Raw genomic sequence first — 57,671 nt, forward strand, 5'->3', positions numbered from 1 at the left:
ACCGCCTCTACATCATCGTCAAGCAGACGCTGCTGGCCTATATGAACGGCGCCCTGCCGCAGGTGGCGATCGAGTTCGGCCGCAAGACCATCTCCTCCTATGAGCGGCCGACCATCGATGCCGTCGAGCAAAGCACGATGAACACCGGCACCACCGAGAAGAAGGCCGCTTGAGCGATGCGCGACAGATCGGTGCCGACACGGCCATGACCAGTCCGGGCAGCCCCGCGCAAGCGCGCTCGCTGATCATCGAGCGCCTGGTCGGCGACAGCGGCGAGGCCGCCCAGGTCATCGACGCCGGCCGCGCCATGGCCGAACGCGCCGTGCCGCTGCTGCAGAAGGCGCTCTCGAGCGAGCTTGGCGCTCCCGTGATCGTCGACCTCAGGGCCGTGGAGGTCAGCCGTGTCCCCGAGGCGCGGTCGCGCGCCGGCGAGACCTTCGCCATGACCGTGGTCGGCTCGCAGGCGTCCTCGGACGCGATGACGCTCGTCATCGATGCTCCGGCGATCGCGATCATCGTCTCGACGCTGTTCGGCGGCGACCCCGATATGCCGGTGTCGCCGATCGAGCGCGACCTGTCGTCGATCGAGGCCGATGTCTCGACCATGGTGTTCCAGGAGGTGGCGCAGGCGCTGAACGGATCGGGGCGACGCTCGCTCGAACTGCGGCTGCCGGTGCCGCGCGCCATGTCGGGCATCGAGGCCAGGCGGCACGTCTTGCGCGACGGTGCCGCGATCCGCATCGTCCTCGGTATTTCGACGTCGGTCGACAGCGGCTCGATCACGGTGACGATGCCGCAGCGTATCGTGCTGGCCGGCCGTGACGGCACGGCCGGCGTCGGCGAGGACGATCCCGGCGCTAGTTGGCGGGCGCGCTTTTCGGAAGAGGTGATGCGCTCGACCGTGGCGCTCGAAGCGACCATGCCGCTGACGCGGCTGACGCTTGGAGATCTCGCCAAACTCGAAGTGGGCCAGGTCATCGATTTCGACGAGACGGCGCAATCACGGGCTCGCCTCGGCGCGCGCGGCCAGACGCTGTTCGTATGCGAGTTCGGCAAACTGGGGCAGAATTACACCGTCCGAATCAGGCATCCTTTCGATGCCGGGCAGGATTTCATCGATGGGCTCATGCCGGCCGGTGCCGGGCGCGCCTGAGTTTTTGGAGACGAGGCATGGCCAAGACCAAGGTAGAAGCAGAGCCCGACCAGCCGGACGAGCAGCTCGATCGCGCCATCGAGGAACTGCGCGGGGTCCTGCACGAAGAAGAGCAGCGCCCCGAGATGGCGGCCAGGGCCGCGGCATCGGCAAATTCAAGCGTCATCATGAACATCCCGGTCGATGTCCAGATCATCCTCGGCAGCACCGAGATGGCGGTCGCCGATCTGATGGCGCTGCAGAAGGGGTCGACGGTCGCGCTCAACCGCCGCATCGGCGAGCCGGTCGATGTCGTGGTGAACGGCCGCAAAATAGCGCGTGGCGAGATCACGGTGCTCGAAAGCGACCCTTCGCGCTTCGGCATCAGGCTGACCGAAATCATCGCCGGCACGAAGGGCGCCTAGACATGGATCGCGGAGCTCGCCGGTGGCAGCGGAGGCGCAAGGCATGACGACGCCGCTGACGACCCTGACGCGCGCGCAGAAGGCGGCCGCCATATTGGTGGCGATGGGCAAGCCGTCCGCCAGCCGCCTGTTGAAATTCTTCAAGCAGGAAGAGCTGAAGGCGCTGATCGAGGGCGCCCGGCTGCTCCGGACCATTCCGCAGAGCGATCTCGAGCGCATCGTCGCCGAATTCGAGGCCGAGTTCACCGAGGGCGCGGGCCTGCTCGATTCCGCCGACAGGATGGACACGATCCTCAACGAGTCTCTTTCGCCCGAAGAGATGAGCGCCATCATGGGCAACAAGAAGCCGGAGGCCGCACCCGAAGGGCCGCCGCCGATCTGGCCCGACCTCGAAAAGCTCGAACCGTCGCGGCTGGGCACCTTCCTGGCGGGCGAACATCCGCAGACGGCGGCGATGGTGCTGTCGAAGCTGGCGCCGCAAGCGGCCGCGAGCGTGCTTTTGACGCTGACCAAGCCGATGCGCGGCGAAATCATCAAGCGCATGGTCACGATGGCCAATGTGCCGCCCGCCGCCACCAGGATCGTCGAGAACCGGCTGCGCGCCAGCGTGCTGTCGGATACTTCGACCAAGGACACGTCGGCCGGGCAGGCGCGCGTCGCCAGCGTGCTCAACGAGCTGGAGAAGCCCCTGCTCGAAGAGGTCATGCAGGATCTCGAAGCCGCCGGCACGCCCGACCTCGACGGTGTGCGGGCCCGGCTGTTCGCGTTCGACGACCTGCCGCTGCTCACCCAGAAGGCGCGCGTGCTTTTGTTCGACGGGCTGTCGACCGAGCTTGTCACGCTGGCACTGCGCGGAACGTCGGCGGCACTGGCCGAAGCGGTGCTGTCGGCGATCGGTGCGCGCTCGCGGCGCATGATCGAGGCCGAGCTCGGGCAAGGCTCGGAGGGCGTCCCGGCCGCCGACATCATGGCAGCCCGCAAGACGATCGTGACGACCACCATCCGGCTGTCGCGCGAAGGCGCATTCGAACTTCCCTCGACGCAGAACGCCGCGTAAGGCATGGCCGAAGCCGTCGACAAGGATTCGAAAACCGAAGAGGCGACGGAAAAGAAGATCCGCGACACCGTCGAACAGGGCAAGTTGCCCCATTCGAGGGAAACCGCGATCCTGGCCTCCTTTGTCGCCATACTCGTGTTCACGGTCTTTTATGCCAAGGACGCCATCGTCGAGCTCGGCATGTTCCTGTCGATGTTCCTGGAGAAGCCCGAGGCCTGGCCGATGGACACCGAGACCGATGTCATCGAGCTCTACAAGATCGTCATGCTGGAAGTGGGCCGTGCCGTCGTCAGCCTGCTGGTGCTGCTGACGGTCGCGGGCATCGGCGCCTCGGTGCTGCAGAACATGCCGCAATTCGTCGGCGAGCGGATCAGGCCGCAGATGTCGCGCATATCGATCGTCAAGGGCTGGAACCGGATGTTCGGCGCCCAGGGCTGGGTCGAGTTTCTGAAGTCCATTGCAAAAGTCGGTTTCGCCATCGCCGTGCTCACCTTCACGCTGTCGGAGGACCACCGCAAGCTGCTTGCCGGCATGATCACCAATCCGGTCTCTTTCGGCCTCGTCATCCGCGGCATCGCCGTCGACATCCTGGTGGCGATCGTCTTCGTCATGGGACTGATCGCGGCGATCGACATCGTCTGGTCGCGCTTCCACTGGAAGCAGGACCTGCGCATGAGCAAGCAGGAGGTCAAGGACGAGTTCAAGCAGTCCGAAGGCGACCCGATCGTCAAATCGCGTCTGCGTTCGCTGGCCCGCGACCGGGCGCGCAAGCGGATGATGACGGCGGTGCCGCGCGCGACACTGATCATAGCCAACCCCACCCACTTCTCGATCGCGCTGAAATATGTGCGCGACGAGGATTCGGCGCCACTCGTCGTGGCCAAGGGGCAGGACCTCGTGGCGCTCAAGATTCGCGAGATCGCCAAGGAGCATAACATCCCCATCTTCGAGGACGTGGCGCTCGCCCGCTCCATGTACAAGCAAGTTTCGGTCGATAATGTGATCCCGTCACAATTCTACCAGGCCGTCGCCGAACTGGTGCGGATCGTCTACTCGAAAAAGGCTGAGCGCAGACAGATTTCATGAACCGCCAACCGCACGCAAAATCCCGCGAGATCATCGTCGCCAGCGCCATCGAGCAAGTGGTGGCGGAACTCAGGCTGATCGACGTCGCCGACTATATCGCCTTCATCCGGCTGGAGCATTTCGCCTGCCTGTCGGACCTGGTCGATTCCGCCGCCGAGCTGTTCTTCAAGCCGGGTACGCTGAGGCTCGGCCATGGCGGCGAGGCGCATGTCGACTGGAGCGGCAGCCCGCGCATCGTGCTCGACCTGGAGCTCAGGCCGCCCGGCGTGACCGTCTACTTCCAGCTGACGCTGAGCGAGACCGGCAACACGGTCGCGGTCAACTACGTGTCGTTCGAAAAGCCCGGCGAAGATCCCGAGCACAATACGGCGCTGCTGGAAGCGGTGGTCGAAGAGGCCCGCATCCGCAAGGTCGAGCCGCTGGCCTTCTGAGGTCTGTCGATATTCAGGTGAGGCCGGCCTGCAAATGGCAACTCCCTGCGCTTCCCCGTTCTACTGCGTCGCAGTAGAACTGAGCTCACGTACGAAAAGTACGCTCCGCTCCGGTTCTCGGAAGCCACCATTTTCGACTCGGCCTGACCTGAATCTCAACAGACCTTGAGAGGCTCATCTTTTTATTACTCGATCAACCCCAGCCGCAGCGCCTTGGCGACCGCCTGGTTGCGGTTGACGGCGTTGAGCTTCTGGGTCGACTGGGTGAGGTACTGGTTGGCGGTGTGCACCGACAGTTTCAGGAGGCGCGCGATCTCCTCGCTGGTGTTGCCGTTGGCGGTCAGCTTCAGGCATTCGAGTTCGCGCTTGGAGATCGAGCGCATTCTGCCGGCGTCGCCCGGACGCATGCGCGCGACGGCGGCGAACAGCGAGAAGCAGCGAGCGTGGATCTCGTAGAGCGCATCCTGCGGCAGCGCGATCTCCGATCCGAGGAAGACGACGAGACCGCATTGTCCGCGATCGGCATGGACAGGAAAGGCAATGCCGCTCGAACCGGGTGTCAGCGGCGCCATCTGCCCGGTCCAGGCGAGATTGCCGAACATGTCGGCCATGGCCGCCACGCCATCATCCGTCCACCAGCGCGGCTCGGTCGAAATCCGGCTATGGCGAACGATCTCCTCGCCATTGGCGCCTGCGATGAACTTCGTCGCCACCGCGATGCCGGGATAGTCGGAATCAAAGCACGGGACCAGCCGCGCGCGTTCGGGCGACGGGCTGACGAAGAACAGGCCAAAGGCCGAGGCGTTGATGTCGACCGATATCCAGCGGCAGCGGCGCACGGCATCGGGAATGGTGACGGCGTGATGGGTTTCGGATCCCAATGAGAAGGCGCCGAACGGGCTGCGCTGCTCGTTGAAAAGGGCTTCCGCGGCGTCCTTGATGTCGGCGTGTTTCATATGATGCCACTCCTGATCGCCGTGGCGATGGCCATCGCACGGTTCGAGGCCGCGAATTTCTGGATGGCGTGGGTGATGTAGCTGTTGACGGTGTTGGAGGAGACGCCGAGGATAACCGCCACCTCGTCGGTGGTCTTGCCTTCCGAGACCCAGAACAGGCATTCGCGCTCGCGATCCGACAGCGGATCCTGCATGGCCGCGGCCGCGATCAACTGCGGAATGTGCGAGAGCGCGTAGCAGCATTTCAGCTGCGCCTTCATCAGCGCGGGCTGGTCGATCCGGCCGGCGGCCGCCGCCGAGAACAAGGCGAACAGGCGCTGGCGGCCGACATTCAGCCGCAATGAATAGATTTCGGCATGGCCGAGTACGTCGAGGAGCCGGGCCTCTTCACCCGAGACCAGTCCGTCGGCATCCGGCGCCTGGGCCGCCACCAGCGGTGTCGGGCGGATACCGGGCGCCGCGGTGAGGGGGCCCTGGGCGAGGCCGGCGATCAGCCGTTTGCCGATCAGTTCGATGGCGTCGAAGATCCAGTTCGAGGAAACGATGCGCGCATCGTTGCGGTCCTGGTCATGGACGATGGCGACCAGCATGTAGCTGTCGGCGCCGATCTCGGCGGTCAACTCCATGAAGAAGGAGGTGAGATCACCGCGCGACGTCAGGCGCGAGCCCAATGTGTCGGATTGTAGAGGCGCGGCGGGACTGCTCATCTGCTGCTTTTGGCCGGAATCGATTCTGATGTCCGGTTGCTGGAGAGCCAGCCGCCGAACTCGAAACGCGTTACTTTTACGAGACACACACGAGGCGCGGGGCCGCGCCCAATCAGACGGAATCCATTCAGGGAACGCGAAGACGTCCGCGTCTGGCGCCGGAAAAAGTCCGGAACGTGAGACTTTGGGTGGTCGCCGCGCCCCCCGAGGACCGGCTGATTCGGGTCTAATCTACCCGCAGATGAATCCGACATCAAACGCGATTTGACAAAATCGAATCCGGCGGACTCGATGCGCGACTCAGGGGTCGTTTTCCGTGCCTTTCCGTGGGCAGGGACGTCGAGCCGCATAGGGTGGCCACAGCGTTTGCGATGGGCTCATGGGGTGTCGGTGGACGCAAAAAAGGGCGGCTGACGCCACCCTCCTTTGGTCTCCGCGCAGACGGCAGCGTTCCCTTTGCGGCGATCTAACGATCCTCGAAACCGGTCAGCACGCCGACGGCGTTGATGCCGATCTCCTCGACGGCATAGCCGCCTTCCTGGACAAACAGCGTCGGCAAGCCGAGCCTGGCGATGCGCTGGCCGATCTTGGGATAGTCGGGGCTTTTCAGCTTGAACTGGCTGATCGGGTCCTTCTCGAACGTATCGACGCCGAGCGACACGACGACGATGTCGGGCGCGTAGGCGGCAAGCTTGGCGCAGGCGTCTTCCAGGGCGGCGTTCCAGGCGTCCCAACCGGTGCCGAAGGGCATGGGATAGTTGATGTTGAAGCCTTCCCCGGCGCCCAAGCCGCGCTCGTCGGCATGGCCGAGGAAGAACGGGTATTCCACCATCGGATCGCCGTGCAGATTGAGAACCTGCACGTCGGCGCGGTCGTAGAAGATCTCCTGCGTGCCATTGCCGTGGTGATAATCGACGTCGAGGATAGAGACGCGTTTGGCGCCCTGGTCGAGGAACCATTGCGCGGCAACCGCCGCGTTGTTGATGTAGCAATAGCCGCCCATGAAGCCGGCGCCGGCGTGGTGGCCGGGCGGGCGGCAGAGCGCGAAGGCCGATCTCTCGCCGCCCTTGACCAGACCGGCGGCGGTCAGCGCGACGTCGTAGGAGGATTTGATCGCGGCCCAGGTGCCTTCGACGAAGGTGGCGCCGCCGTCGAAGGAATAATAGCCGAGCAGGGCATCGATGCGCTTGGGCGGCACGTCGCCGCGCAGGCCGCGCGTCGGCCAGGTGAAGGGCATGGCCGTACCGGTGTGGCCCTCGGCGATCCATTGTGGCCAGACGGTCGGCAGGAAGTCGATGTAGTCGGCCCTGTGAACGCGCTTGGCGGCGGCAAGGTCGTGCTCGACCGGCGCGATAACAGGTCCGAGCTTCTCGCTTTCGACCCGCGCCTTGATGAACTCCGCGCGCGAGGGTTTTTCGAAACCGGGTACGATGGCCGAGGTGACCAGTTCCATCTGGCCGGCATGACCGGCGTGAAGCGGCGAATAGACAGTCTTCATGAAATTCCTCTCGAAATGCGAAATCAGTCTAGGTTGAGATAGGGGCTCACCAGAGCCAGCCACATGGCTTCGACATCGTCCTCGATGAGGTCGAATGTCCTGCGATCTCTCTTCAGTCCGACTAGCCGGCAGGCGTGCCCGACCTCCATCATCACCAGGCCGAGCCGTTTGGCGGTCTTGTCTTCGAGAGCCGGATTCACATGCCGCAGCCAGGCGGCGTAAAGCGCGATGATCTGCTCGTCATATTCGTCCTGGATAGGCCTGAGATCGGCATTGCCTGAAATGGCCTCGATCACCGGCATCAGGGTCGCGTTCTCGAGATAGATACTGGACGTGTCGATGAAGAGCTTGCGTACCTCGCGCCGGAATTCTTCACGGTTGGTGGGCCGAGGGACCTTTATGCGCTTCTCGATCACCTCGGGAAAGGAGGACAGCCAGCGCCGGGCGAGGTCCAGAAGGATGGCTTCCTTGTTGGGAAAGTACTGGTAGACCGAGCCGACAGACAAGCCCGCGCGCTGCGCGATGGCGAGCGTCGTCGGCGTCCTGGTTCCTTGCTCTCGCGTCAAGATCAGCGCCGCGTCGAGAATCCGGTCGACAACCTTGCTCGACCGTTGCTGCCGCGGCTGCTTGCGCGGTTCGAGCGCTATCCTGGTTTTGCGGTCGAGACTGCGCTTCACGGGTTGATGTCCTCGTTCCCCGCCTGGTCCCAAGAGAGGCGGAGCGTGCTGTCCACAATACATTCCAAATCCGGCATGTTGACAAACGCGAATAATCAGTCGCATTCTTTATCCACACTGTCTCTTGGGATAACAAGGGGAATTTCAAAGACAGTGCGCCGGCATCAAATTTGTCCGACAGCGCCGCTCCATGGTGCGGCGGGTCGTTGGACACGAGCTTTTCCGGTCTCCAGTCAGTCGTCAAAAGCGCGGAGTCGCGATGTCGGTCACGGGTGCGGGTAGTGCGGATCTGATCGTTCTCAACGGTCGCGTGCTGACCATGGACGATGATAATCCCGTCGCCGAAGCCATTGCCGTCAAGGACGGCTCTATCATCGCCATTGGCGGTCGCGCAGCCATTGAAGAATTCAAGGGATCAGCCACCAACATCATCGACGCGCATGGCGGATCGGTCCTGCCCGGCTTCATCGAAGCCCATATGCATCTGTTTTCGGGCGCCGCCGAGCTTGCCCATCTGCAACTGGCGGGCGTGCACGGGTTCGAGGCGCTGCAGAAGGCGATCCGCGACTATGCAACGACACGTCCCGACGCGCGGATGCTGGTCGGGCAGGGCGTCGACTACACGGTGCTCGACGACGTGCGGGTGACGCGCCACCATCTCGACGCGATCCTGCCGGACCGGCCTTTCGTCATGGCGGCTCCCGACCACCACACGATGTGGGCCAACACCAAAGCCCTGGAAATGGCTGATATTCTGCATGGGCGCACGCTTGGGCCGGGTAATGAGATCGTCATGGGGGATGACGGCCTGGCAGAAGGCGAGTTGCGCGAGGGCGAAGCGTTCGGCCCGGTGCTCGACCTTGCCGGCGAAAGCCGTGTGCGGCTGGGGCTGGCGACCGGCGGCGAGCCGGAGCCGCTGCCGACGGCGGAAGAACGCGCCTTCGACCGCGACATCATGCGGCGCGGGCTTGCCTGGTGCGCGCGCCACGGCATCACCTCGATCCAGAACATGGACGGCAACCTCTACCAGCTCGAACTGCTGGCCGAGATCGAGGCCGAGGAAGGGCTGCCCTGCCGCGTGCAGATCCCCTTCCACTACAAGAATTTCATGACGCTCGACATGCTCGACAAGGCGTCCGTCATGGCCGAGCGCTACGACAGCGAATGGCTGTCGTCGGGCATGGTCAAGGTGTTCTATGACGGGGTGCTCGACTCCTGGACGGCGGTCATGATCGAGCCTTATGCCGATCGTCCCGACTGGGTCGGCGAGCCATTGTTCACGCCGCGGCAGTTCATCGATCTGGCGGTCGCCATCGACAAACGCGGGCTGCAGATCGCCGTGCACGCGATTGGCGACGGCGCGGTGCGTGCGGTGCTCGACGGCTATGAGGCGGCTGAGAAGGCCAACGGCAAGCGCGACAGCCGGCACCGGGTCGAACATATTGAGGTCACCACCAGCGCCGATGTGCCGCGCTTTGCCGAACTCGGCGTCATCGCTTCCATGCAGCCGCCGCATCCTCCCGGCGCCATGGATTTCCCGCTGGAGCCGACCGTGTCGCGGATCGGGCCTGCGCGCTGGCCGCTCAGCTACGCCTGGCGCACCTTGAAGAACGCCGGCGCGCATGTCGTGTTCGCGTCGGACTGGCCGGTGTCGCCGATCGACCCGATCCTGGGCATTCAGGCGGCAGTGCTGCGCAAGCCGTGGGCAGAAAACGATCCCGACCAGAGCTTCTCGCTGCATGAATCGATTGCCGCCTACACGGTCGAAGGCGCCTATGCCGAATTCGCCGAGCACCGCAAGGGCATGGTGAAACCGGGCTATTTGGCGGATCTGGTGGTGCTGTCGGCCGATATCGAGAAGACGGCGCCGGCCGATCTGCACAAGGTACGGCCGGTGACGACGATCTGCGGCGGCAAGATCACCTATCAGGCCTGATAATGGCATGAGGCTTGCTGTCTAACGACTGACTGAACTGTGATTCAATGCCGGGCTTGCCAACCTACCGGCCATGTGGTCACATCCAACAGGGGACAAACTCCGCCAGCAAGAGCGGGGTCAACAGTGAGGCGTAATCGTGCCGGACAAACCGGATCGGAATGCGATTGAAGTAGTAAACGTCAGCAAAATTTTCGGATCGGGTGAAGGGCAGGTCGCTGCCCTCGACAAGGTCTCGGTATCCATCCGCGAAAACGAGTTCTTCACGCTGCTGGGGCCGTCCGGCTGCGGCAAGACCACCTTGCTGCGGCTGATCGCCGGCTTTGACTTTCCAACCGCCGGCGGGATCCTGCTCTACGGCCATGACATCGCGCCATTGCCGCCGTTCAAGCGGCCGGTCAACACCGTCTTCCAGTCCTACGCACTGTTCCCGCACATGACGGTGGCCGACAATATCGGCTTTGGCCTGGAAATGCTGGGCAAGCCAAAGGCCGAGATCAAGGCGCGTGTCGCCGAGATGTTGAAGCTGGTCAAGATGGAAGCGCTGGCGGGTCGCCGCACTGGCCAGATTTCCGGCGGCCAACAGCAGCGCGTGGCGCTGGCCCGGGCGCTGGCGCCGCAGCCGAAAGTGCTGTTGCTCGACGAACCGCTCTCGGCGCTCGACTACAAGCTGCGCAAGGAGATGCAGATCGAGCTGAAGCGGCTGCAGCACGAGACCGGCATCACCTTCATCTTCGTCACTCACGACCAGGAAGAAGCGCTGACCATGTCGGACCGCATCGCGGTTATGTCGTCGGGCAAGATCCTGCAGGTCGGCTCGCCCTGGGACATCTACGACAAGCCGGCGGAACGCTTCGTGGCCGACTTCATCGGCGAAACCAATTTCCTCACCGCCGCCATTTCAGGCGTCGGCAATGGTAAGGCGCGCGCGACGCTCAAGTCCGGCACGACCATCGAGGCCACCGTTGCCGAAGGCTTCCAGCCCAAGGACAACGCCACCGTTGTGGTGCGGCCCGAGCATGCCAAGCTGACGAAGGACAAGGGCGACCTGTCTGGCACGGTCGAAAACATCGTCTATTTCGGCACCGACACGCATATCCATGTCCAGCTCGACAGCGGCGAGGCCTTCACCGTGCGCCAGCAGAACACGCGCAGCGCCGGCTGCGGTTTCGAGCGCGGCGACAAGGTCGGCATCATGATCGGCAACGACGCCGCGCAAGTGCTGAGGGACTGATGGCGACCGCGGAAGAAGTCGCCAAGGCAGCGGAACGGCGCGATGTCCGTGACCGCTGGCTTTTGTCAGCCCCGGCGCTGCTGGTCATCCTGTTCGCCGCCACCGGCCCGCTGCTGATCGTGCTGGTCTATTCGTTCCTGACCCCCGGCGCCTATGGGGACGTGAAATGGCAATTCTCGTCCGACGCCTGGACGTCGGTCTTCCTGGAACGCGATATTTTCGACGACACGCTGTCGCTGGCGGCGGCGCATGTCACCATTTTCTGGCGTTCGATCAAGCTCGCGGTGGTGACGACGCTCGCCACCTTGGCGCTCGGTTTCCCGACCGCCTATTTCATGGCCACGCGTAGCGAGAAAACGCGCGATCTCTGGCTGTTCCTGATCACCATCCCATTCTGGACGAACCTGTTGATCCGCACCTTCGCGGTGCTGCAGATCATCCGCAACGAAGGCATCGTCAACACCATCCTTCTGAAGCTCGGCATCGTCTCGGCGCCGGTGCAGATCCTCTACACCGACACGGCGATCCTGATCGGCATGGCCTATGTCTACCTGCCGCTGATGGTGCTGCCGATCTATGCCAGCATGGAGAAGCTCGACTTCCGGCTGGTCGAGGCGGGCTACGATCTCTACGCGACACGCTTCAAGGTGCTGCGCAAGATCATTTTCCCGCTGGTCAAACCTGGTGTCATTGCCGGCTCCATCCTGGTCTTCATTCCGGCGCTCGGCGCCTATGTGACGCCGAGCGTGCTGGGCGGCGGCAAGAACATGATGCTGTCCAATCTGATCGAATTGCAGTTCGGACAGGGCCGCAACTGGCCGCTCGGCTCGGCGCTGTCGATCACGGTGATGATCATCGTCATGGTGGCGCTGCTCGCCTATGTGCGCAATGCCGGCAAGTCAGGGGTGCGGCATGGCTAGCAACTTCTCCATCAAGCACCAGCCGGGCTTCACCGCGATCGCGGCGACCTGTTTCGTGGTGCTCTATCTGCCGATTATCGTGCTGGTGATCTATGCCTTCAACGCGGCAAGCTCGACCTCGGAATGGGGCGGCTTTTCGCTGAAATGGTTCCAGTCGGCTTACCAGAACACGCAAGTCATCGATGCGACGCTGCGCTCGTTCCAGATCGGCGCCATCGCGGCGGTGCTGTCGACCATCTTCGCCACCATGGCGGCACTCGCCACCACGCGCACGGCGTCCTATCCCGGCCTCACCTTCAAATACGCGGCGATCAACCAGCCGCTGATGGTGCCCGAGATCGTCACCGGCGTGGCGCTGCTGATCTTCTTCTCGCGCATCAAGATCTTCACCGGCTATTCCGGCATCGGCTATCTGGTCGCCGCGCATACGGCGTTCTGCATTCCCTTCGCCTACCTGCCGATCCGGGCGCGGCTGGAGAATATGGACCTGACGCTGGAACGCGCCGCGGCCGATCTGTACGCGACGCCATGGAAGACCTTCCGCCGCATCACGCTGCCGCTTTTGTGGCCCGGTATCCTCGCCGGCCTGATGCTGGCCTTCGTCATCTCACTCGATGACGTGGTCATCACCGAGTTCGTCAAATCGGGCGGCCAGGACACGCTGCCCACCTACATGCTCGGCCAGATCCGCCGCGGCATCACGCCTGAGATCAACGCGATATCGACCGCCTTCCTGCTGCTTTCGGTCGCGATCGTCACGTTGTTTTTCTTCGTCAGCAGGAAACGAGACTGAAACCGACAATGGGAGTTAAGACCATGAATTGGAAGACAACAGCGAGTGCCATGGGGTTGGCGCTGCTCGCTTCGACGGGGCTCGCCCGCGCCGACGGCGTGCTCAACATCTATAATTGGGGCAACTACACCAGCCCCGACGTGATCAAGAAGTTCGAAGCCAAATACAACATCAAGGTGACCATCACCGACTACGATTCCAACGATACGGCGCTGGCCAAGGTTCGCCAGGGCGGCACCGGTTTCGACATAGCGGTGCCCTCGCAGACCTACGTGCCGATCTGGATCAAGGAAGGTCTCGTCCAGGAGACCGATCCCGGCAAGATGGAGAACGCCAAGAACATCGCACCCGAATGGGCCAATCCCGACTTCGATCCCGGCCGTAAATATACCGTTCCGTGGGCTTGGGGCACGATCGGGGTCGTCGTCAATACCGACGCCTACAAGGGTCCGGCCAACACCTGGGGCATCATCTTCAACACGCCGGACGAGTTGAAGGGCAAGGTCAACGTCGTGCCGGAGATGGGCGACGTGATGTTCGCCGCGATCAAGTATGTCGGCGGCCAGCAGTGCACCGACGACAAGGTGGTGCTGAAGAAGGTACGCGACCTCTTGGTGGCGGCCAAGCCGAACTGGATCGCCATGGAATACAACACGATCGAGAAGATGGGCGCCGGTGACTTCAAGGCAACCAGCGACTGGAACGGCTCGGCGCTCCGCCAGCGCCTGGCCAACCCGGCCATCCACTTCAACTATCCGAAGGAAGGCTATGGCCTGTGGAGCGACAACGTCGTCGTTCTCAAGGAAGCCAAGAATGTCGAGAACGCCAAGCTGTTCCAGAACTTCATCATGGATCCGGAAAACGCGGCGGGCCTCTCGGCCTTCCATCGTTACGCCAACGCCATTGCCGGTTCGGACAAATACATGCCGGCCGACATGAAGGACGCGCCGGAAGTCGTCATTCCGGCCGACGCCAAGCCGCTTGGCGAACTGCAGCAGATGTGCGCCCCTGAGACGCAGGAGCTCTACACCAAGATCTGGACCGAACTGCAGAAGTAGTCACAGACCCCAAGAGGCCCGGCGGCACATGCCGCCGGGCCTTTCTTTTCTGGGAATGGCCTTTCATGGACTCCTATCGCAACAGCGATCCGCGGCCGCCGATCATGCACGGGTCGCCGCCCGCCATGGTGCCGCCCAGGCTCGACTGGGACAGGCCGCCCTGGAACCGCTGGGCTTTCCAGCACATCAGGGAAATCCTGCCGACCGCCGAAGTCTGGCGCGGCAATGGTCACCGCCACCGTTTCGAACGCGCCGAGGTCGATCTCGACAGGTTGGCGGTCGGGGACAGCGAGGGCAGGCCTTCGACGCTCGCCGGCTTGCTCGACGAGACCTATACGGACGGCTTCCTGGTCCTCAAGGACGGCAGGATAGCCTATGAGCGCTATTTCAACGGCATGGACGAGCGGACGCTGCATCTCTCGCAGTCGATGGCTAAATCGATCACCGGCTCGGTGTTCGGCATACTGGCCGGACGCGGCCTGATCGATCCGGCGAGGCTCGTCACCGATTATCTGCCGGAGCTTGGCGCCACCGGCTGGGCCGGCGCCAGCGTCCAGCATGTCTTGGACATGACGACCGGCGTGCGGTTCTCCGAGGAATATGTCGACCGCTATTCCGACATCGGCCAGGTCGATGTCGCGACCGGCTGGAAACCGGTGCCACCGGGCAGCGATCCGGATTTCCGCTGGCCCTCGCACATGTTCGAGCTGATCCTGGGCTTGAAGGACACGGTTCGCCCGCACGGCGCCCGGTTCGAGTACCGCTCGATCGAGACGGACGTGCTTGCCTTCATTATGGAACGGGTGACAGGCAAAAGGCTGTCGCAACTGGTTTCCGAGGAACTCTGGCAAAAGCTCGGTGCCGACGAAAGCGCCTGCTTCACCGTCGACAGCGCGGGCTACGCGCTGGCCGATGGCGGTTTCAACGCGACGCTGCGCGACTATGGCCGCTTCGGCCAGCTGATCCTCGACGATGGTCGCGGCATCGTGCCGGCCGACTGGATCGAGGCGACGCGCAGTGGCAAGCATGGTCCGGATTTCTCCGCCAGCCTGCCCGAGGGCAGCTTTCGCAACCAGTTCTGGATCGAGAATCCGCGGTCGCGGGCGCTAATGTGCCGGGGCGTGTTCGGACAGATGATCCACATCGACTGGGACACAGGAATCGTCGTGGTGAAGCTGTCGACCTGGCCGGATTTCAGCAACCTGGACTATTCCGTGGCAACGCTGAAGGCCGTGCACGCCATAGCTGTTGCACTGGCCTGAGCTTCAACGAACAATGGACTGGAAGGAAACGCCATGACCGGCAAGACCGCGTTCGAGACCCGCTACGGCTTCCGCCGCAACGAGGTGCAGCTCGGCAATTGGCGCGAAAACCCGTTCAACCGGTGGTCATTCCAGAATCTCGGCGAACTGGTGCCGACCGCCCGCGTGGCCGCGGCACCGGGCGTCGTCGAAGCTCCTGTGCGGGACTTGGGCGGCTTACTCGGCGAAAAGGTTTCGGTTGCCGCTGCGCCAGAGACGGTGGCCGAATTCCTCTTGCGCTCCAGCACTGACGCGCTGACGGTGATGAAAGGCGGCAAGACCATTGGCGACTGGTTCGCCCCACATATGGATTTCGGCGCGCGCCACATCATCTTTTCGGTCAGCAAATCGGTGACCGCCATCATCGCCGGCATACTGGAGGGCGAGGGGGCGTTCGATCCCGAAGCCCCGGTGACGAAGTACATTCCCGAGGCCAAAGGTTCGGCCTATGGTGATGCCAGCGCGCGGCATGTGCTCGATATGAGCGTCAGCCTCGATTTCGAGGAGGCCTATCTCGATGCCGAAAGCGCTTTTGCCCGCTATCGCCGCGCGACGCTGTGGAACCCCGGCGGCGGCACCGAAAGCCTGCGCGAATTCATCCTGACCTTGCAGCGGCTTGCCGAGCCGCATGGCCAGACTTTCCGCTACCGTTCGCCCAATTCCGACCTGCTCGGCCTGCTGCTGGAACGTGCCTCGGGCCAGCGCTTCCCCGATCTGATGCGTGAGAAACTGTGGCTGCCGCTCGGCGCCGTCAGCGAGGCGTCGATCGGCGTCGACATGGAAGGCACGGCACGTACCGCCGGTGGTATTTCGGTGACGCCGCGCGATCTGGCACGCATCGGCGAGATGATGCGGCAAGGCGGCACGGCCAATGGCCGCCGCATCGTGCCCGAGGCCTGGGTGCGCGACACCACCGTCACCGGCGGCAGCTCGGAGGCCTGGCAGCGCGGCGCCATGCTGCCGCTGTTCCCGAAGGGCCGCTACCGCAACAAATGGTATCAGACCGGCTTCGAGAATGGCGCCTATTGCGGCATCGGCATCCATGGCCAGTGGCTCTATGTCGATCCGAAAGCGGAAGTCGTCATAGCCAAGATGTCGTCGCAACCGGAGCCGGTCGACGATCCGCTGGATATCGAGATCGTCGCCTTCTTCGAGGCGCTGAGCCGGATAATCTGACCGCGCTCCGGCGGCCACATTAGAGCGGTTCAGCGTTTGATAGAATCGCCGGCCCACTCTAACTCTTTGTTTTTGCGCAATTCCGGACGGAAAACCGTTGCACACTTTTCCTGGAATTGCTCTAGAGGCTGCTTTCCTGTGGACCCGCCGGCCTGATAGAGGCGCGACGGTTGGCGGACCTGATGTCTGCGCCTATGGTCGCCGCTCTTTTCGAAAAGAGTGGGAATGACATGGCATCCGACATCAGGAGCGTCGCAGCCATCATCGCGGCCGAAATCAAGGCGCGGCCCGAACAGGCGGCCGCGGCGATCGGACTGCTCGATGAGGGTGCGACGGTGCCGTTCGTGGCGCGCTACCGCAAGGAAGTGACCGGCGGGCTTGACGACACGCAGCTGCGCGACCTTGCCGAACGGCTTGCTTATCTGCGCGAACTCGATGCGCGCCGCGACAGCATCCTCGGCTCGATCCGCGAGCAGGGCAAGCTGACCGAGGATCTCGAAGCCAAGATCGCGGCGGTGGCCACCAAGGCGGAGCTGGAAGACATCTATTTGCCCTACAAGCCGAAGCGCCGCACCAAGGCCGAGATTGCCAGGGAGCGGGGCCTCGGGCCTTTGGCGGAGGCGATCCTCGCCGACCGTTCGCTGGTGCCCGCCGAGGTGGCGCTCGCCTATGTCACCGAGGAGGTGGCCGACACCAAGGCAGCACTCGAGGGCGCGCGCGATATTCTCTCGGAGCAGTTCGCGGAAAATGCCGATCTGGTCGGCAAGCTGCGGAGCTACATGAAGGAGCGCGCCTTCCTGCGCGCCAGGGTGGTGGACGGCAAGCAGGAGGCCGGCGCGAAATTCTCCGACTATTTCGACCATGTCGAGCGTTGGTCCACGGCGCCGAGCCACCGCGCACTGGCCATGTTGCGCGGCCGCAACGAGGAAGTGCTGTCGCTCGACATCGAGGTCGATGCGGATGACACCTCGCAGGTGAAGCCGGTCGAGCGCATGATCGCCAACGCCTATGCCATCGGTGGCAGCCTGCCGGGCGACCGCTGGCTTATGGAGGTCGCCGGCTGGACCTGGCGGATAAAACTGTCGCTGCACCTGACGCTCGATCTGATGCGCGATTTGCGCGAACGGGCCGAGGAAGAGGCGATCCACGTCTTTGCCCGTAACCTGAAGGATTTGCTGCTGGCGGCACCCGCCGGCTCAAGGCCGACGATGGGGCTCGACCCAGGTATCCGAACCGGCGTCAAGGTCGCGGTGGTGGACGGCACCGGCAAGCTGGTGGCGACGACGACGGTCTATCCGTTCCCGCCGAGGAATGATGTGCGCGGCACGCAGGCCGAACTTGCCGCGCTGATCCGCCAGCACAAGGTCGAGTTGATCTCGATCGGCAACGGCACCGGCAGCCGCGAGACGGAGAAGCTGGTCGCCGACATGCTGTCCGACCTGCCTGCGGGGGCAGGGCCGAAGCCGCTCAAGGTGATCGTCAGCGAGGCGGGTGCCTCGATCTATTCGGCTTCGGCGGCGGCGGCGGCCGAGTTTCCCGGCCTCGACGTGTCGCTGCGCGGCGCGGTGTCGATCGCGCGGCGCCTGCAGGATCCGCTGGCCGAACTGGTCAAGATCGAACCGAAATCCATTGGCGTCGGCCAGTACCAGCACGATGTGGACCAGTATCGGCTTGGTCGCTCGCTGGAAGCGGTCGTGGAGGACGCCGTCAACGCGGTCGGCGTCGACCTCAACACCGCCTCGGCGCCGCTTTTGGCGCGCGTTTCAGGATTGGGCGCCTCGCTCGCCGACGCCATTGTCGCGCATCGCGACGCGACCGGACCATTCGCCAGCCGCAAGGAACTCCTCAAGGTGGCGCGGCTTGGACCGCGCGCCTTCGAGCAATGCGCCGGCTTTCTGCGCATTGCCAATGGCAGCGAGCCGCTCGATGCCTCGTCGGTGCATCCGGAAGCCTATGGCGTGGCCAAGAAGATCGTCGCCGCCTGTGGCCGCGACGTGCGTTCGCTGATGGGTGACAGCGCGGCGCTCAAGGCGCTCGATCCCCGCGTCTTCGTCGACGAGCGTTTCGGCCTGCCGACGGTGCGCGATATTCTTGCCGAGCTGGAGAAGCCCGCTCGCGACCCGCGCCCGGGCTTCAAGACCGCGACCTTCGCCGACGGTGTCGACGACATCAAGGATCTGAAGCCCGGCATGCTGCTGGAAGGCACGGTGACCAACGTCGCGGCGTTTGGCGCCTTCGTCGATATCGGGGTGCATCAGGACGGGCTGGTGCATGTCTCGCAACTGGCCGACCGTTTCATCAAGGACGCGCATGAGGTGGTCAAAGCCGGCGACGTGGTCAAGGTGCGCGTCGTCGATGTCGACATCAAGCGCAAGCGCATCGCGCTCTCCATGCGCAGGGATGGCGGCGAGGGCGGCGCATCGAAGGGTGGACCGCGCGACAATGGCGGCGGCAGGCCGGCGCCACGCTCGCCGGCGCCGCAACGCCAACCGGAGCGGCCGGCACAGCAGGGCGCGTTCGGCGCGGCGCTGGCGGACGCGCTGAAGCGGAAGTAGCTACCACGCCAGAACAGCCGGCTCCTTCTCAAGCCGGCCCAGCAGCCAGTCGCGAAAACTGGCGACCGGTGGATAGCCGCGCTTGTCGTGGGGAACGACAAGGTAATAGGCGCTGCGGCTTTGCATCGGCTGGCCGGGCGCCGGCACAAGCTGGCCGCGCTGCAATTCACCCTCGATGAGAAGCAGCGGCAACAGCGCCACGCCGAGCCCCGCCATGCAGGCCTGGGCAGCGGTGCCGAACTGTTCGAACTGCATTCCGGGTCCGGTCGGAGCGCTCAGGCCCTGATGCTCGAACCATTCGCTCCAGGCGCCGGGGCGCGTCGTCATGTGCAGCAGCGGCAAACGGCCAATGTCGGCCGGCGTGGCGATGGCGCGACCGGCGAGGAAGTCGGGGGAGACGACCGGGGCCACCGTTTCGCGCACCAGCAGCGTCGAGTCGGCTTCCGGCCAGTCCGGCAGGCCGTAGTGGATGGCCGCATCCAGCCTCTCCCTGGCGAAGTCGAAACGGCCGATGCGGGTGGCGAAGTTGATGGTTATGTCGGGATTGCTTTCGACGAAATCGGGGATCATCGGCATCAGCCAGCGGGTGCCGAAGGTCGGCAAAATGGCAAGGTTCAGGATGCCACTATGCCGATTGCTCATCAATCCGAGGGCTGCATCGCGCAATTGGCCAAGTGCCGAGCGCACCGCCTCCGCGTAGATTTCGCCTGCGGTCGACAGGCGGACGTTGCGGCTGTCGCGTTCGAACAGCCGGCGACCGAACTGATCCTCCAGAAGGTTGATCTGCCGGCTGACAGCGCCCTGGGTCAAGTCCAGCTCCTGCGCGGCGGCGGTGAAGGAGCCGAGCCGGGCCACCGCCTCGAAGGCGGCGAGGGCACTGATGTTGGGCAATAGGCGGCGCTGGACACTCATGATCCATTACTAGCGCTCATTGATCGGTGAAGCAATTTCGTTTGATTTTCTCAAGCTGCGGGCCGATAAGCCGGGTTCACCTTTCGAAGGACAGAAAAGCCATGGCCGCCGACAAGAATGCATTCGTCTGGGAAGATCCGTTCCTGATCGAGGACCAGCTTTCGGAAGACGAGCGCATGGTGCGCGACGGCGCTGCCTCCTTTGCCGCCGACAAGCTCGCGCCGCGCATCGAGGAAGCCTATCTCAACGAGACTTTCGACACGGCGATCTTCCGCGAGATGGGCGAGGCCGGCCTGCTCGGCATCAATATTCCCGAGGAGTTCGGTGGACTTGGCGCCAACTATGTCACCTACGGGCTGGTGGCGCGGGAAGTCGAACGCGTCGATAGCGGCTATCGCTCGATGATGTCGGTGCAGTCGTCGCTGGTGATGTATCCGATCCATGCCTATGGCTCGGATGAGCAGCGCAGGAAGTACCTGCCGAAGCTCGCCAGCGGCGAATGGATCGGCTGTTTCGGCCTGACCGAGCCGGATGCCGGCTCCGACCCCGGCGGCATGAAGACCCGTGCCGAAAAGAGCGCCAACGGCTACAGGCTGACCGGCTCCAAGATGTGGATTTCCAATGCGCCGGTCGCCGACGTGTTCGTCGTCTGGGCGAAGCTGAAGGGCGAGAACGGCAAGGACGAAATCCGCGGCTTCGTGCTGGAAAAGGGCACGAAGGGGCTTTCGGCGCCGAAGATCGGCGGCAAACTCAGCCTGCGCGCTTCGATCACCGGCGAAGTGGTGATGGAAGGCGTCGAGGTCGGCGAGGACGCGCTGCTGCCGAACGCCAAGGGCCTCGGCGGACCGTTCGGTTGCCTCAACCGGGCCCGCTACGGCATTTCCTGGGGTTCGATGGGGGCGGCGGAAGATTGCTGGCGCCGCGCTCGCCAGTATGGCCTCGACCGCAAGCAGTTCGGCAAGCCGCTGGCCGGCACGCAGCTTTACCAGAAGAAGCTCGCCGACATGCAGACCGAAATCGCACTGGGCTTGCAGGCGTCGCTGCGCGTCGGACGTCTGCTCGACGAAGGCAAGATGGCGCCTGAGATGATCTCGATCGTCAAGCGCAACAATTGCGGCAAGGCGCTCGACATCGCCCGCCAGGCCCGCGACATGCATGGCGGCAACGGCATCCAGATCGGCTACCACGTCATGCGCCACGCGCAGAATCTGGAGACCGTCAACACCTATGAAGGCACGCATGACGTGCACGCGCTGATCCTGGGACGGGCACAGACGGGGATACAGGCGTTCTTTTAAGGTAGAGCAGTCTTGGTTCGAGACCGCCTCGCTAAACAGATCGTAGAGGATTTCTGAATAAACGGTGCTGTCTCTTCAGTTGTTTTGGAGAACGCAATGCCGTTGCGCAGTATCGCCGATTGCATCCGCGAGGGGCTCAAGCGCTTTCGCGGTAAGCGTCTTGTGCAGATGGATAGGTACCGGCGTGAGTTCAGCTTCGTTGGAGGCACTTGGGGTTCCCACGCCGAAGGGTGCCGCTTTACGATTGGTTCTGGGAGCAACTGGACGTTCCGTCTGAATTCCGGGGCTGTTCGAAAGATGTACGTGTGGGATGCCGGGCTTCATTTCGATGGCCCCTGCGGTGTAAACGTCTGCATCACCCGCTGGCTTGAGAAGATCGAGCATCCAGGCCCCACTCGCTCCTTCCGCAGCGAGACTGCTGCGGCCTATCGCTGGCGTAGCGCTATTGCTCGCTGGCTCAAGGAGTTCACATTACTTCCAAGCTCTCGTAATGACGCGCCTGCGGCGTATTGCTCGCATGTTACGGTGGAACGGATCAGCTATATCTCCCCCTTTTGCTCCAGGATTGAAGGGCTCTTGGAATCGGATATCGAAGATATCCGGGCACTGATCGAAAAACCGTTGCGGGATCTGTTAGCGCGCAGCGTCAAGGAAGTGCAGGTCGATGCAGAATATTGGCAGGAATTGGCCGTTCCCGTTGTCGTTGGCGAACTGCATTGGAATTGGCGAAATCCAATGGCGGAATTGCTGGCGGTTCACGATACGATCCTGGATTTCGTCAATAATTTTACGCCGGAGAGAGCCGCGAGCCGGCCACTCTCTCGCTATAAGATCGAAACCAGTAATCGCGATTACTGGTCTTACACCGTGACCGTGGATGATGAACCGGACGTCCGGATTCAGATTCCGAGCGTGAACCGCGAAGACCCGAATATCTATGAAGTGAGCGTCAGGATTGCTGGGATGTCGTTTCCGGTGAGGATCGAGAGATTGACACCTGTCCCTCTGGAGGGAATGCCGTTGTGTCCTGAAGGGAGATTTCAATATCTTGAGTATTACCTTCTTTTCCATGCTTGCAGTGCCCGCTTCGCAGCTTTTCCTAAATCCCCGCCAAGTCTGACGCCGGAAATTGGTGACCGCGCGGCGGAGCATCTCAAGAGCGCTTGGCTTGCAGTCAATCTTGAGAAAATGCGCAAATTTGGCAAATTCGTCGACGTGTTGATCATCTAGACTCGAGTAGCGCCGGCGTTCCAGGGCGAAGCAGGAGCGAAGCGATGTCGCGAAGACCCTCCCAAGCGAAATTGTCCGATCAGTAGCCGTTTAATTTAGGTGCACCGCAACATCCGCTTGGAGAATGGCGGCCAGATGTGTCAGGGTTCGGCCAGCTAAACGCCGAACCCCGGGGTCCCATGGCAATTCTGGCAGCCGTCTACCACCTGACCCACTACAAATATGACCGGCCGGTGGTGCTTGGCCCCCAGATCATCAGGCTGCAGCCGGCGCCGCATTCGCGCACCAAGGTGTTGAGCCATTCGCTCAAGGTCGAGCCGGCGAACCATTTCGTCAATCTCCAGCAGGACCCCTACGGTAATTTCCTCGCCCGGTTCGTCTTTCCCGAGCCGGTGACGGAGCTGAAGATCGAGATCGACCTCGTCGCCGACATGACGGTCTACAATCCGTTCGATTTCTTCGTCGAACCGTCAGCTGAGGCGTTCCCGTTCGATTATCCCGAGGACATCAGGGACGATCTCGCCATCTACCGGACACCGGAGCCGGCGGGTCCGCTTCTCCAGGCTTTCCTGGAAACCGTCGATCGTAGCGCGCCCAACACGGTCAACTTCCTCGTCGACCTCAATGCGCGGCTGCAACGCGAGATCGCCTATATCGTGCGCATGGAGACCGGCGTCTTCTCACCGGAGGAAACGCTGGCGGCGGCCAAGGGCTCGTGCCGGGATTCGAGCTGGCTTCTGGTGCAGATCCTGCGCAATCTCGGCATCGCCGCGCGCTTCGTCTCCGGCTATCTGATCCAGCTCAAGCCCGACCTCATCGCGCTCGACGGGCCGGCCGGCACAGCGGTCGATTTCACCGACCTGCACGCCTGGTGCGAGGTCTATCTTCCCGGCGCCGGCTGGATCGGCTTCGACCCGACCTCCGGCCTGCTTACCGGCGAGAGCCATGTGCCGCTGGCAGCAACGCCGCATTTCCGCAATGCGGCACCGATTTCCGGCATGGCGAGCTTCGCCAATGTCGAGTTCGGCTTCGAGATGCGGGTCGATCGCATCGCCGAACATCCGCGCATCACCAAGCCGTTCTCGGACGAAAGCTGGCAGGCGCTGGATGCGCTCGGCAACAAGGTCGATGCGGCACTCGAGGCCGGGGATGTGCGATTGACCATGGGCGGCGAGCCGACCTTCGTCTCGATCGACGATTTCGAATCCGCCGAGTGGAACACCGCCGCCGTCGGCCCGACCAAGCGCGAAAAGGCCGACGCGCTGATCAGAAAACTGCGCGAACGTTTCGCGCCGGGCGGCTTCCTGCACTACGGCCAAGGCAAATGGTATCCAGGCGAGAGCCTGCCGCGCTGGACTTTTTCGCTCTACTGGCGCGCCGACGGCCAGCCGGTGTGGAGCGACCCGTCGCTGATCGCGCGGGAGAAAAGCGCGGCCGATATCGGGCCGAAGCAGGCCGAAAGCCTGCTGACGGCGATCGCCGGCGAGCTCGGCATCGACAAATCCATGGTCAGCGAAGCCTATGAGGATCCAGCCGAATGGCTGCTCAAGGAGGGGAAGCTCCCCGACAATGTCGATCCGTCGAATTCGAAGCTCGAAGACCCGGAAGAACGCAGCCGCATGGCGAAGGTGTTCGAGCGCGGGCTGACCAAGCCGTCCGGCTACGTCCTGCCGGTGCAGCGCTGGAACAGCCAGGCGTCCGATCCGCGCTGGCGCTCGGAAAAATGGAAGACGCGGCGCGGCCGGCTGTTCCTGGTGCCGGGCGATTCACCGGTCGGCTACCGTCTGCCGCTCGGCACGCTACCCCACGTGCCCCCGGCGCAGTTTCCTTACATCGTGCCGGTAGACCCGTCGCTGCCGCGCGGTGCGCTGCCGGCGCGAGAAGCGATCCTGCCCTCCGTTGCCCCGGCGGAACTGGAAGGCGCCGACGAAATGGCGCGGCGCCAGCAGGCGGCCTCGTTCACGGCGGCGACCGGCCAGCAGGACCGGGTCGAGCAGGAGATCACCGAGATCGGCGGCGCGGTGCGCACCGCGCTTTCGGTCGAGCCGCGCGACGGGCGGTTGTGCGTGTTCATGCCGCCGGTCGAGGCGCTGGAAGACTATCTCGAGCTGGTCGCGGCGGCCGAGAACGCCGCAAAGGCGATTGGCCTGCCGGTTCACATCGAGGGCTACGGTCCGCCGCACGATCCGCGCCTCAACGTCATCCGCGTGGCGCCCGATCCCGGCGTCATCGAGGTCAACATCCATCCGGCTTCCAACTGGCAGGATTGCGTGGCGACCACCACGGCGATCTACGACGAAGCGCGGCAGACGCGGCTTGGCGCCGACAAGTTCATGATCGACGGCCGGCATACCGGCACCGGCGGCGGCAACCATGTCGTGGTCGGCGGCGCCACGCCCAATGACAGCCCGTTCCTGCGCCGGCCCGATCTGTTGAAGAGCCTGGTGCTGCAATGGCAGCGGCATCCATCGCTGTCCTACATGTTCTCCGGCCTGTTCATCGGCCCGACCAGCCAGGCGCCGCGCTTCGACGAGGCGCGCCACGATTCGCTCTACGAGCTCGAGATCGCGATGGCGCAGGTGCCGCATCCCGACAGAGGTAGCGCACCCTTGCCGTGGCTGGTCGACCGGTTGTTCCGCAATCTGCTGACCGATGTCACCGGCAATACGCACCGCTCGGAAATCTGCATCGACAAGCTGTTTTCGCCGGATGGCCCGACTGGCCGGCTTGGCCTTGTCGAATTCCGTGGGTTCGAGATGCCACCCAATGCGCGCATGTCCCTGGCGCAGCAGCTTCTGGTCCGCGCCATCATCGCCCGTGCGTGGAAGAACCCGCTCGACGGACGCTTCGTGCGCTGGGGCACTTCGCTGCATGACCGCTTCATGCTGCCGCACCATGTCTGGGCCGATTTCCTCGACGTGCTCGACGACCTCAAGCTCAACGGCTTCGAGTTCAGGCCCGAATGGTTCGACGCGCAACTCGAATTCCGCTTTCCCTTCTGTGGCGAAGTCCAGCATGCCGGCGTCAAACTGGAGCTCAGGCAAGCGCTGGAGCCGTGGCATGTGATGGGCGAGCAGGGGGCGATCGGCGGCACGGTGCGTTTCGTCGATTCCTCGGTCGAACGGCTGCAGGTCAAGACCGAAGGCCTCAATCCAGAGCGCCATGCGATCGTCTGCAATGGCCGCATCGTGCCGATGAAGGTAACGGACAACAGGGAGATCGCTGTGGCCGGCGTGCGCTTCAAGGCCTGGCAGCCGGCGTCGGGCCTGCATCCGGCACTCCCGGTCAACACGCCGCTGGTGTTCGACATCTATGACCGCTGGTCCGGCCGGGCGGTCGGTGGCTGCGTCTACCATGTCGCGCATCCCGGCGGGCGCAACTACGAGACGTTCCCGGTCAACGGCAACGAGGCGGAGGCACGGCGGCTCGCCCGCTTCGAGGCGCGCGGCCACACGCCATCGGGCTATTTGTTGCGCGAGGAACAGCCGGCGGAAGATTTTCCGATGACGCTTGACCTCAGGCGTTCACCAAGACTGTGATCTGACATGGCAAAGGGGAATCACAAAAGGGTACGCGGCAAGCCGCAGGCCCGTAGCCTGCTGGAGCACTACCAGCCGATCGACGGCGTCGTCGACGAGATGGTCGACGCGTCAGGCAATCCCCGTCCGGCCTGGAAGCATTTTGTCGAGGCACTGGACGAACTCGGAGCCGAAAAGCTTGGCCAGCGCTTCGCCCGAGCCGACCAGTATCTGCGCGATGCCGGTGTCTACTACCGCGTTTATGACAAGGCGGGCGCCAACGAGCGCGAATGGCCGCTGGCGCATATTCCCCTGCTCATCGAGGACAGCGAGTGGCAGGCGATCAGCGCCGGCCTCGTGCAGCGCGCCGACCTGTTCGAGGAAATCGTCGCCGATATCCATGGGCCGAACCGGCTGATCGAAAAAGGCATCCTGCCGGCAGGACTGATCGCGGCGAGCCCTGAATATTTGCGGCCGGTGGTCGGCACCAGGCCGGCCGGGGGGCATTTCCTGCACTTCTGCGCCTTCGAGCTCGGCCGCGGGCCCGATGGCCGCTGGTGGGTGCTGGGCGACCGCACCCAGGCGCCTTCGGGCGCCGGCTTCGCGCTGGAGAACCGCGTCGCCACGACGCGCGCTTTGTCCGACATCTATGGCGAAATGCACGTGCACCGGCTTGCCGGCTTCTTCCGCCGCTTCCGCGACGCGCTGATCGGCATGGCCAAGGAGAGCGACGGCCGCGTCGCCATCCTGACGCCGGGACCGCTCAACGAAACCTATTACGAGCACGCCTATATCGCCCGCTACCTCGGCATCATGCTGCTCGAAGGCGAGGATCTGACCGTTTCCGGCGGCAGGCTGATGGTGCGCACCGTGTCGGGCCTGATGCCGATCAGCGTGCTGTGGCGGCGGCTCGATGCCGCCTTCGCCGATCCGCTCGAATTGCGGCCGGATTCGCAGATCGGCACGCCGGGCCTGGTCGAGGCGATCCGGCAAGGCACGGTGTCCACCGTCAACGCGCTGGGATCGGGCCTGATGGAGACCCGTGCGCTGCTTGCCTTCCTGCCCAAGATCGCGCGCGAACTGTGGGGCGAGGAGCTGCTTTTGCCCAGCGTGGCGACATGGTGGTGCGGGCAGGAGACGGAACGCGCTCATGTGCTCGCCAACATCGACCGCATGGTGGTCGGCCCGGCGCTGTCGACAAGGCTGGCCTTCGAGGATGACGGACAGACGAAGCTCGGCGCGGCGCTGTCGGTGGGGGAGCGGGCGGATCTGGTGGCGCGCATCGAACGCGATGGCGAGGCCTTCGTCGGCCAGGAAGCGGTGACGCTGTCGACGACGCCGGTCTATGTCGGCGGCTGGCTGGAACCGCGGCCGGCGAGCCTGCGCGTCTATCTGGCGCGCACGCCCGAAGGATGGACGGTCATGCCGGGCGGGTTTGCTCGCGTCGGCCTGTCGCTCGACCCGACGGCGATCGCCATGCAGCGTGGCGGCCAGGCGGCCGATGTCTGGGTGGTGAGCGACAGGCCGGTAGAGCGCGAGACGCTGCTGCCGCGGGAGAGCGACAGCTTCAACCGTACCAGGCCCGGCAGCCTGCCCAGCCGCGCGGCGGAAAACCTGACCTGGCTCGGCCGCTACATCGAACGCTCGGAAGATACGGTGCGCATCCTGCGCGCCTATCACGTGCGGCTCGCCGAAACCTCCGACCCGGACATGCCGCTGCTGGCCGATATCAGGGACTATCTCGAACCGTTCGGCATCGATGTCGAAACGGCGATCCCGCCAGGGCTGATCGGCACGCTCGACAGCGCCGTTTACAGCGCTGGCCAGATCCGCGACCGGTTTTCACCGGACGGATGGCTGGCGCTAAAGGATTTGTCGAAGACCATCCATCAGTTCGCCACCACCGTGGCGCCGGGCGACGACGCGACGCGGGCCATGACCGTCATCCTGCGCAAGCTCGCCGGGTTTTCCGGCCTTTTGCACGAGAATATGTACCGCTTCGCCGGCTGGCGCTTCCTCGAGATCGGCCGGCGGCTGGAGCGCGGCATCCAGATCGCCTGCACGCTCGCCAGGCTGACCAGCCGCGAGGCGCCGGACGGGGCGCTGGATATGATGCTGGAGATCGGCGACAGCGTGATGACCCATCGCCGGCAATATCCGGTGCAGGCGGGCCGACGCACGGTGATCGATCTCCTGGCGCTCGATCCGCTCAATCCCCGCTCCATCCTGTTCCAGTTGGAACGGCTGAGGGCCGAGATCGGGCTGTTGCCGTCCGTCGGCGGCGAAGGACACATGTCGGCGGCGGCGAAGGAAATTCTGCAGCTCAACACCGCCATCGCCATCAAGGAACCGGCCGACATGACGGCGAAGGCGCTGAACGAACTCGCCAGCGAGATCGGCGGCCTCTACAACAGCCTCGCCAAAGCCTATTTCGGGTAAAAAGCGATGGCCATGCTGTACGACATCCGGCTTCTGCTCCATTACGACTACGCCGCCGCCGCCGGCGGCGGCCGGCATCAGGTGCGGGTTCTGCCGCCGACCATCGGTGGCGTTCAGCGGGTCATCGCCGCTTCGCTCTCCTTCGAGCCGGCGCCCAATGAACGATCCGACTTCACGGATTTTTTCGGCAACAACGTCACCTCGATCGCCTTTCGCGATGCCCATGACGCGCTCGATATCAGGATGAGCGCGCGCGTGGCGGTGTCGCGGCCCGAGCCTGGGCTCGACGTGTCGCCCGATATCGGCCGGCTCAGGCGGGAACTGGCCGCCGTTCGATCGCTGGCGCCTGCCTCGCCGCACCATTTCCTGACCGCCAGCAGCCATGCGGGCATCGATGCGGCGATCACCGCATTCGCCCAGGACAGCGTCGGGAACTCCGCCGCCGGGACGGCGATGAACCTTTGCAACCGTATCCATCGCGATTTCACCTATGATGGTGAAGCGACCACGGTGCGGACCCGGGCCAGCGATGCCTTCCGGCTGAAGCGGGGCGTCTGCCAGGACTTCTCCCACATCATGATCGCCGGCTTGCGTGGGCTCGGCATACCGGCCGGCTATGTCAGCGGCTTCCTGCGCACCATTCCGCCCAAGGGCAAACCCCGGCTGGAAGGCGCGGATGCCATGCATGCCTGGGTCAAGGTCTGGTGCGGGCGTGACGCCGGCTGGCAGGAGTTCGATCCGACCAACGGCATGCGCGCTTCCAACGACCATATCACCGTCGGCTACGGGCGCGACTATTCGGATGTCGCGCCCATCGTCGGTGTGCTGAAGACGACCGGCGGCCAGGTCGGCGAGCAGGCTGTCGACGTCATCCCGGTGGTGCTCGAAAAGGCGTAAAACAGGGGCGCGGCGACTTGCCCCGCGGCGCGAAAGCCCGCAAAGGGATGGAGTCGACTTCTCAAACATCGATACGGCCATTAGTCTGTATTCGTTTTGAGGGAGAATAGTCTTAAGCTGTTGGGTACAGGTACGGGGTCTGTCATTGAAAACGATCAGCGTCGTCATACCCGCCCACAACGCGGCGGCAACGATCGCTAAAACCCTGGCGTCGCTCGGCGGAGAGGCCGGGTTTATCGGCGAGATACTACTGGTCGACGACCAATCGACCGATGGCACGGCGGATGCAGCACGGCAGGCCGCGGCGCAATCATCCCTGCCGCTGCGTGTGCTGCCGGCCAGTTGCCGCGACGCCGGCGGCGCCCGCAACCTTGCGCTCGATGAAGCGGTCCATCCGTGGGTCTACCTGATCGACGCCGACGACCTGCATCTCGAGGGCGGCCTGCGCTCCTTGCTGTCGCGGGCGGAAAGCCAGCCCAAGGCCGACATGATCGTCGGTGCCTTCCGGCGCAGGGTGAACGGCCAGGACCGGCAGATCAAGGTGCCAAACGGCTATACAGCGGCCTGCCTCGCCAATGCCTCCGCCTATGTGAAGGGGGATATACGCTCGGTGGCGGTGGGCAGCGTGCTGGCTTCCCGGCGTCTCATCGGCGAGACCCGCTTCCCGGTCGGGCTCGCCTTCGACGAGGACACGCTGTTCTGGGCGCGGCTGATGAGCAAGGCGTCGCTTGCCATGGTTCAGCGACCCGTCATGATCTACGAAGTCTCAGCGGAGCGCTCGGACGATCGCTTCACGCTCAACCCGGTGCGGCGCTTTCTGGACTGGCGCCGGGAGCTGCGTACGCTCACCGATTGCGGCATTCCGATTTCGGCACTGAAGGCCAGGGAGGGCCTCGTCGCACTCAAGATTGCCCGGGTTCACTATGCGCGCGGGGACCTGGATACCGCCGCGCGCTTCCTGGCGGTGGCCGAGGCCGCGCCGAAGCGGCGCTCGGAGGCCTGGCGCTGCCTGCGCTACAAGCTCAAGCTCAAGGTGCGGCGTAGGTTGTCGGTTCCTCTGACCCAGATGCAGGGCGCGTTGTAGGCCTCCAGCCATGCCAGTTGCCGACGCCGCCAGGATCGCCTGGTTTTCAGCGGGCGTGTGGAACCAGCAGTCAGCCAGCAGCTTATCTACGCATATTTGCGTGGAGCTTACATGCTGCAGAGATCCAGATTGTCGCTCAGCCAGTCGGCCGACATAGACGGTTCGCCGAGGGCCGGGGCGCAAAGCTCGGCCGAGCACGCCGCGCTGACCTATGTCAGCGATGCCGAGCCCGGTATCCGCCGCCTGAAGGCTGGCAAGGGATTTGCCTACAAGGGGCCGGGCGGGAAAGCGGTCTCCGATGCCGACAAGGCGCGCATCGCGGCGATCGTCATTCCGCCGGCCTGGACCGATGTCTGGATTTCGACCGATCCCAATGGGCATATCCAGGCGACCGGGAGGGATCAGCGGGGACGAAAGCAGTATCGCTATCATCCGCAATGGGCCGAGGAGCGCGACGGCGCCAAATATTCGAGCCTCGTCGCTTTCGCGGAAAGCCTGCCGGAGCTTCGGCGCGGGATCGACAGCGACCTGCGCCGTCACGGCCTGCCGCTCGAACGCGTCGTCGCCGCGGTGGTCTGGCTGCTCGACAACACGATGATCCGCGTCGGCAATGCCGCCTATGCACGTGACAACAAGAGCTTCGGCCTGACGACATTGCGGGACCGGCATGTCGACATCAAGGGATCCAGCCTGCGCTTCGCCTTCAAGGGCAAGTCCGGCAAGGAATGGAGATTGAAGCTGGTCGACCGCCGCATCGCGGGAATCGTGCGCGGCGCGCAGGACCTGCCTGGCCAAAAACTTTTCCAATATCTCGACGAGGACGGCAACAGACGCCCTGTCCGTTCCGACGACGTCAACCGCTATATCCGCGAAGCGGTCGGCGATGCATTCAGTTCGAAGCATTTCCGCACATGGGGCGGCACCATCCATGCCGCGTCGCTGTTCGCGCAGACGGAACTGCCAGAAAGCCAGGGTCAGCAAAAGCGGGTGATGAACAGCGTCATCGACAAGGTGGCGGAGCGGCTGGGCAATACGCGCGCGGTCTGCCGCAAGTGCTATATCCATCCGCAGGTCTTCGAGGCCTGGAGCGAAGGACGGCTGCTTGCAGAAATGGCGCAGGCCAACAGGCGCAAGCGCTCCATCGACGGCCTCGATGAAGAAGAGGCGCTGGTTCTGCGGTGGCTGAAGACGCGCGAGAGCTGACAGGCGGCAAGCGGCCTGAGCCAAATCCGCGACCCCTGATTTTTTTATCGACGCCGTGTCGGGATCGGTCCTACTGTTTCGTCCTTTGACAGAGAAAGGACCTGATATGCTGTATGCCATCCTGTGTTACGCTTCCGAAGACGTCGTCAGCTCCTGGAGCAAGGCGCAGGACGACGACGTCATGGCCAAGCTCCTCAACGTCCAGGACAAATATGCCAAGGCCGGCCGGCTCGGCCCGGTGGCGCGGCTTCTGCCGACGACGGCGGCGACGACGCTGCGCAAGGTCAAGGGCGAATCCGTCGTCATTGACGGGCCGTTCGCCGAGACCAAGGAGCAATTCCTCGGTTTCTATACGCTCGAATGCGCCGATCTCGACGAAGCGGTCGAATTCGCCCGCGAGCTCTCCGAGGTCAACCCGAGCGGCGGCTCCTATGAGATCAGGCCGGTCTCCGTCTTCAATCCCACCAAGGTGGCCGTATGACCGAACTTGCCTGGATAAGCTCGGCCATCAGTGCCGCCCGCCCGCAGGCGATGGGCGCGCTGCTGCGCTATTTCCGCGACCTCGACACGGCGGAGGAAGCTTTCCAGGATGCCTGCCTCAGGGCGCTCAAGAACTGGCCGCAGAACGGGCCGCCGCGCGATCCGGCGGCCTGGCTGATCTTTGTCGGCCGCAACAGCGGCATCGACGCGGTGCGCAAGCGCGCCAAGCAGGCGCCGATGCCGGAGGAAGACCAGATTTCCGATCTGGAGGATGCCGAAAGCGACATTGCCGAGCGGCTGGACGGTGCGCATTACCGCGACGACATATTGCGGCTCCTGTTCATCTGCTGTCACCCTGATTTGCCAGCGACGCAGCAGATCGCGGTCGCGTTGCGCATCGTCTCCGGCCTCACCGTCAAGCAGATCGCGCGCGCCTTCCTGGTCGGCGAGAGCGCCATGGAGCAGCGCATCACCCGCGCCAAGGCGCGCATTGCCGATGCCGGCGTGCCGTTCGAGACGCCTGATGCCGTCGAGCGCTCCGAACGGCTCGCGGCGGTCGCTGCCATGGTCTACCTGATCTTCAACGAGGGGTACTCGACCAACAGCGGCGAGGCGCCGGCCCGCGCGCCGCTCTGCGAGGAGGCGATCCGGCTGGCCCGGCTGCTGCTGAGGCTGTTCCAGACCGAGCCGGAGATCATGGGGCTGACGGCATTGCTTCTGCTGCAGCACGCGCGCGCGCCGGCCCGTTTCGACGGCGACGGCGAGATCGTGCTGCTCGAGGACCAGGACCGGAGCCTGTGGAGCCGCAAGATGATCGACGAAGGGCTGGCGCTGGTCGACAAGGCCCTGCGCCACCGCAAGCCCGGCCCTTACCAGGTGCAGGCGGCGATCGCGGCCCTGCATGCGCGGGCCGAGAAGGCCGAGGACACGGACTGGGTGGAGATCGACCTGCTCTACGGGCTGCTCGAACAGATGCAGCCGTCGCCGGTCATCACGCTCAACCGTGCTGTCGCGGTCGCCAAGGTGCGCGGGCCGGAAGCGGCCCTGGCGATGATCGAGCCGCTCGAGCAGAGGCTTTCCGGCTATTTCCACTTCTTCGGCCTCAAGGGCGGACTGTTGATGCAACTCGACCGGGGCGAGGAGGCGCGCATCGCCTTCGACCGCGCCATTGCGCTTGCCAACACGGGGGCCGAAGCAGCCCATATCCGCATGCATATCGACCGTCTGATCAAGGACGGCGCCGTGCGCGCGCCGGCGAAGAAGGCAAACTGAAGCCTCTACCGTTCTGCTCAACCTCGTCTGGCTCAATCGTGCGATCCGGGCTTGGACCATGCCGGGGTGGCGATTTTCCCTTGAAACAGGTAATGGCACGCCATCACAGCCCCTTCCGGCCGCGACGGCACCGGGAAGGCATGGCGCAAGGCGTCGACCCAGCCATACGAGCGGCGGGATCTGAAAGGACCAAAATGACGATAGCGAAGGAAACGACCGAGCTTCTGGCGAAACTGGGCGTGGCCAAGGACGCGCTTGCCGGCGGCGACCTGATCGTGCGCAGCCCGGTGACGGGTGAACAGATCGCGGCGCTGAAGACGATCACGCCGGCCGACGCGGCCAAGACCATCGATGAGGCGCACAAGGCGTTCCAGTCCTGGCGGCTGGTGCCGGGTCCCAAGCGCGGCGAACTGGTGCGCCTGCTCGGCGAGGAACTGCGCGCGCACAAGGCCGAGCTGGGCCGGCTGGTGTCGATCGAGGTCGGCAAGATCCCGTCCGAAGGGCTCGGCGAAGTGCAGGAAATGATCGACATCTGCGATTTCGCCGTTGGTCTTTCCCGGCAATTGTATGGTCTCACCATCGCCACCGAGCGTCCTGGCCACCGCATGATGGAAACCTGGCATCCGCTGGGCGTCGTCGGCGTCATCTCCGCCTTCAACTTCCCGGTCGCCGTGTGGTCGTGGAACGCGGCACTTGCGCTGGTCTGCGGCGATGCGGTGGTGTGGAAGCCGTCTGAGAAAACACCGCTGACGGCACTTGCCTGCGAAGCGATCTTCAAGCGTGCCGTCAAGCGCTTCGGCGCTGACGCTCCGCAAGGCCTGGCGCCCGTGCTGATTGGCGACCGTGCGGTCGGCGAGATCCTGGTCGACCATCCGAAGGTGCCGCTGGTTTCGGCCACCGGCTCGACCCGCATGGGCCGGGATGTCGGGCCGCGCCTGGCCAAGCGCTTCGCCCGCGCCGTGCTGGAACTCGGCGGCAACAATGCCGGCATCGTCTGCCCGACGGCCGATCTCGACATGGCGCTGCGCGCTATCGCTTTCGGCGCCATGGGCACCGCCGGCCAGCGCTGCACGACGCTGCGTCGCCTGTTCGTTCATGACAGCGTCTACGACGCCTTGGTGCCGCGCCTGAAAAAGGCCTATCAGAGCGTTTCGGTCGGCAATCCGCTGGAGACCTCGTCGCTGGTCGGGCCACTGATCGACAAGGCTGCCTTCGATGCCATGCAGAAGGCGCTGAGCGAAGCGGTTTCACATGGCGGCAAGGTGACCGGTGGCACGCGGGTCGAGAACGGCCATCCCGATGCCTATTATGTCCATCCAGCACTGGTCGAAATGCCCAAACAAGTCGCACCGGTGACGGAAGAGACCTTCGCCCCGATCCTCTATGTGATGAAGTATTCCGATTTCGACGCCGTGCTCGATGAGCACAATGCGGTCGGCGCCGGCCTGTCGTCGTCGATCTTCACCCGCGACCTGCAGGAATCCGAGCGCTTCCTCGGTGTCGATGGGTCGGACTGCGGCATCGCCAACGTCAACATCGGCACATCGGGGGCCGAGATCGGCGGCGCTTTCGGTGGCGAAAAGGAAACCGGCGGCGGCCGCGAAAGCGGATCGGACGCGTGGAAGGCCTATATGCGCCGCGCCACCAACACGGTGAACTATTCCAAGGCGCTGCCGCTTGCTCAAGGCGTCTCGTTCGACATCGAGTGAGACGCCGAGAGGTACCCGCAGTCAGTGTCGATCAAGCTCGCGGGGCATAAATCGACAAAGGCGGAGGGCGTGCGCGCGGCTGTAACGCTGGACAGCTTCTGACGCTTGTCCAGCGTCGGATTTCGTAGCGCTTTTTTATGGTGCGGTTGCTCTCCGATCATCCGTGCCGCATAGGGCTGCGATTGGAGTGCTACCGGGCGCGACGGATTCGTGCATCCCCGCATGGGGCGCTCAACTGCCTGTCCTGCGCAGCGCTGCTCAAGCGCCCCGTTGCGATGGCGGAAAACAGGTCTTGAAGGCGGTGTCGACGACGGCCAGCTTGGCCGCCTGGACGGTCATGTATTCCTCGTAAAATCGGTGTGACACCCACATCACCGAGTGGCCGCGCTGGCCAAGCCAGCCAATGCTGCCGAGTTCCTCCGCCGTGCGCAGTTTGCGGCCGAGATGGGTCCGCGAGAGCTTGAGCCATTTGGCGAAGTCGCCGATCGAAACCACGCCGGTCGGAATTCGCTCCAACCCGGCATGGTCCGGGTCGATGCCCGACATCAGCCAGTCCATGACGATGCCGCCATTGTTGAGCCAGATGAACAGCGAAAAGGTCTGGTTGGGTTCGCGCACTGGTTTTGACGCCAGCAGTCCGTCGGCCACCAGGGGCTGCAGCGTGGCGAGCATTTCGGGCCGCTCGAGAAACCTGGCCAGCCGATCGCCGCCGTCGATGTGGTCGAGCGTGCGCAGATGGGCTGTCACCCAGCCGGTGAATCGCTCAATGGTGGCCGCCGTCGGCTGCAAGGGATGCGTTCGGCCGTCCCCGCCGGCCACATACTCGGCGATGTTGTAGTGCAGCATCTCCTTGATGAAGGCGTCCGCCGTGTTGCGGCTGGCCACAGCGTTCTTGTGCACGACCTCGATGAAACGCGATACGGTCAGTTCCTTGCGGCGGTCGTTGGGGTCGCGCCTGAAGTGCATGGCAAGGCCGACATGACCCAGCAGCCAACGCTGCTGCGTGGCAAAGATGGAAGCCAACCGGGGGCTCTCCTCGTAGATACGGATCAGGGACTGCGACTGTTCCTGAACGTAGCGGTGCAAGGCTGGGTGGCCGGCTATGTCTTCCAGATTCAGCGCTGATCTCCCGATACTTGACCAAACTCGGATGGCGAGTTTGCGTTCCCCATTTTTCAGTCTTCAACATTTGTGTCCAGACGTACTTCGGTTCAATAGGGCGTTATTCTCCCGGCTGCGGGCTGTGCGACCAGCGTGGTGTCGCGGCGCGCCAGCCCTGCACCAGCGGCCGAATCGGTCGACATAGATGTAGATCACCGGCGTCGTGTAGAGGGTCAGAATCTGGCTGAGGATCAGGCCGCCGACGATGGCGATGCCCAGCGGCTGGCGCAGTTCGGCGCCTTCGCCAAGGCCGATCGCCAGCGGCACGGCGCCGAACAGTGCCGCCATGGTCGTCATCATGATCGGTCGGAAGCGCAGCAGGCACGCCTGGTAGATGGCCTCATGCGCCGGCTTGCCTTCGTTGCGTTCCGCGGCCAGCGCGAAGTCGATCATCATGATGGCGTTCTTCTTGACGATGCCCATCAGGAGGATGATACCGATCAGCGCCATGATCGAGAACTCGATGTTGAACAAGGTCAACGCCAGCAAGGCGCCGACGCCGGCCGAGGGCAAGGTCGAGAGTATGGTCAGCGGATGGGCGTAGCTTTCGTAGAGGATGCCGAGCACGACATAGACGGCAATCAGCGCCGCGAGGATCAGCAGCGGCTGATCGGACAGCGAATCCTGGAAGACGCGCGCCGTGCCCTGGAAACTGCCGTGGATGCTGGCCGGCATGCCGATGTGGTCGGCGGCCGCATTGATCGCCGCCACGCCTTCGCTGAGCGCCACTCCGGGTGCTAGGTTGAAGGACAGTGTGGTGGCGACGAACAGGCCCTGGTGGTTGACCGACAGCGGCGTGCTGCCGGGTCCGTAATGCGCGACGGTCGACAGCGGCACCATGGTCTCGGCTCCGGTGCTGACCGCCGAACCGGTCGAAGCCGCGGCCCTGCCGGTGCTGGTGATGGAATTGTTGGCCTGGTTGCGCGCGGCGTCGGCGGCGATCGACTGGGCGTTGGTGGACTTGCCGGGTGCGACGAAGGTGCCGGCAACCGCGTTGCTCGACTGCGATCCACCGACCGATCCGCCGGATGTACTGACATAGACTTTTTTCAGCGCGTCCGGGGTCTGCCAGTATTGCGGCGCCACCTCCATGATGACGTGGTACTGGTTGCGCTGGACATAGATGGTGGACACCTGGCGCTGGCCGAACGCGTCGTAGAGCGTGTTGTCGATCTCGCTTGCCGATATGCCGAGGCGCGTTGCCGTATCGCGATCGATGGTGACGTCGGCTTCCAAACCCTTGTTCTGCTGGTCGCTGTTGACGTCGGTGAGCTTGGGTTCCGTTTGCAATGCCGCCGCGAGTTCCGGAGCCCACTGCGCCAGTTCGTCGAAACTGTCGCCCTGCAATGTGTACTGGTACTGCGCGTTCGACTGGCGGCCACCGACGCGTATATCCTGCACCGCCTGCAGGAAAAGCGTGGCGCCCGGCACCACTGCCAGTTCGGGCCGCAGCCTGGCGATGACCTGGTCGGCGGAGATCTTGCGCTTCGCCAGCGACTTCAGCGAGACGAACATGTAGCCGGAATTGGTCTGGCCGCCGCCGGTGACGCCGACCGCGGTGTCGACTGCCGGGTCCTTGCTGACGATGCCGGCGAACTGGGTGAGCTTCCGCGACATCGACTGGAAGGAGGTTGCCTGGTCGGCCTGGATCGAGCCCGTCAGCCTTCCCGTATCCTGCTGCGGGAAGAAGCCCTTCGGGATGGTGGCATAGAGGTAGCCATTGAGACAGAGCGTTGCGGCCAGAACCGCCATGACCAGCAGCGGATTGTCGAGTGCCCAGGACAGCGAGCGGCGATAGAAGCCCAGCATGGCCTCGAAGATGCGCTCGCTGAAGCGGTAGAGCCGGCCGTGTTCGCGCCGGCCCTCGGGGCGCAGCAGGATCGAGCACATCATCGGCGTGGTGGTCAGCGATATGGCGAGCGAGACCAGGATCGCCGCCGACAGGGTGACCGCGAATTCGCGAAACAGCCGGCCGACGATGCCGCCCATGAGCAGGATCGGGATGAAGACGGCGATCAGCGACAGGCTCATCGACAGCACGGTGAAGCCGACCTCCTGGGCGCCATTGATCGCTGCTTCCATGCGGCCCATGCCGGCAGCTGTGTGGCGGGCGATGTTTTCGAGCACGACGATGGCGTCGTCGACGACGAAGCCGGTTGCCACCGTCATTGCCATCAGCGACAGATTGTCGATGCTGAAGCCGAGCAGATACATGGCGCCCAGCGTGCCCACCAGCGACACCGGCACGGCCACGATCGGCACCAGCGCCGAGCGCACGTCGCGCAGGAAGGCGAAGACGACGAGGATCACCAGGCCGATGGCGATCATCAGCGTCCGCGCGACCTCGCTCAGCGAAGCGCGGATCGTGGTCGAGCGGTCGAGCGCCACCGACAGGTCGATGGCCGGCGAGATCGAGGCCCGCAGCGTGGGCAATAACGCCTTCACCCGGTCCACGGTCTCGATGATGTTGGCGTTGGGCGAGCGGTTGAGGATGATCAGCACGCCGGGCTTGCCGTTGGCGAGACCGGCATTGCGGATGTTCTCGACGGAATCGTTGACCTGGCCGACATCGGAAAGCCTGACCGGGGCGCCGTTGCGGTAGGCGACGATCAGGGAGCGATAGGCGTTGGCCTGGTTGGCTTGGTCGTTGGCGTAGATCTGATAACGCTGGTCGCCGACGTCGATCGCGCCCTTCGGACTATGGGCGTTGGCCGAGGCGAGAGCGGCGCGCACGTCCTCCAGCCCGATGCCGTAGTCGTAGAGCACCTGCGGGTTGAGCTCGACGCGCACCGCCGGCAGCGAACTGCCGCCCACCGACACTTCGCCGACACCGTCGACCTGCGAGAGTTTCTGCGCCAGAATGGTGCTGGCGGCATCGAAGAGCTGGCCCTTGGACAGCGTGTCCGACGTCATCGACAGGACGAGGATCGGGGCGTCGGCGGGATTGACCTTGCGATAGGTCGGGTTGGAGCGCAGGCTGGACGGCAGATCCGCGCGGGCGGCGTTGATCGCTGCCTGGACGTCACGCGCGGCACCGTCAATGTCGCGGTCCAATCCGAACTGCAAGGTGATGCGCGCGCTGCCGACGCTGCTCGACGAGGTCATCTCGTTGACATCGGCGATCTCGCCGAGATGCCGCTCGAGCGGGCTGGCGACGGTGTTGGCCACCACTTGCGGGCTGGCGCCCGGCAGCGAGGCGGTCACCGAGATGACGGGGTAGTCGACCGCCGGCAGCGGCGCCACCGGCAATTGCGGATAAGCCACCAGCCCCGCCGCCAGCAGGCCGAAGGTCAGCAAGGTCGTCGCCACCGGCCGCCGGATGAAGGGAACCGACAGGTTCATGGCGAGGCGTCCGCACCGTGAGGGCGAGGCAGGTTGGGCTCGATGCCTCGCATGCGGGCGGCAATGCGGTCGAACCAGAGATAGATCACCGGCGTGGTGAACAGGGTCAGCAACTGGCTGAGCAGCAGGCCGCCGACGATGGAGACGCCGAGGGGGTGACGCAGTTCCGAGCCGACGCCGGTGCCCAGCATCAAAGGCAGCGCGCCGAGCATCGCCGCCAAGGTCGTCATCAGGATCGGGCGGAAGCGCAGCAGACAGGCCTGGTAGATGGCCTCGCGGGGCGCCTTGCCCTCGTTGCGCTGCGCGTCGAGCGCGAAGTCGATCATCATGATGGCGTTCTTCTTGACCACGCCGATCAGCAGGATGATGCCGATGATCGAGATGATGGTCAGGTCCTGGCCGGCGATCATCAGTGCCAGCAGCGCACCGATGCCGGCCGAAGGCAGTGTCGATAGGATGGTGATCGGGTGGATGAAGCTCTCATAGAGCACGCCGAGCACGATGTAGACCGTCACCACAGCGGCCAGGATCAGGAACAGCGTGTTGTCGAGCGAGGCCTGGAAGGCGCGCGCCGCACCCTGGAAACTGGTGATGATGCTCAGCGGCATGCCGATGTCGGCCTGCGCCTTCTCGATCGCAGTGACCGCCTCGCCGAGCGACGCCCCGGGGGCCAGGTTGAACGAGACGGTGGTGGCGGGGAATTGCCCCATATGGGTGATCTGCAGCGGCGAGGTGGCGATATGGGTGGTTGCCACCACCGACAGCGGCACCGGCGCGCCGCCGGTCGACGAGGGCAGATAGACGGAGGACAGCGCCTTGAGCGAATCCTGTGCGGACGGGGCAGCTTCGAGAATGACGCGGTGCTGGCTCGACGTGGTGTAGATGGTCGAGACCATGCGCTGGCCGAAAGCATCGTAGAGCGCGTTGTCGACGGTTGCCGGCGTGATGCCGAAGCGCGCGGCCTGGTCGCGGTCGATGTCGACGAAGACGGCAAGGCCGCTGTTCGACAGGTCGCTGGCGACATCGGCGAGCTGCGGCAGCGTGTTCAGCCTGGCGAGCAGCTTCGGCGTCCATTCCCCCAGCTCATCGGCATTGGCATCCTGGAGCACGAATTGGTACTGGGTGCGGCTTACCTGGCCGTCGATGGTGAGGTCCTGGACCGGCTGCAGGTAAAGCGTGACGCCGGCCACGGCGCCGGCTTCCTGTTTCAGGCGTTCGATGACATCGGTAATGCCGGCAATGCGTTCCTCGTGCGGCTTGAGGTTGATCAGGATGCGCCCGACATTGAGCGTGGTGTTGGTGCCGTCGACACCGATGAAGGACGACAGTGAGTCGACATCAGGGTCTTTGAGGATGATGGCGGCCAGTTGCTGCTGGCGGTCGGCCATCGCGGAGAAGGATATCGACTGCGGCGCTTCCGTGATGGCCTGGATGACGCCGGTGTCCTGCACCGGGAAGAAGCCCTTGGGGATGACCACGTAAAGGACAGCGGTCAGCACCAGCGTCGCCGCCGCGACTAGAAGCATCAGCGTCTGGCGGTCGAGCACCCAGGTCAGCGCCCGGCCATAGCCGCGGATCACCCAGTCGAAGAATTCGCGGCTGGCGCGCTGCAGCGCATTCTCGCGAACCGCCTCGAGCGGTTTGAGCAGCTTGGCGCAGGCCATCGGCACCAAGGTCAGCGACACCACGGCGGAGATCAGGATGGTGGTGGCGAGCGTGATGGAGAATTCGCGGAACAGCCGGCCGACGACATCGCCCATGAACAGAAGCGGGATCAGCACCGCGATCAGCGAAACGGTCAGCGAGATGATGGTGAAGCCGATCTGCTGCGAGCCCTTCAGGGCCGCCTGCAACGGCGTCGCCCCTTCCTCGACATAGCGGGCGACGTTCTCGATGACGACGATGGCGTCGTCGACGACGAAGCCGGTGGCGATGGTTAGCGCCATCAGCGACAGATTGTCGAGGCTGAAACCGAACAGGTACATCACGCCCAGCGTGCCGACCAGCGACAGCGGCACCGAAAGGCTGGGGATGAGGGTCGCGCGGGCGCTGCGCAGGAAGACGAAGATGACCAGCACGACCAGCATGATGGCAAGCGTCAGCTCATACTCGACGTCGCGCACCGAGGCGCGGATGGTCGTGGTGCGGTCGGTCAGCACCTTCACGTCGACGGCGTTCGGCAGCGAGGCCTGGAGTTGCGGCAGCAGCGCCTTGATACGGTCCACCACCTCGATGACGTTGGCGCCGGGCTGGCGCTGGATGTTGAGGATGATGGCCGGCGTGCCGTTCATCCAGGCGGCGAGCCGGTTGTTCTCGGTGGCGTCGACCACATCGGCGACATCGCTCAGCCGCACCGGGGCGCCGTTCTTGTAGGCGACGATCAGCGAACGGTACTCGTCGGCGCTCTTCAGCTGGTCGTTGGCGTTGATGGTGTAGGCGCGCGAGGGTCCGTCGAAATTGCCCTTGGGCGTGTTGACATTGGCGCTGCCCAAAGTGGTGCGCAGGTCATCGAGGTTGAGGCCGTAGGCGGCGAGCTTGCGCGGGTCGGCCTGGACGCGCACGGCCGGCCGCTGGCCGCCCGACAGGCTGACAAGGCCGACGCCCGGCAATTGCGATATCTTCTGCGCCAGCCTGGTATCGGCAAGCTGCTGCACGTCGCGCAGCGGCATTGTGGCCGAGGTCAGGCCGAGCGTCAGCACCGGCGCATCGGCCGGATTGACCTTGGCGTAGATCGGCGGCGCCGGCAGGTCGGCCGGCAAGAGATTGCCAGCGGCGTTGATGGCGGCCTGCACCTCCTGCTCGGCGACATCGAGGGAGATCGCCAGGCTGAACTGCAGCGTGATGACCGAGGAGCCGGCCGAACTCACCGAGTTCATCTGGTTGAGGTTGGCGATCTGGCCGAGCTGGACCTCCAGCGGCGCGGTGACGGACGAGGTCATCACATCGGGGCTGGCGCCGGGATAGAAGGTCTGCACCTGGATGGTCGGATAGTCGACTTCGGGCAGGGCCGAGACCGGCAGATAGCGGTAGGCCAACAGGCCGGATAGCATGATCGCGACCATGAACAGCGACGTCGCCACCGGCCGCAGGACAAAGGCGCGCGATGGGCTCATTGCTGCTGCCCGGACTCCGGCTGTCCTGCTTGTGCATGGCGATGCTTGTGGCCCTGATGCTTGCGTGCCGTGCCGTCCGGCGCCTGTGCGTCAGTCGTCTGCCCATCTGGCGTCTGCCCATTTGGCGTCTGCCCGTCCGATGAGGCGGATGCCGGTAGGGTCTGGGCGGGTGTCTGTTCCGGTTCAGGAGCCTGGCTAGTAGTAGGGTTTGGCGCTGTCGCCGGGGCCGGCGCCTGGCCGTCCTGCTGCAGGTTGACATGGGCGCCATCGCGGAGCTTGTCGGCGCCATCGACGACGACGCGGTCGCCGGGGTTCAGGCCGGCGAGGATCTCCACGCGCTCGCCATTGGTGACGCCAAGCGTAACCTTGCGCACGGCCACCGTGCTGTCGGGGTTGACCAGATAGACGAAGGTGCCGGGCAGGCCGCGCTGGATCGCGGCGATCGGCGCGATCGCCACGTCCTTATGCTCATCGACGAGCAGCGCGACGTTGACGAACTGGTTGGGATAGAGGAGGCGCTGATCGTTGCCGAAGCCCGCCCGCAGCTTGATGGTGCCGGTGCTCGGGTCGATCTGGCTGTCGAAGGTCTCGAGCTGGCCGTCGGCAAGCTTCTTGGCGCCCGCGCGGTCGAAGGCCGTGGTGGGCAGAGTGGCGCCTTGCTGCATGCGTTGCGCGATCGCCGGCAATTCATCCTCCGGCACGGTGAACAGCACGCTGATCGGTTGCACCTGCGTGATGATGACGATGCCGTTGGCATCGCCAGGTGTCACATAATTGCCCTCGTCGACCTGGCGCAGGCCGGCCCGTCCGTCGACCGGAGCCAGGATGCGGCAATAGTCGAGATTGAGGGTGGCGGTCTGTATCATCGCCTGGTCTACCTGGACGGAGCCCTGGTCTTGGGCGACAAGGGCGACCTGCGCGTCGAGAGTCTGCGGTGTCGCGGTGCCCTCAGCCACTAGTTTCTGATCGCGAACGAGGTCGAGCTGGGCATCTTTCAACATGGCCTGGTCGCGTACCAACTGGCCCTGGGCCTGGGCGAGTGCCGCCTGGAAGGGGCGGGGATCGATCTGGGCCAACAGGTCACCCTTCTTGACGTCCTGGCCCTCCTTGAAATTGACCTGCACAAGCGGGCCGGTGACCTGCGACTTGACGGTGACGGTGGAGAGGGAGGTAACCGTGCCGAGGGCATTGAGGGTGACGTCTATCGTACCCTTTTCGATGGCGGCGGCACCGATCGTCGTCGGCTGCGCGCCGCGCCTGCCGCCGGGCTGCCTGGCCTCGACATGCGGACGCTGATAGAGGTAGGCGCCAGTGGCGGCGACAATGGCAATGAAGATCAGCCAGGGAATCCAGCCACGCGAACGGCGTGGCGTGACGGTCGTCTGCAGGGGCATTTCCAGTTGCTGGTCCATGGCGGCATCTTTCACCCCCATCAACCAATATGGCCGAAACCCGGCCAAGTCGAATTAACTGTTGGACAGGTTGGGCCCCCGGCCAGCGGCCGGTTCAGGCCGGCCCAACGGAGGTCATGTCGCCTTCACTCAGCGGCCTGAACCCGATTGGCCGCGATGATCGCGCGAATCTCGGACCGGCAGGAGCCGCAATTGGTGCCTGCCTTCAGCGTGGCGCCGATGGCTTCGACGCTGGTGCAGCCGGCTGCCGCGGCAGCGGTGATCTGGTTCACCCCGACATTGAAACAGGAGCAGACGGTCGCGCCGGCATCGGGCCGTTCGGCACCGGCACGGCCGGCGACGATCCTGAAGCGCTGACGCTGGCTGGCATGGACCTCGGCGAGTTGCTCGGCCGCCCAGCGGCGTGACACCGCGACCGGACCGGGTGCGACGAACAGGGCGCCCGCCAGATGCTCGCCTTCGAAGGCGGCAATGCGGTGCTGGCCGGCCTCGCTGTCGTGATAGGCGAGAATTTCGGCATCCGCGGCATCGAAGAGCGAGTTCGCCAAGGCTGTCCAGTCGACATCGTCAAGGGCAAAGGCAAGCTCGACCCGCCAGCCGCCCCGGCATCTGGCTATCGCCCAATAGTCGGCGGCCATCGTCGCGGGCCTTTTGCGTGTCACGGCAAAGCCGAAGGCCCCGGCGGTGAATTTCTCGATGCGGGCCGCGACGTGTTTCAAAGCCGGCTGGCCCGACACCGGGTCGGTGAGCGATGCCGTGAGCGTGTCGAGCCGGCCCCTGGCGGCGAACTGGTCGGTCCAGTGCATCGGCGCGAACAGGCTGCCCTGCCGCTGGCGCGTGGTCACCAGCGCGCGGACCAGCACCTCGCCGCGCGCAGTGGAGACACGTGCGATGTCGGCGTCGCCAATGCCGTGGCGTTGCGCATCCTCGGGGTGGATCTCGACGAAGGGCTCGGCGATGTGCTGCGACAGGCGCGGGCTTTTGCCGGTGCGCGTCATGGTGTGCCAGTGGTCGCGGATGCGGCCGGTGTTGAGGACGAGTGGGAAGTCGGGGGTGGTGCGGGTTTCGACGGTCGGGCGCAGGGCGACGAAGCGGGCCTTGCGGTCGGGCGTGTAGAAGTTGCCGTTGGCGAAGAAGCGGGTGGGCTGGTGCCCGGTCGACGCGATTTCCTCTGGCCAAGGTCCAGTGTAAGCGCCTCCCTCGACGTGAAGTCGAGCTTGAGCGCCCCCCTCTGTCCTGCCGGACCGGGCCCTACGCTGTCGCTCCGGGCGTTCGTCGTTCGGAAAGCCAAGCAATTGGCTTCCCGTCCGCTGCGCGGACCACTCCTCACCCCCCTCAAGGGGGGAGATTGGCGGCTTCAGCGCTGGCACTTTTTCTTCAACGGTGAAAATTGGCGAAGGCCCATATGACAGCCGATCTCCCTCCTGGAGGGGGAGATGGCCGGCAGGCCAGAGGGGGGCGCCTCGGGCCGGGGCTGGCCATTGGAACGGCGCAAGGCTTTCATAGGCGTCCGCATCGACGGCGCCATACGCACCAATATCGAAATCCCGATCGCCGACATTCTCGAACCCCGACAGCGCGGCGTGCTCGGCAAAAATCTCGGCTGGCGTCGCATGCGCGAACGCCTCGTCAAAGCCCATGCGCCGTGCCACCTCGGCAATGATCCACCAGTCGGGCCGCGCCTCGCCAGGTGTCGGCAAAAACGCGCGCTGGCGCGAGATGCGGCGCTCGGAATTGGTGACGGTGCCGTCCTTCTCGCCCCAGGCCGTCGCCGGCAGCCGGACATGGGCATGGCGGACCGTATCGGTATTTGCCAGCACGTCCGACACCACGACGAAGGGACAGGCCTTGATCGCCGCTTCGACGGCATCGGCGTCCGGCATCGAATCGACCGGGTTGGTGGCCATGATCCACAGCGCCTTTATGCGTCCATCGGCCACCGCCTCGAACATGTCGACGGCTTTCAGCCCAGGCCGTCGCGCAATCGTCGCCGCGTTCCAGAAACGCTCGACCCGCTCGCGATGCCTAGGGTTTTCGATCTCCATATGGGCGGCGAGCATATTGGCCATGCCGCCGACCTCGCGGCCGCCCATGGCATTGGGCTGGCCGGTCACCGAGAACGGTCCGGCGCCCGGTTTTCCGATACGGCCGGTGGCGAGATGGCAGTTGATGATGGCGTTGACCTTGTCGGTGCCGGACGACGACTGGTTGACGCCCTGGCTGTAGACGGTCACGGTTTGCGCGGTCGCAGCAAACAGGCTGTAGAAGCGGACAAGCTCGTCTTCACTCAGGCCCGTGGCCGCGGCAACGCCTGCAAGATCGAGCGCCGAGGCGGCGAACAGCGCCTGTCCAAAGCCGGTGGTGTGCGCCGTGATATAGGCACGGTCGAGCGCGTTGTGCTGGCCGAGCCAGGCAAGCAGGCCGGTGAAGAGGGCAACATCGCCATCCGGCGCGATCGCCAGGTGCATGTCGGCTATATCAGATGTCATGGTGCGGCGCGGGTCGACCAGCACCACCTTCATCTCGGGGCGCTTTTCCCGGGCAGCGGCGATGCGCTGGTAGAGCACGGGGTGGCACCAGGCGAGGTTGGAACCGACCAGCACGATCAGGTCGGCCAGTTCCAGATCCTCATAGGTCCCCGGCACCGTGTCGGAGCCGAACGCGCGGCGGTGGCCGGCAACCGACGAGGCCATGCAGAGCCGCGAATTGGTGTCGATGTTGGCCGAGCCGATGAAACCCTTCATCAGCTTATTGGCGAGGTAGTAGTCCTCGGTCAGCAATTGGCCGGAGACATAGAAAGCAACCGCTTCCGGCCCATGCTCGGCGATGGTTTGCGAGAAGGTCGAGGCGACGAGGTCGAGCGCCTCGTTCCAGCCGGCGCGACGGTCGTGGATTTCGGGATGCAGCAGCCTGCCGTCGAGATCGATGGTCTCGGCCAATGCCGAACCCTTGGAGCAGAGCCGACCGAAATTCGCCGGATGGTCAGGATCGCCGCGCACGGACACTTGTCCGTCCGCAGCGATCTTCGCCAGCACGCCGCAGCCCACCCCGCAATAGGGGCAGGTGGTCCTCACCTCGCGCGTTTCAATGATTTCCATGTCAGGCGGCGCGGCTGGCCAGCGCTTCCAGCGCGAGGAACAGACGCTCGCCTTCCCGCTTCACCGGAATCGTGCGCACCGTGCCCTCGTCGGCGCCGAGCGCCTTGCCCGTCTCCAGCGAGATCACCCAATTGTGCAAGGGACACGTCACCGCCGCGCCATGGACGATGCCCTGGCTCAACGGTCCGCCCTTGTGCGGACAATGGTCGTCAATGGCGAAGACCGCGTCGTCCGCCGTGCGGAAGACGGCGATCTTGCCTTGCGGGGTAGCGACACAGCGCGCGCCACGGCGCGGGATGTCGGAGAGGGTGCCGATGGAGATCCAATTCATGGGGGTCACTCCGCCGCCTGCGCAAACCCGACCGAAGCCATCGGCTGGAACTCGTGCTTGTCCTTGCCCGACACGCGCTCGGACCACGGATCGACCTGGGCGAATTTTTGGGAAAAGATGAAGCGGTCGTAATAGGCTTCGCGCTTGTGCGCATCGTCCATGATCTGGCGCTTGATCTCGGCTATGCCGATGCGCTTGGCCCATTTGTAGATGCGTTCGAGATAGCGGCCCTGCTCGCGGTACATCTGCGTCAGCGCCACGATATGCTCCAGCGCCTCGTCCTCGGTCCTGACCTGGCCCAGCACCTCCGTGCCTTTGATGTCGAGGCCGGCGGCACCGGCGAAATGGATTTCGTAGCCACTGTCGACGCAGATGACGCCGACATCCTTGCATGTCGCCTCGGCGCAGTTTCTCGGGCAGCCCGACACCGCCATCTTGACCTTGGCCGGCGTCCAGGAGCCCCACATGAATTTCTCGATGCGGATGCCGAGACCGGTCGAATCCTGCGTGCCGAAGCGGCACCAGTCGGAGCCGACGCAGGTCTTCACCGTGCGCAGGCCCTTGGCATAGGCATGGCCGGAGACGAAGCCGGCCTGGCCGAGATCGGCCCACACCGCCGGCAGATCCTCCTTGCGGATGCCCAGCATGTCAATGCGCTGGCCGCCGGTGACCTTGACCATCGGGATCTCGAACTTGTCGACGACGTCGGCGATGGCGCGCAGTTCGGCGGCATTGGTGACGCCGCCCCACATGCGCGGCACCACCGAATAGGTGCCGTCCTTCTGGATGTTGGCGTGAACGCGCTCGTTGATGAAGCGCGACTGGTAGTCGTCGGCATACTCGTCCGGCCAGTCGCAGACGAGATAGTAGTTGAGTGCCGGCCGGCATTTGGCGCAGCCGCAGGAGGTCTTCCACTCCAGCTCCTGCATCACCGCAGGAATGGTTTTCAGGTGCTTGGCCTTGATCAGCCTGCGCACCTCGTCGTGGCCGAACGTGGTGCAGGAACACATGGGCTGCACGGCGGCCGGGTTGTAGGTGTCGCCGAGGGTCAGCACCATCAGCTTTTCGACCAGCCCGGTGCAGGAGCCGCAGGAGGCCGACGCCTTGGTGTGGGCGCGCACGTCGTCGAGCGAAGTCAGGCCCTTGCCCGTGATCGCTCCGGTGATCTTTCCCTTGCAGACGCCGTTGCAGCCGCAGATTTCCGCATCATCCGGCAAGGCTGCAACGGCCGCCATAGGGTCCAGCGGGGCACCTCCCTGGTAGGACTGGCCGAAGATCAACGTATCGCGCATCTCCGATATGTCGGTCTGTTTCTTCTTGAGGTCGTTGAACCAGGCGCCGTCCGCTGTCTCGCCATAGAGCACGGTGCCGATGATGCGGTCGTCCTTGAGCACCAGGCGCTTGTAGACACCGGCCGAGGCGTCGCGCAGCACGATCTCCTGGCGGTCCTCGCCCTCGGCGAAGTCGCCCAGCGAAAACAGGTCGATGCCGGTGACCTTGAGTTTTGTTGGCGTGTCCATGTGGGCGAAGGCGGCGCTCTCGTCGCCGGCAAGTTGGTGGGCGGCGACGCGCGCCATCTCGTAAAGCGGTGCCACCAGCCCGTAGACCATGCCGCCCACTTCGGCGCATTCGCCGAGCGCGTAGATGTCGGGGTCGTTGCTGCGCATGCCGGCATCGACGACGATGCCTCTGTTGACGGCGATGCCGGCCTCCTTGGCCAGAGCCGAATTCGGTCTGATGCCGACCGCCATAACCACCAGCGTCGCCGGAATGATGGTTCCGTCGGCGAGTTCCACCCGCTCGACCTTGCCATCGCCCGTGATTGCCTTTGTGTTGGCCTTGGTGATGACCTTGATGCCGCGCTGCTCCACCGCGCGCTGCAAGAGATAGCCAGCGGCAGGATCGAGCTGACGCTCCATCAGCGTCGGCATGACATGCAGCACGGTGACGTCCATGCCTTGCGCATTCAGGCCGGCCGCCGCCTCGAGCCCGAGCAGCCCGCCGCCGATGACCACGGCCTTGGCGCGCGACTGGGCGGCGAGCATCATCGCCTGGACGTCGTCCAGATCGCGATAGGTCAGCACGCCGGGCAGATTGTGACCAGGCACCGGAATGATGAACGGCACCGAGCCGGTGGCGATGACGAGCTTGTCGTAGGCTTCCGTGACGCCGTGGTCGGAGGTGACGGTCTTCGCCGTCCGGTCGATGGCGACGATCTTGTGGCCCTTGTAGAGGGTGATGTCGTTGGCGATGTACCAGCCGTCGCCATGGATGATGATTTCCTCATAGGCCTTTTCGCCCGACAGCACCGGCGACAGCATGATGCGGTCGTAGTTCACGCGTGGCTCGGCGTTGAAGATGGTGACGGCGTAGCGGCCCGGCGCCTGTTCCAGCAGATGCTCCAGCATGCGCCCGGGGGCCATGCCGTTGCCGATGATGACGAGTTTTTCGGTCATGCCCTTACTCCGCGGCTTCGACGAAGCGGTGGCGTTCGTAGAGGAACTTCAGCACCGCCTCGCGGCAACGCAGGAAGGTGCGGTCGGAGGCAAGTTCGATGCGCCGGCGCGGCCGCACCAGAGGCACCGGCAGCACCTCGCCGATGGTCGCCGCCGGACCGTTGGTCATCATGACGATGCGGTCGGACAGCAGCACCGCCTCGTCGACGTCATGGGTGATCATGATCGTCGTCGAGCCGAGCCTGGAGTGGATGTCCATCACCGCGTCCTGCAGATGGGCGCGGGTCAGTGCGTCGAGCGCGCCGAACGGCTCGTCGAGCAGCAGGATCTTCGGCTCCATGGCGAGCGCGCGGGCAATGCCGACGCGCTGCTTCATGCCACCCGAGATTTCGGCCGGGCGCTTGTCCCTGGCATGCGCCATCTGCACGAGATCGAGATTGCGCATGATCCAGTCATGCCGCTCGGCCTTGCTCTTCGAACGGCCGAAGACTTTCGCCACCGCCAGGTTGATGTTCTCGTAGACGGTCAGCCACGGCAACAGCGAATGGTTCTGGAACACCACGGCGCGTTCGGGGCCGGGGCTGTCGACCTCCTTGTCTTCCAAAAGCACGGCGCCGGCGGAAACCTTGGTCAGGCCGGCGATCAGGTTGAGCAAGGTCGACTTGCCGCAACCGGAATGGCCGATGATGGAGACGAATTCGCCCTTGTCGATGGTCAGCCTGATGTCCCTCAGCACGTCGCTGACCTGGCCGCCACGAGCGAAGGATTTGTCGATATGGTCGAGTTTGAGATAGGCGGTCATGGCGCTCTCCTCACTTTGCCGTCGTGCCGCGGGTGACGAAGGCGCCGACCGCCGCGACCAGGCGGTCGAGGCAGAAACCGGTGACGCCGATATAGGCGAGCGCGACGATGATGTCGGGCAACCGCGACGAGTTCCATGCGTCCCAGATGAAGAAGCCGATGCCGACGCCGCCGGTCAGCATTTCGGCCGCGACAATGGCGAGCCAGGACAGGCCGATGCCGATCCTCAGGCCGGTAAAGATGTAGGGCGCCGCGGCCGGAACCATGATCTTGACGAAGAATTCGAGCTGGTTCAGCCGCAGGATGCGAGCGACGTTACGGTAGTCCTGCGGGATGTTGCGCACACCGACGGCGGTGTTGATGATGACCGGCCAGATCGAGGTGATGAAGATCACGAACAGTGCCGACGGGTTGGAATCGCGGAAGGCGGCGAGCGACAGCGGCAGCCAGGCGAGCGGCGGCACGGTACGCAGGATCTGGAACACCGGGTCGAGGCCGCGCATCGCCCAGACCGACTGGCCGACCAGCGCGCCGAGCGCGACGCCGACGACCGCCGCCATGCCGAAGCCGATGGCGACGCGCTGCAGCGAGATCAGCACACGCCAGGCAAGGCCGATGTCCTGCGGGCCGTTGTCGAAGAACGGATGCGCGATCAGGTCATAGGCTTCGTTCCACACCTGGCTCGGTGGCGGCAGGCTTGCAGTGGGCGACGAGCAGGCGACCTGCCAGACGACGAGCAGGAGGGCGATGACGATGGCGGGCGGGACCAGGGTGCTGGCCACCTTGCCCGCGATCGCCACCAGGTCGATACGGGGCCGCGCTTTGGCGGTGAAGGCGACAATTTCGGCTGGCTTGGCCGGGAATGCCTTTACCTTGGTGTCCTCGACGGCTTGGATGGACATGTTCTTGGGATACTCCGTGGCGTGCTGGTGCGGTACTGAGCGACGAACGGCGCTGGCGCCGTTTGCGTTGGGGTACAAACGGCCTGACTAAGCCGATGTCTTGATGGTCAGGCTGTCGAGATAGGCCAAGGGGTTGGCCGGATCGAAAGTCTTGCCATCGAAGAAGGTCTCGACGCCGCGCGAGGACGAGGCTGGGATGTCGCTCGCGGCGACACCGAGCTCCTTGGCCGCCTCGCGCCAGATATCCTCGCGGTTGACCTGGTCGACCAGCGCCTTGATGTCGGTGGTCGGCGCGAACTTGCCCCAGCGGATGTTTTCGGCGAGGAACCAGCTGTCGTGGCTCTTGAACGGGTAGGAGACGCCGCCCTTCCAGAATTTCATGTAGAGGTCGGTGGCGGTGGCGACCCGGCCATTGCCGTAGTTGATGTCACCCTTGAGACGGCCGATGATGTCGGCGACGGGCACATTCATCCACTGACGCTTGCCGATGATGGTGGCCATCTCGTCCTTGTTTTCCTTGGCGTCGCACCATTGCTGTGCCGCCATCACCGCCATGACGATCGCCTTGGCGGCGTTCGGGTATTTGTCGATGAAGGCGGCGCGCAGGCCGAGCGCCTTTTCCGGATGGCCCTTCCAGAGCTCGCCGGTCGTGGTGGCGGTGAAGCCGACGCCCTGGTGGACGAGCTGTTCGTTCCACGGCTCGCCGACGCAGAACACGTCCATGTTGCCGACCTTCATGTTGGCCACCATCTGCGGCGGCGGCACGACGATGGTCGAGACGTCCTTGTCGGGGTTGATGCCGCCGGCGGCCAGCCAGTAGCGCAGCCACAGATCATGCGTGCCGCCCGGGAAGGTCATGGCGGCCTTGACCTCCTTGCCTGCCGCCTTCTTTGCGGCGAAGGCATCCTTCAGCTTCGAGGCGTCGAGGCCGACGCCGGTCGCGGCGTATTCCTGGGCGACCGAAATGCCCTGGCAGTCGTAGTTGAGCCGCGCCACGATCGCCATCGGCAGCGGCTGGTTGTTCTGCGTCACCTTGCCGGTGTGCATGAGGTAAGGCATCGGCGTCAGGATGTGGGCACCGTCGATGCCGTTGGCTTCGCCGCCGAGCATCAGATTGTCTCGTGTCGCACCCCAGGAAGCCTGCTTGAGCACCTCGACATCAGGCATGCCGAATTTTTCGAACAGGCCCTTTTCCTTGGCGATGATCAGCGGCGCGGCATCGGTCAGCGCAATGAAGCCGAGCTTGGCGCCGGTCACTTCTGGACCTTTGCCCTCGGCATGGGCGCCGGCCGGAAACAATGTCTTCGCGGCAATGAACAGTCCCGCCGTCAGCGCGCTGCTGGCCAGAAAATCACGCCGGGTGAAATCCTTGAGGGACGCGCCAGTTCCGATCCGTTTCGTCATCGTCGTCTCCGGTTGAGCGCCATCGGGAGCGGCGCGTTTGATTGTATCTGGCCAAAACAAAAAAGCTGCCGGCCAGGCCTCGCGCGTCCGTACATCCGGGATCGCGGTCGACCTGAGCGGCAGCTTTGCCTGCGGCGCCCGCCATTGGACGCCTATTCCATTGCCCGAGAAGGGCTCGTTTATTTCAACGCAGGAATCGTGCCAGTTTATCTCTGGAGCAAAACTTCAAATGAATTCAGCGGGATCGGAGCATTTCGCGGCTACCGGATCCGCCGCGAGCGGGGTCAAATATTGATCAGCTCGCTTGCGGGTCGCATAATTTTTGTGCAATGCAAAATAATGGCGCCGAAATGATCAGGCCTTGAGGGTCGTTTTCTGGCTCTGAAGATAGGTGTCGATCTCGTCTGGATCGAAGATCTGACCATCGAAGAACCCGTCCGGGCCGAGCATCAGGCTTGCGCCCGCCGAGCCCACCGGAGTCGCCACCTTGAGCGCGCCCTCGACCTTGGCATTGGCGCCGGGCAGCGCCACGCCGAGCGGCTTCAGCGCCGAGCGGTAAAGGTCGGGCCGATAGCAGTCGCGCGCGATGGCGAGATTCTCCGGTGTGTGCGCGACATGACCCCAGCGCACCATCTGTGTGTAGAACCACAGCGCATGGCTTTTCCAGGGAAAGTTGGCGGCCTTGTCGAACGGCAGGAAGAAGTCGTCGATGTCCAGTTCCGCCCCGCCGCCCAGCCGGAGATGGCCAGTCAAGATCGGCATCTGCACGGCCGCAGGCAGGCCAAGGAAGCCGCGCTGCGACATCACCGCGGCCAATTCGCCGCGATTCGCCGGATCCTGGCACCACCGCGCCGAGTGATGCAGCGCGCGCAGGAGGGCCGCCAGAGCCTCGGGGGCTTGCTCGGCCCAGGCCTTGCGCGCACCGATGACCTTTTCCGGACTGTTGCGCCAGAGCAGCGCCTTGACGGTGACGATATGGCCGGTGCCGGCCGCCACCGCGGCGCTGTTCCAGGGTTCGCCGACGCAATAGCCGTCGATCCGGCCGGCGGCGAGCGCGTCGGCCATGAAGGGCGGCGGCACGATGACGATCTCGATCTCGCGCGATGGATCGACGCCGCAGGCAGCAAGCCAGTAGCGGAGTTCGTAATTGTGCCCGGAATGCGGATGCACGACCGCAAAACGCAGTGGGTCGCGGCCCGCGCCGGCCCGCTCGCGGATGAAGGCGCCAAGTGCCGCGCCGGCACGGGCCGGATCGAGATCGGGTACGGCACCGTGCGCCGCCATGCCGGTCCAGACGGCGTTGGAGATGGTGACGCAGTTGCCGCCGAGCCCCAGCGAAAACGGCACGATGGTGTCGGAGGCGAGGGGCGTAAGGCCAAGATTGCAGGCGAGCGGCATCGGTCCCAGCATGTGCGCGAGGTCGAAATGGCCGATGGCGATGCGGTCGCGGATGTTGGCCCACGAGGTCTCGCGGTGCAGGGTGAGATCGATGCCTTCGCGCGCGGCAAAGCCCAGTTCGCCGGCCGCCACCAGGACGGCGCTATCGAAAAGCGGCATGAAGCCGGCGGTGATCTGGTGCTCGGCGCCCATGCTCATTCGTCCTCCGCCGGTCCCAATAGCCCAGCGGCAGTCACCAGGCTCTGGGCGATGTCGCTGATCTTGCGATTCTGGTTCATCGCCGTCTTGCGCAGCAGCGTGTAGGCGGCCTCTTCGCTCAGGCCGCGCGATTTCATCAGAATGCCCTTGGCACGGTCGATCACCTTGCGGTTCTCGAGTTCGCCGCGCACTTCCTCCAACTCGCGCGCCATGCGCGAAAAAGCGTTGAAGCGGCTGATGGCCATGTCGAGGATTGGCTTGACACGCTCCTGCCGAAGGCCGTCGACGACATAGGCCGAAACGCCGGCGTCGACCGCGGCCTCGATCGAGGCCTGGTCGGAGCGGTCGACGAACATGGCGATCGGCCGCTTTACCGCACGCGATAGCTGGAACATGTTCTCCAGCATGTCGCGGTTGGGGTTTTCCAGGTCGATGACGATGACGTCGGGCTCGATCTCGGCGATGCGGCGAGCAATGCCGCTGACGTCATGGATGACGGTGACCCGCTGATGGCCCGCCTCGCGCAAGCCAGCCTCGATAACCGAGGCGCGGATGCGGTTTTCGTCGATCACCAGGACGGCGAGGGAAGTTCGGACCATGCCCGCATTATGAGCAAGGCCGCAAAATTGTGCAACGCAGCAAAGCCACCGGCCACGGTGGCTTTGCCCAACTGTTGGCGAAAACTTTCTGCGCCCAAGCTGACGGCGAAAACTATCTGCCTAGCAGGAGACGCCGATCAGCCGCAGACGCGAACGTCTTCGGCTACCCTGTGATGGTGGCGCCAATGCACAACCGTCTCGATGTGGCAGCGGTGATGGCGGTGGTGGCGCCGGTATTCACGGTCGTTGTCGTACTGAACGCTCTGGTCGCCATCATACTCGTTGTCGTAGCGGCGCTCATGGTGACGGCGCACAACAATCCCGGAATCGTCATCCGAGGAATATTGGTTTTCGTCGTCGGACTGGATCGTCAGACTGGCGGCCTGCGTGGGCGCAATCGCCGCCGCTGTCGCGGCAAACGCCAGCACCGAAGACAAGATCAATTTTCTCATTCCATCCTCCTGCGTGTTCAACACACATAAACTCGCGGAAGAACTGGGTGTTCCGCTCACATCCACACGCTTTGCGACACCGGAGACATCAAGGCGTTATCGGCCAGGGACTAAAAGCGGACGAAGGCGGTCAGCGGCAGGTGATCGGAGGCCACCCGCGACAGCGGTGTGTCATGCGCTTCGACGGTCGCGATCATGCCGTGCCGGTTGGCCATGATCCGGTCGAGCGCCAACAGCGGCAGGTTGGACGGGAAGGTGGGGACTGCCGGCGGCTGCGGGCCGAAGGTCGCGTGCAGCGTGTTCAGCGCCGAGCGGTTTCCGAGCCGCCATTCGTTCAGGTCGCCGAGCAGGAGCGTCGGCTTCTCGTCGGGACTGTTCATGATATCCAGAACGACCTGGGCCTGCTGGGAGCGGGATCGGCGCAGCAATCCCAGATGCGCCGCGATGATGCGCAAGGACTGATTTCCGTCGAGATCGATCTCGGCCACCACGGCGCCGCGCGGTTCGAGACCTGGAAGTCTGATCTGATGCACGTCGCGAACGACGCCCTTTTTGAACAGCAGGACATTGCCGTGCCAGCCATGGCCTTTGCCCGTCGCGGAAATGGGCACCGGTACGAGGCCGGTTTCCAGTTCGAGACGGTGCAGGTCGAGAAGCCCGTCACGGTCGCCGAAACGATTATCGGCCTCCTGCAGGGCGATGACGTCCGGGGCGATCTCGCGGATGACGCGGCTGGTGCGGTCGGGATCGAATCTGCGGTCGACGCCGATGCATTTGTGGACGTTGTAGGAGGCGACCAGCGTCCCGGTGACGCCGTCCTTCTTCGGCGACAAGGCGTTGGCCTTGCGCATCCGCCTGTCGCGAATGGACAGGAGCATGCTTGCCGGCAGGCTGCGACCGTTCATTCGCATAGCGCGCCCATCATCCTTGCTGTTCTCACCATGCACCTAGAAATAGAGTCTTTCGGCCGATGTTCCATGGCCGGCGATACGCTATCGGGCAAACACGTCGTTTTATTAAATACGGCGTTTCTCAGAGATAGGGCGATCCCAGCCAGAGGATGCGGTCGAAGAGGCGGATGATGAACGGGCGTGCCCGCAAGGAGGCCAGCGTGACCGGGACGGCCGTTTCGATCGCAGAGCCGATCCGGTTCTCGATCTCGGTGGCAAAGCCTGCGTCGAGCACCTCCAGATCGATTTCGAAGTTGAGCCGCAGCGAGCGGGCATCGAGGTTGGATGATCCGACATAGGCCCACACGCCGTCGATCGAAAGCAGCTTGGAATGGTCGAAAGGGCCTTCCGTGCGCCATATGCGGCAATAATTCTTCAGAATCTGGTCGAATTGCGCGGTCATGGCGCGGTCGACAAGGAAGAGGTTGTTCACCGCCGGCACCACGACATCGATCTCGACGCCGCGCCTTGCCGCGGTGACCAAGGCACTGATCAGTTCCCGGTCAGGCAGGAAATAGGGCGACATCAGGCGGATCGACTTGCGCGCGACCGAGAAGGCGCCGATCAGCAGTTTGTGGTTGGTTTCATTGCTGGCATCCGGTCCGGAAGCGACCGCGCGTACCAGCATCGGCTGGCCGGCGGGCGGCGAAACCGGTGCGATCCGCCAGGCATCGCCCTTCAGCGCCTCCTTGGTGGCGAAGCGCCAGTCTTCCGCCGCGACCGAGAAGAGATCGGCCACAACCGGTCCGGTGACCTTGAAATGCGTGTCCCTGGCGCTGTTGGAGCCGGCGAACTCCGCCGAAAAACCCTTGCGGATGTTCATGCCGCCGGTAAACGCAACCGTGCCGTCGACCACCAGGATCTTGCGGTGGGTCCGCAGGTTGGCATAGGGCAAGCGCAAGCCCATGACGATGTTGCCGTTGAAGACATCGGCCGTGATGTTGGCGCTGCGCAAATGCCCCAGGATGCTGGGTACGGAGTAGCGGGCCCCGACGGCATCGATCAGCACGCGGACGGTGACGCCGCGCCGGACGGCGCCGGCCAGCGCTTCGACGAAGAGCAGGCCAACC

At 64.3% G+C, this 57,671-nt stretch carries 44 protein-coding genes (2 of these 44 cut by a window edge); 24 read left to right on the forward strand and 20 right to left on the reverse strand.

Translation table 11 applies throughout. The features are described from left to right. The 6 genes in view from motA to FJ948_RS11950 are tightly spaced (at most 43 nt apart) and all read left to right on the forward strand, a layout consistent with a single transcriptional unit that may run on beyond the window. Positions 1–173, forward strand: the 3' end of a protein-coding gene (gene motA / locus FJ948_RS11925; protein WP_140704529.1) for a flagellar motor stator protein MotA. It extends 703 nt beyond the left edge of the window; the window shows 173 of its 876 coding nt (coding positions 704–876); its start codon lies beyond the left edge, outside the window; the stop codon is at positions 171–173. 32 nt (positions 174–205) lie between these two features. Beyond that, on the forward strand, positions 206–1,153 hold the full coding sequence (locus tag FJ948_RS11930) for a FliM/FliN family flagellar motor switch protein (protein WP_140705034.1): 948 nt from the start codon (positions 206–208) through the stop codon (positions 1,151–1,153). A gap of 17 nt (positions 1,154–1,170) precedes the next feature. Next, positions 1,171–1,557 carry a flagellar motor switch protein FliN gene (gene fliN, locus FJ948_RS11935; protein ID WP_140704531.1) on the forward strand — a complete coding sequence of 129 codons (387 nt, stop codon included), beginning with the start codon at positions 1,171–1,173 and terminating at the stop codon, positions 1,555–1,557. A 43-nt stretch (positions 1,558–1,600) separates the two neighbouring features. Then, complete coding sequence (locus tag FJ948_RS11940) at positions 1,601–2,614, forward strand: flagellar motor switch protein FliG (protein WP_140704532.1); 1,014 nt, start codon at positions 1,601–1,603, stop codon at positions 2,612–2,614. Between the two features lie 3 nt (positions 2,615–2,617). Continuing rightward, complete coding sequence (flhB, locus tag FJ948_RS11945; protein WP_140704534.1) at positions 2,618–3,700, forward strand: flagellar biosynthesis protein FlhB; 1,083 nt, start codon at positions 2,618–2,620, stop codon at positions 3,698–3,700. Next, entirely contained in the window at positions 3,697–4,131 is a 435-nt protein-coding gene (locus FJ948_RS11950; RefSeq protein WP_140704536.1) for a hypothetical protein, read from the forward strand. Before flhB ends, FJ948_RS11950 begins: the two co-directional genes overlap by 4 nt. Positions 4,132–4,316: 185 nt before the next feature. Here FJ948_RS11950 and FJ948_RS11955 read toward each other — a convergent pair whose 3' ends face one another. The 4 genes from FJ948_RS11955 to FJ948_RS11970 form a co-directional block, all read right to left on the reverse strand. Then, positions 4,317–5,087 (reverse strand): helix-turn-helix transcriptional regulator, encoded by a 771-nt coding sequence (locus FJ948_RS11955; RefSeq protein ID WP_140704538.1) that lies wholly within the window; start codon positions 5,085–5,087, stop codon positions 4,317–4,319. Further along, positions 5,084–5,794: a helix-turn-helix transcriptional regulator gene (locus tag FJ948_RS11960; protein WP_027144736.1), complete on the reverse strand. Its 711-nt coding sequence runs from the start codon at positions 5,792–5,794 to the stop codon at positions 5,084–5,086. The genes FJ948_RS11955 and FJ948_RS11960 overlap by 4 nt, the downstream gene beginning before the upstream one ends. A 466-nt stretch (positions 5,795–6,260) precedes the next feature. Then, a complete protein-coding gene (locus tag FJ948_RS11965; protein WP_140704540.1) occupies positions 6,261–7,292 on the reverse strand; it encodes a histone deacetylase family protein in 1,032 nt (343 codons plus the stop codon). Between the two features lie 23 nt (positions 7,293–7,315). Next, on the reverse strand, positions 7,316–7,969 hold the full coding sequence (locus FJ948_RS11970) for a TetR/AcrR family transcriptional regulator (RefSeq protein ID WP_140704542.1): 654 nt from the start codon (positions 7,967–7,969) through the stop codon (positions 7,316–7,318). A gap of 259 nt (positions 7,970–8,228) precedes the next feature. On the opposite strand from FJ948_RS11970, the gene FJ948_RS11975 reads away from it, so the two are divergent. The 8 genes from FJ948_RS11975 to FJ948_RS12010 all read left to right on the forward strand — a co-directional run bounded on the left by FJ948_RS11975 (position 8,229) and on the right by FJ948_RS12010 (position 18,942). Continuing rightward, positions 8,229–9,905: an amidohydrolase gene (locus FJ948_RS11975; protein ID WP_140704544.1), complete on the forward strand. Its 1,677-nt coding sequence runs from the start codon at positions 8,229–8,231 to the stop codon at positions 9,903–9,905. A 139-nt stretch (positions 9,906–10,044) separates the two neighbouring features. Continuing rightward, on the forward strand, positions 10,045–11,139 hold the full coding sequence (locus tag FJ948_RS11980; protein WP_140704546.1) for an ABC transporter ATP-binding protein: 1,095 nt from the start codon (positions 10,045–10,047) through the stop codon (positions 11,137–11,139). Then, positions 11,139–12,059 carry an ABC transporter permease gene (locus tag FJ948_RS11985; protein WP_140704548.1) on the forward strand — a complete coding sequence of 307 codons (921 nt, stop codon included), beginning with the start codon at positions 11,139–11,141 and terminating at the stop codon, positions 12,057–12,059. Before FJ948_RS11980 ends, FJ948_RS11985 begins: the two co-directional genes overlap by 1 nt. Next, the gene (locus FJ948_RS11990) at positions 12,052–12,852 is read left to right on the forward strand and encodes an ABC transporter permease (protein WP_140704549.1); all 801 of its coding nucleotides are present in this window, start codon (positions 12,052–12,054) and stop codon (positions 12,850–12,852) included. Before FJ948_RS11985 ends, FJ948_RS11990 begins: the two co-directional genes overlap by 8 nt. Before the next feature lie 23 nt (positions 12,853–12,875). Next, entirely contained in the window at positions 12,876–13,910 is a 1,035-nt protein-coding gene (locus FJ948_RS11995) for an extracellular solute-binding protein (RefSeq protein ID WP_140704550.1), read from the forward strand. Positions 13,911–13,975: 65 nt separating this feature from the next. Continuing rightward, positions 13,976–15,172, forward strand: a complete 1,197-nt coding sequence (locus FJ948_RS12000) for a serine hydrolase (RefSeq protein WP_140704552.1) — start codon at positions 13,976–13,978, stop codon at positions 15,170–15,172. 33 nt (positions 15,173–15,205) lie between these two features. Continuing rightward, entirely contained in the window at positions 15,206–16,387 is a 1,182-nt protein-coding gene (locus tag FJ948_RS12005) for a serine hydrolase (protein WP_140704553.1), read from the forward strand. A 230-nt stretch (positions 16,388–16,617) separates the two neighbouring features. Beyond that, positions 16,618–18,942: a Tex family protein gene (locus FJ948_RS12010; protein WP_140704555.1), complete on the forward strand. Its 2,325-nt coding sequence runs from the start codon at positions 16,618–16,620 to the stop codon at positions 18,940–18,942. Here the strand turns inward: FJ948_RS12010 and FJ948_RS12015 are convergent, their stop codons facing one another. Beyond that, complete coding sequence (locus tag FJ948_RS12015; RefSeq protein WP_140704556.1) at positions 18,943–19,854, reverse strand: LysR family transcriptional regulator; 912 nt, start codon at positions 19,852–19,854, stop codon at positions 18,943–18,945. It abuts the gene before it with no gap. Positions 19,855–19,955: 101 nt separating this feature from the next. Between FJ948_RS12015 and FJ948_RS12020 the strand changes: the two genes are divergently transcribed. The 10 genes from FJ948_RS12020 (at position 19,956) to FJ948_RS12065 (ending at position 34,984) form a co-directional block, all read left to right on the forward strand. Next, on the forward strand, positions 19,956–21,152 hold the full coding sequence (locus FJ948_RS12020; RefSeq protein ID WP_140704558.1) for an acyl-CoA dehydrogenase: 1,197 nt from the start codon (positions 19,956–19,958) through the stop codon (positions 21,150–21,152). Positions 21,153–21,248: 96 nt separating this feature from the next. Continuing rightward, entirely contained in the window at positions 21,249–22,382 is a 1,134-nt protein-coding gene (locus FJ948_RS12025) for a hypothetical protein (protein WP_140704560.1), read from the forward strand. Positions 22,383–22,561: 179 nt separating this feature from the next. Further along, positions 22,562–25,921, forward strand: coding sequence for a transglutaminase family protein (locus FJ948_RS12030; RefSeq protein WP_140704562.1), 3,360 nt, complete (start codon positions 22,562–22,564; stop codon positions 25,919–25,921). 6 nt (positions 25,922–25,927) lie between these two features. Next, positions 25,928–28,339, forward strand: a complete 2,412-nt coding sequence (locus tag FJ948_RS12035) for a circularly permuted type 2 ATP-grasp protein (protein WP_140704564.1) — start codon at positions 25,928–25,930, stop codon at positions 28,337–28,339. Positions 28,340–28,351: 12 nt separating this feature from the next. Beyond that, complete coding sequence (locus FJ948_RS12040) at positions 28,352–29,236, forward strand: transglutaminase family protein (RefSeq protein WP_140704566.1); 885 nt, start codon at positions 28,352–28,354, stop codon at positions 29,234–29,236. 145 nt (positions 29,237–29,381) lie between these two features. Continuing rightward, on the forward strand, positions 29,382–30,320 hold the full coding sequence (locus FJ948_RS12045; RefSeq protein WP_140704568.1) for a glycosyltransferase family A protein: 939 nt from the start codon (positions 29,382–29,384) through the stop codon (positions 30,318–30,320). A 111-nt stretch (positions 30,321–30,431) separates the two neighbouring features. Continuing rightward, on the forward strand, positions 30,432–31,523 hold the full coding sequence (locus FJ948_RS12050; protein ID WP_140704570.1) for a DNA topoisomerase IB: 1,092 nt from the start codon (positions 30,432–30,434) through the stop codon (positions 31,521–31,523). Between the two features lie 106 nt (positions 31,524–31,629). Continuing rightward, complete coding sequence (locus FJ948_RS12055; protein WP_140704571.1) at positions 31,630–32,004, forward strand: YciI family protein; 375 nt, start codon at positions 31,630–31,632, stop codon at positions 32,002–32,004. Next, complete coding sequence (locus tag FJ948_RS12060; protein ID WP_140704573.1) at positions 32,001–33,275, forward strand: RNA polymerase sigma factor; 1,275 nt, start codon at positions 32,001–32,003, stop codon at positions 33,273–33,275. Before FJ948_RS12055 ends, FJ948_RS12060 begins: the two co-directional genes overlap by 4 nt. Before the next feature lie 194 nt (positions 33,276–33,469). Next, entirely contained in the window at positions 33,470–34,984 is a 1,515-nt protein-coding gene (locus FJ948_RS12065) for an aldehyde dehydrogenase family protein (protein ID WP_140704575.1), read from the forward strand. Positions 34,985–35,242: 258 nt separating this feature from the next. Here the strand turns inward: FJ948_RS12065 and FJ948_RS12070 are convergent, their stop codons facing one another. From FJ948_RS12070 to FJ948_RS12140, 15 genes are all read right to left on the reverse strand, one after another. Then, entirely contained in the window at positions 35,243–35,971 is a 729-nt protein-coding gene (locus FJ948_RS12070) for a hypothetical protein (protein ID WP_224559306.1), read from the reverse strand. A 195-nt stretch (positions 35,972–36,166) separates the two neighbouring features. Beyond that, the gene (locus FJ948_RS12075) at positions 36,167–39,487 is read right to left on the reverse strand and encodes an efflux RND transporter permease subunit (RefSeq protein ID WP_246677505.1); all 3,321 of its coding nucleotides are present in this window, start codon (positions 39,485–39,487) and stop codon (positions 36,167–36,169) included. Beyond that, entirely contained in the window at positions 39,484–42,600 is a 3,117-nt protein-coding gene (locus tag FJ948_RS12080) for an MdtB/MuxB family multidrug efflux RND transporter permease subunit (RefSeq protein WP_140704579.1), read from the reverse strand. Before FJ948_RS12080 ends, FJ948_RS12075 begins: the two co-directional genes overlap by 4 nt. Continuing rightward, entirely contained in the window at positions 42,597–44,012 is a 1,416-nt protein-coding gene (locus FJ948_RS12085) for an MdtA/MuxA family multidrug efflux RND transporter periplasmic adaptor subunit (RefSeq protein WP_140704581.1), read from the reverse strand. Before FJ948_RS12085 ends, FJ948_RS12080 begins: the two co-directional genes overlap by 4 nt. A gap of 125 nt (positions 44,013–44,137) precedes the next feature. Next, a complete protein-coding gene (locus tag FJ948_RS12090) occupies positions 44,138–47,110 on the reverse strand; it encodes a nitrate reductase (protein ID WP_140704583.1) in 2,973 nt (990 codons plus the stop codon). A gap of 1 nt (position 47,111) precedes the next feature. Further along, positions 47,112–47,441 (reverse strand): nitrite reductase small subunit NirD, encoded by a 330-nt coding sequence (gene nirD, locus FJ948_RS12095; protein WP_140704585.1) that lies wholly within the window; start codon positions 47,439–47,441, stop codon positions 47,112–47,114. Positions 47,442–47,446: 5 nt separating this feature from the next. Further along, positions 47,447–49,897, reverse strand: coding sequence for a nitrite reductase large subunit NirB (gene nirB / locus FJ948_RS12100; protein ID WP_140704587.1), 2,451 nt, complete (start codon positions 49,895–49,897; stop codon positions 47,447–47,449). Between the two features lie 4 nt (positions 49,898–49,901). Next, the gene (locus FJ948_RS12105; protein WP_140704589.1) at positions 49,902–50,699 is read right to left on the reverse strand and encodes an ABC transporter ATP-binding protein; all 798 of its coding nucleotides are present in this window, start codon (positions 50,697–50,699) and stop codon (positions 49,902–49,904) included. Between the two features lie 10 nt (positions 50,700–50,709). After that, positions 50,710–51,600, reverse strand: coding sequence for a nitrate ABC transporter permease (ntrB, locus tag FJ948_RS12110; RefSeq protein WP_140704591.1), 891 nt, complete (start codon positions 51,598–51,600; stop codon positions 50,710–50,712). Positions 51,601–51,687: 87 nt separating this feature from the next. Further along, positions 51,688–53,004: a CmpA/NrtA family ABC transporter substrate-binding protein gene (locus tag FJ948_RS12115; RefSeq protein WP_140704593.1), complete on the reverse strand. Its 1,317-nt coding sequence runs from the start codon at positions 53,002–53,004 to the stop codon at positions 51,688–51,690. A 354-nt stretch (positions 53,005–53,358) separates the two neighbouring features. Beyond that, the gene (locus FJ948_RS12120; protein ID WP_181173657.1) at positions 53,359–54,594 is read right to left on the reverse strand and encodes a CmpA/NrtA family ABC transporter substrate-binding protein; all 1,236 of its coding nucleotides are present in this window, start codon (positions 54,592–54,594) and stop codon (positions 53,359–53,361) included. A gap of 2 nt (positions 54,595–54,596) precedes the next feature. Continuing rightward, the gene (locus FJ948_RS12125) at positions 54,597–55,199 is read right to left on the reverse strand and encodes an ANTAR domain-containing response regulator (RefSeq protein WP_140704597.1); all 603 of its coding nucleotides are present in this window, start codon (positions 55,197–55,199) and stop codon (positions 54,597–54,599) included. Positions 55,200–55,336: 137 nt separating this feature from the next. Continuing rightward, positions 55,337–55,651: a hypothetical protein gene (locus FJ948_RS12130; protein ID WP_140704599.1), complete on the reverse strand. Its 315-nt coding sequence runs from the start codon at positions 55,649–55,651 to the stop codon at positions 55,337–55,339. A 110-nt stretch (positions 55,652–55,761) separates the two neighbouring features. Then, the gene (locus FJ948_RS12135; RefSeq protein WP_140704601.1) at positions 55,762–56,562 is read right to left on the reverse strand and encodes an endonuclease/exonuclease/phosphatase family protein; all 801 of its coding nucleotides are present in this window, start codon (positions 56,560–56,562) and stop codon (positions 55,762–55,764) included. Between the two features lie 121 nt (positions 56,563–56,683). Continuing rightward, a protein-coding gene (locus tag FJ948_RS12140) for a phosphatidylserine/phosphatidylglycerophosphate/cardiolipin synthase family protein (RefSeq protein ID WP_140704603.1) crosses the window boundary here: on the reverse strand, positions 56,684–57,671 show its 3' portion. It continues 476 nt past the right edge of the window; 988 of the gene's 1,464 nt are visible here — the last part of the coding sequence; its start codon lies beyond the right edge, outside the window — the gene reads right to left on this strand; its stop codon occupies positions 56,684–56,686.

This window comes from Mesorhizobium sp. B2-3-12, from assembly GCF_006442205.1.
GTDB lineage: Bacteria > Pseudomonadota > Alphaproteobacteria > Rhizobiales > Rhizobiaceae > Mesorhizobium.

Excerpts from the sequence above, each read along its gene's own strand:
- FJ948_RS11930 (WP_140705034.1), top strand. The coding sequence starts at position 206 with ATGACCAGTCCGGGCAGCCCCGCGCAAGCGCGCTCGCTGATCATCGAG.
- fliN (WP_140704531.1), top strand. The coding sequence starts at position 1,171 with ATGGCCAAGACCAAGGTAGAAGCAGAGCCCGACCAGCCGGACGAGCAG.
- FJ948_RS11940 (WP_140704532.1), top strand. The coding sequence starts at position 1,601 with ATGACGACGCCGCTGACGACCCTGACGCGCGCGCAGAAGGCGGCCGCC.
- flhB (WP_140704534.1), top strand. The coding sequence starts at position 2,618 with ATGGCCGAAGCCGTCGACAAGGATTCGAAAACCGAAGAGGCGACGGAA.
- FJ948_RS11950 (WP_140704536.1), top strand. The coding sequence starts at position 3,697 with ATGAACCGCCAACCGCACGCAAAATCCCGCGAGATCATCGTCGCCAGC.
- FJ948_RS11955 (WP_140704538.1), bottom strand. The coding sequence starts at position 5,087 with ATGAAACACGCCGACATCAAGGACGCCGCGGAAGCCCTTTTCAACGAG.
- FJ948_RS11960 (WP_027144736.1), bottom strand. The coding sequence starts at position 5,794 with ATGAGCAGTCCCGCCGCGCCTCTACAATCCGACACATTGGGCTCGCGC.
- FJ948_RS11965 (WP_140704540.1), bottom strand. The coding sequence starts at position 7,292 with ATGAAGACTGTCTATTCGCCGCTTCACGCCGGTCATGCCGGCCAGATG.
- FJ948_RS11975 (WP_140704544.1), top strand. The coding sequence starts at position 8,229 with ATGTCGGTCACGGGTGCGGGTAGTGCGGATCTGATCGTTCTCAACGGT.
- FJ948_RS11985 (WP_140704548.1), top strand. The coding sequence starts at position 11,139 with ATGGCGACCGCGGAAGAAGTCGCCAAGGCAGCGGAACGGCGCGATGTC.
- FJ948_RS11990 (WP_140704549.1), top strand. The coding sequence starts at position 12,052 with ATGGCTAGCAACTTCTCCATCAAGCACCAGCCGGGCTTCACCGCGATC.
- FJ948_RS11995 (WP_140704550.1), top strand. The coding sequence starts at position 12,876 with ATGAATTGGAAGACAACAGCGAGTGCCATGGGGTTGGCGCTGCTCGCT.
- FJ948_RS12000 (WP_140704552.1), top strand. The coding sequence starts at position 13,976 with ATGGACTCCTATCGCAACAGCGATCCGCGGCCGCCGATCATGCACGGG.
- FJ948_RS12005 (WP_140704553.1), top strand. The coding sequence starts at position 15,206 with ATGACCGGCAAGACCGCGTTCGAGACCCGCTACGGCTTCCGCCGCAAC.
- FJ948_RS12010 (WP_140704555.1), top strand. The coding sequence starts at position 16,618 with ATGGCATCCGACATCAGGAGCGTCGCAGCCATCATCGCGGCCGAAATC.
- FJ948_RS12015 (WP_140704556.1), bottom strand. The coding sequence starts at position 19,854 with ATGAGTGTCCAGCGCCGCCTATTGCCCAACATCAGTGCCCTCGCCGCC.
- FJ948_RS12020 (WP_140704558.1), top strand. The coding sequence starts at position 19,956 with ATGGCCGCCGACAAGAATGCATTCGTCTGGGAAGATCCGTTCCTGATC.
- FJ948_RS12025 (WP_140704560.1), top strand. The coding sequence starts at position 21,249 with ATGCCGTTGCGCAGTATCGCCGATTGCATCCGCGAGGGGCTCAAGCGC.
- FJ948_RS12030 (WP_140704562.1), top strand. The coding sequence starts at position 22,562 with ATGGCAATTCTGGCAGCCGTCTACCACCTGACCCACTACAAATATGAC.
- FJ948_RS12035 (WP_140704564.1), top strand. The coding sequence starts at position 25,928 with ATGGCAAAGGGGAATCACAAAAGGGTACGCGGCAAGCCGCAGGCCCGT.
- FJ948_RS12040 (WP_140704566.1), top strand. The coding sequence starts at position 28,352 with ATGCTGTACGACATCCGGCTTCTGCTCCATTACGACTACGCCGCCGCC.
- FJ948_RS12050 (WP_140704570.1), top strand. The coding sequence starts at position 30,432 with ATGCTGCAGAGATCCAGATTGTCGCTCAGCCAGTCGGCCGACATAGAC.
- FJ948_RS12055 (WP_140704571.1), top strand. The coding sequence starts at position 31,630 with ATGCTGTATGCCATCCTGTGTTACGCTTCCGAAGACGTCGTCAGCTCC.
- FJ948_RS12060 (WP_140704573.1), top strand. The coding sequence starts at position 32,001 with ATGACCGAACTTGCCTGGATAAGCTCGGCCATCAGTGCCGCCCGCCCG.
- FJ948_RS12065 (WP_140704575.1), top strand. The coding sequence starts at position 33,470 with ATGACGATAGCGAAGGAAACGACCGAGCTTCTGGCGAAACTGGGCGTG.
- FJ948_RS12075 (WP_246677505.1), bottom strand. The coding sequence starts at position 39,487 with ATGAACCTGTCGGTTCCCTTCATCCGGCGGCCGGTGGCGACGACCTTG.
- FJ948_RS12080 (WP_140704579.1), bottom strand. The coding sequence starts at position 42,600 with ATGAGCCCATCGCGCGCCTTTGTCCTGCGGCCGGTGGCGACGTCGCTG.
- FJ948_RS12085 (WP_140704581.1), bottom strand. The coding sequence starts at position 44,012 with ATGGACCAGCAACTGGAAATGCCCCTGCAGACGACCGTCACGCCACGC.
- FJ948_RS12090 (WP_140704583.1), bottom strand. The coding sequence starts at position 47,110 with ATGGAAATCATTGAAACGCGCGAGGTGAGGACCACCTGCCCCTATTGC.
- nirD (WP_140704585.1), bottom strand. The coding sequence starts at position 47,441 with ATGAATTGGATCTCCATCGGCACCCTCTCCGACATCCCGCGCCGTGGC.
- nirB (WP_140704587.1), bottom strand. The coding sequence starts at position 49,897 with ATGACCGAAAAACTCGTCATCATCGGCAACGGCATGGCCCCCGGGCGC.
- FJ948_RS12105 (WP_140704589.1), bottom strand. The coding sequence starts at position 50,699 with ATGACCGCCTATCTCAAACTCGACCATATCGACAAATCCTTCGCTCGT.
- ntrB (WP_140704591.1), bottom strand. The coding sequence starts at position 51,600 with ATGTCCATCCAAGCCGTCGAGGACACCAAGGTAAAGGCATTCCCGGCC.
- FJ948_RS12115 (WP_140704593.1), bottom strand. The coding sequence starts at position 53,004 with ATGACGAAACGGATCGGAACTGGCGCGTCCCTCAAGGATTTCACCCGG.
- FJ948_RS12120 (WP_181173657.1), bottom strand. The coding sequence starts at position 54,594 with ATGGGCGCCGAGCACCAGATCACCGCCGGCTTCATGCCGCTTTTCGAT.
- FJ948_RS12125 (WP_140704597.1), bottom strand. The coding sequence starts at position 55,199 with ATGGTCCGAACTTCCCTCGCCGTCCTGGTGATCGACGAAAACCGCATC.
- FJ948_RS12130 (WP_140704599.1), bottom strand. The coding sequence starts at position 55,651 with ATGAGAAAATTGATCTTGTCTTCGGTGCTGGCGTTTGCCGCGACAGCG.
- FJ948_RS12135 (WP_140704601.1), bottom strand. The coding sequence starts at position 56,562 with ATGCGAATGAACGGTCGCAGCCTGCCGGCAAGCATGCTCCTGTCCATT.